This is a genomic window from Glaciimonas sp. Gout2 (assembly GCF_035018905.1).
Lineage (GTDB): Bacteria > Pseudomonadota > Gammaproteobacteria > Burkholderiales > Burkholderiaceae_D > Glaciimonas.
Genome location: NZ_JASJXA010000016.1, coordinates 1 through 57671 on the forward strand (window position 1 = coordinate 1; position 57671 = coordinate 57671).

Below are 57671 nucleotides of genomic sequence, written 5' to 3' on the forward strand. Positions count from 1 at the left end.
GCAAGGTCAAAGGCAACGTCAACTGTGGCTGCGCCTGCAAGGTCAAAGGCAACGTCAACTGTGGCTGCGCCTGCAACTACAATAGCCTTTATATTAGACGTAATTCAGTTTAAGTTTCTACGATACCGGAACCAATCAATACGGGGTTCGACGTCGACTTTCGGTCATCCTTAAACTTCGACCATCATCTACCAGCAATGTCTCACCACTGACGCCGTTGTTCGGGGCTGCAAAAAATGCTACTGCGTTGGCGACTTTGGTGCGTGCGTTGGTTTGATCCCATTTACTGCCGACGAAGTCCGGTGCGACTGTGTTGACTGTGATGTCGCGCTCGGTCAGTTCGAGTGATAGGGATCTGGTGTAGGCGACTAATGCGGCACTTGCAGCGATGGTGTGCGCGCCGCCCCATGCGCCTAAAAAGCCTTTTGACGATACATGGACGATACGGGCACCATTCACCAAATAGGGATAGGCGATTTGATTGGCGGCTACTACGTCGAAGAAAAAATAGTGCATCGCGGCCGCAAACTGATCATCCGTTATATCAACGAAACGCGTGTCGGCAAGCGTTAGCGGAACGTTGATCACCAGTAGATCAATCTGTTTAAGTGCTGCAAAAAGTGCGGCTAATTTGGGCTGATCGGTTCTTTCTATGTTGATCAAATTAATGCACTTACCGGATGAAGTCAGTGAACTGGTATCTTTGTCCACTGCGCTGACGTTGTAGCCGTCTTCTGCCAGCCGGAGGATAATCTCCTGACCGAACGCGGCGGCGACTCCGATTACGATGGCATTTTTGGTCGGTGTTGCTGGCAACATGCTATCTCTCTGTTTATGGTGAACAACTTGGTTTGAATACACCGTACTGAACAACCCCCTACCGAATCCTACTAAAGAGGTGGCATACCTAGCGATTTACCGCCGTCGACCATCAAGACCTGACCATTGATAAAACGCCCCTTTTCAGAAGCCAGAAATGCGACGGCTTGGGCGATTTCTGCGGGATTGGCTGGGCCGCCACTCGGCTCTCTGCTTTCTAGGGTGCGCCGTATTTCTGCGGTGTAGTCATCCATCATGCGGGTATCGACCATGCCTGGTGCAATGGCATTGACCGTTATATTTTCCCAGCGGAGTTCGATCGCCATAGCACGCGTCAGACCAACGACCGCTGCTTTACTGGCGACGTAATGCGATAAACCTGCGCCACCCAAATAGCCACGCGAGGCAATGTTGATGATTCTTCCGCCTGCCTTCATCCGCTTGGCACCTTCTTGCGCGACGATAAAACAGCCCTGAACGTTGATGCTGAAGATTGCCAAAAATGCTTGCATTTCGAGCGCGTGGTAGGGTTTCAGTTTGGCACTAATGGCGGCGTTGTTGACTACAACAGTTAACCCGTCAACGGTATCGAATAGGCGACTGACCGCCGCGCGATCGCGTACATCAAGAACATGCCCGGCCACGTCTAGTCCCATTTCCTGTAACTTTTTCGATGCCGCTTGTACTTCTTCATGGTCAATATCTGTGAGAATAGTTTTAAAGCCATCCTGCGCCAGTTGGGTCGCAATCGCCAAACCGATTCCGCGTGCCGCGCCGGTGACGAGCGCCGCTGGTTTTACGGCGTCGACAGGTATTTCCGTTCTGTAGATGGTTGGCATAGTCTGCGGTTGCCTAAAGTTGCTTCAGCTTTGGCAGCGATTGCGCCAAGCGTGCAGCGGCCAATTCACGTGCGACTTTATAGTTAGGCTTGCCAGCGGGACTACGCGGCATCTCGGTTACGTCAAACAACACTTTCGGTATTTTGTATCCCGCTAACTTTGTGGCCATTGCTTGGCGTACCTCGGTAAAGTCCGCTGTTTTGCCAAAGGTCATGCCAGGCTTAATGCATACCAGCGCCGCAACAATATTGCCCCATCGCTCATCCGGGATGCCGACTACCAACGCGTCGTCGATGCTAGGGTGTAACTTCAAAGCTTCTTCAACCTCTTCCACAAATACTTTTTCACCGCCGGTATTAATCACCAAATTCCCGCGCCCGATGACTTGCATAAATCCTTCTTCATCCAGTCGCGCCCAGTCGCCAGGAACCGCATAGCGCTTGCCGTCGATGATACGAAAAACCTCCGCAGTCTTTTTTGCATCGCCGAAATAGCCGAGCGGAAGTGGCTCTGAGCGGGCGATATATCCCTCGCCTACTTTTCCGGATGGAAGAAGGGCTCCGTGTTCGTCAATTAATACCGTCGTTGATGCAGGAACAAAACGGCCTGTCGGCACAGTCGCATTCACCGTTGTCACCGAATAGCCCAATCCGGACGCTTCCGAAGCGCCGAAGATATCCACCATAGAAACCAGAGGTAAATGATGCAATAGCCCTTGTTTGATCTCTTGACTCCAGATCAACCCAGCGGAGCTGATCACCCGAAGGCTGTCAAGATCAACTTTTTTGGGATTTGCGTCCAGCGCATCAAGCGCACGTAGCATTGGGCGAGCGAAAACATCGCCAACGATTAAAATTCTTGTTGCCTTATGACGGGCAACTGCTTGCCATAATTCATCAGTATCAAATCCACTTGCCGATAGCAAAATGACCGTCCCACCCGACAACAACTCTGCCAATGAACTACTCATGCCAGCGCCGTGCATCAAAGGACAGGCCGGTATGACGCGGCCCGGGCTGTCATTTGTTCGGACCAGTTCGATATGCTCGGCCAGATTACGTGGCCGATTTTTTATCAGAGGCGACTCAAGCTGGCATTCGCGATAATTACCTGAAGGCCAGATAACCCCTTTTGGCATGCCTGTTGTGCCGCCCGTGTACAGCAGAAATGCATCATCACTTGAGCGCTCAATCCCCAGCGGGGCAGGATCTCCCTGTTCGGCCAACTTCTCGAAATGTACGCCAGGCGTGACGTTGCTTTCGCCATCAATACAGATCCACAGCAAAACAGCAGGAAAACTGCTCCGCAGATCAGCGATCAAGTAGGCAAATTCTTTTTGATAAATCACCGCACGCACATTGCAATCAGTGAAGACATACGCTGTTTCATCCGTCCGATAGCGGTAATTAATATTGACATGTACCAGACGCGCCTTTAAGCACGCTGCCAAGCCTTCCAAATATGCTGGATGGTTACGGGAGATGAATGCAACCCGATCACCGGGTGTTAACCCTGCGTCGATCATTGCACGTGCCATGCGATTGCTACGCTCATCGAATTCTTGCCACGAGATCGCTGTATCGCCTTGAATAATGGCAGGCCGATCTTTGGGAACAACTGCGGCCACCGCATCCAACATATCGCCCATATTCCAATTCATAGGTTCCTTAATTAACAGATCTGATATCAGTTATTTCTGGGGCCGCTTACACGCAGATCCAATATTTAAAAAAAGTGTCGCAGCATCGATGTCACAAGATGATGCGGACGCATTAAGGTGATGACGCCGCTCGTAACCTCACCTATCAGAGTGATATTTTTAGCTTCTTACCCAGCTCGCCAATCAGGCCACTACGAAACATCAACACGCATACGACGAAAATAACCCCTTGGGCGACGGTCACCCACGCGCCAAACGGTGAAAGAAAATTCTCCATCGAGGCCACTATTGTTGCGCCAACAACTGGTCCAAAAATAGTGCCAAGTCCACCGACCAAGGTCATCAGAAGCGCCTCGCCCGAGGTGGCAAACCCGACATCAGCCAGCGTTGCAATGCCGAAGACAATCGCCTTGCTACCGCCAGCGATACCCGCGATGGTGGTTGCCAGCATGGTGGTAATGAGCTTGTAATGCGCGGTTTCATAGCCAAGCGAGATGGCACGTGGTTCGTTATCGCGAATCGATTTCAACACCTGTCCAAACGGAGAATGCACCACACGATGCATCAATAAAAAGCCAGCCAGAAAGATTGCTGCGATTACCCAGTACAACACCAGGTTATTATCCAGAGGAAACAGTCCAAATAGTGCGCCGCGTGGCACTTTCTGGATACCATCTTCGCCATTGGTAAAAGGTGCCTGCAAACAGAAGAAATACACCATTTGTCCGACTGCCAGCGTAATCATCGGAAAGAACATGCCGGGGCGACGAATCGCCACCCAGCCAAATAACGTGCCGACTCCTCCTGCGGTAAGACCGCCTAACAGAATTGCCACTTCGGGCGACACACCCCAATTTTTGGCGACCCATGCCGTAATGTAGGCGCCAAGCCCGAAGTAAGCTGCGTGCCCAAATGAAATCAAACCGCCATAACCTCCCAGCAGATTAAATGAGCAGGCAAAGAGCGCGAGGCATAAAATCTTCATCAAAAAGATTGGATATCCTACCGTCGGCGCTAACAGAATGACGGCTAGCATCAACACAAAGGCGATGCTCTGCGCAGGAGAAAAAGAGAGCAAGCGGAATTGTCGAGGCGCTTGCGCTGTTGCCGCAATCGATGGCGATGTGACGGAATCCATATTAGGTCTGCTTTCCGAAAAGGCCGGCTGGCCGGGTCAATAAAATGATAATCATGGCGACAAAAATAACAATCACGGACGCTTCCGGATAGAATACTTTCATCACGCCCTCCAGAATACCGAGGCCGATACTAGCGACGATCGAACCGAGAATCGATCCCATACCACCGATCACGACGATGGCGAATACCGTAATCATGAAGTTCTCGCCCATGTTTGGATTAACCGAATAGATGGGGGCCGCCAGCACACCGGCAAATGCAGCCAGCGCCGCGCCGCCCATATAAGTCAGGGTAATCATACGTGGCACATTGAGACCAAAAGATCGTACCAGCGATGCATTTTCGGTGGCGGCACGCAAGCGCGATCCCAGCGCTGTTTTTTCAATTAGATACCAAGTAGCAAAACAGGTAACCAGCGCAGCGATCACGACCCAAATCCGATAGAGCGGGATGAACATGAAGCCGACATCCATCGCTCCCTGCAAGGTGGTCGGCAAACTGTAAGGCAAACCGGTATCACCAAACGCATTGCGAAACAGGCCCTGAATGATCAACGATAGTCCGTAAGTCAAAATCAAGCCGTACATCGGATCAATCCCGTACAGGCGTCTGATAACCGACTTTTCGAGAAAATAAGCGAATATGGCAACCGTACCCGGTGCCAGTATCAACGCCCACCAATAGCCGAGGCCGAGCTTTTCCAGCAAAAACCACGCAACAAAAGCGCCCATCATATACAGCGCGCCATGAGCAAAATTGATGATGTGCAGCATGCCGAATATAACGGCCAGACCGAGTGATAACAACGCGTAGAAAGCGCCATTGATCAGGCCAAGCAGCAGCTGACCGAGCAACAACTGGCCCGGCATTCCAAACAGTGTGAACATGAATTCAGATCCTTTAGTTTGTCAGACGCCCAGATACCGGTGCAATTTATCCATATTTGAGGCCAGTGCAGCATTGGGAATCAAATCGATAATTTTTCCATGCTCCATGACGTAATGACGGTCTGCGACGGTCGATGCAAAATGAAAATTTTGTTCAACCAGCAAAACAGTAAAACCAAGATTTTTAATTTTTTGGATCATATGCCCAATCTGCTGAACAATGACGGGCGCCAAACCTTCGGTCGGTTCATCCAGTAGCAGTAACCGTGCTCCGGTACGCAGAATACGCGCGATAGCCAGCATCTGCTGTTCACCTCCTGAGAGCATGGTGCCTTGACTGGCGCCGCGTTCCTTTAGGTTTGGAAACAGCGTATATAAGGCTTCCACGCTCATGCCACCCGGCGAAATGACTGGTGGCAAGAGCAAATTTTCGGTCACCGTTAGCGAAGCGAAGATACCACGCTCCTCAGGACAGAGTGCGATACCGGTGCGGGCGACCTGTTCTGGTAAGTAAGCAATCGTTTCCACGTCACGCATCCTGATACTGCCGGTGCGGTGCGCCATCAGGCCCATGATAGATTTCATTGTGGTGGTTTTACCCGCGCCATTGCGCCCCAATAACGTCACGACTTCACCCTCCTTCACGTCAAGATTGACGCCGTGAAGAATATGGCTTTCCCCGTACCATGCCTGGAGGTTTTCTATCTTTAGTAAAGTATTCTCACCCATGGGCTGTTCCCAGATAAGCGGCAATGACGTCGGGATGTTTGGACACACTGGCATAATCGCCTTCGGTCAGAATGCTGCCTCTGGTCAATACCGTCACCGCATCGCATAATCCTTCCACTACAGAAAGGTTATGTTCCACGATCAGTAACGTGCGACCTTTTCGGATGCGCCGAATCAGCGCAACAACACGATCCACATCTTCATGCGTCATACCGGCGGTCGGCTCATCAAGCAGCATGACTTTGGGATCAAGCGCCAGTGTGGTGGCGATTTCAAGGGCGCGCTTGTGTCCATACGGGAGTAAACCTGCCGCCGTGTCTTCATAGTCAGCAAGTCCTACATCCTCTAACAGGCCGCGTGCCTGCGCATTCATTTCACACAGTATTTTTTCACCACGCCAAAAATCGTAGCTTCCCCCGCGTTTACGCTGCAATGCCAGACGTACATTCTCCAGCACGGACATGCTGGAAAATGTCGCCGATATCTGAAAACTACGCACCATACCAAGGCGCGCGACAGCCGCTGGCTTCATGTTGGTAATATCCTGCCCCGCCAGATGAATACTGCCATCGGTCGGCTGCAGAAACTTACTCAGCAAATTAAAACATGTTGTTTTGCCCGCGCCATTGGGGCCAATCAAGGCGTGGATCGTTCCTTCGCGGACTTTAATATCCACGCCATTGACTGCGAAAAAGCCGCCAAAAACGCGGCTCAATCCAGATGTTTCCAGGATAACGTCGGACATCTCAGCCAACAAATCCGAATATGGCGTCTACCACCGCTGCCGGTTCATCCAGTTCGGCCAGATGCCCTGCATTTGGGATGAGCTTGATGGAAGCTGGCCCCGTGATACCTTCGGCAAATGTAGTTGCATAACTGGTCGGTATGACCTTGTCTTTTGCGCCCCATAGCAATAAGGTCGGTGCGCTAATGCGGTGCAGTCGTTTACTCAGACGCGTATCACCGAAGGGCCACAAGAAGCGTGCTGCAGACTCGTTGCCACGATTAACGACAATCGACCAGAGAACAGGTTCTGCATCTTTAGGCGTCGCAACCTGAGCGAGGAACCGTTCCGGATTTTCGCAAAACAGGGCTGGCGCATTTTTCGATGTCACCGCAAACATATCGGTACTTGGGGCATCGTCATCCCATAGCCCAAACGGCGCTATCAGGATAAGTTTGCCGATCAACTCTGGCCACAGCGCTGCCGCATCGGCTGCCAAAGCACCTGCCGTAGTCGATCCCATCAGCGTGTCGCCCGGCTGAAATCCAGCAGCCTGCAACAGGTCACGCGTGGCTAGGCACCAGTCAAGATGGCTGTCCAGAATGTCGTGCCCTTCGCTGCCAGGGAAGCCGGGTAAACCGCAGGTAACCAGTGTGACTCCCGCTGCCATGGCTTCATGAAACGCGGTCTGCCTCATCAGCATAGGACTGGAAGCTAACCAATACACTCTTGGGCCACTACCTTGCTCCCAGATGCGGCAGGAACGACCATTAACGTCTACGGTTCTGACGGTCAGCGCGCTCATACTTCCTCCTGCTTGCGTGGCAAAGCCCGTAGCGATTTATCGGCTGGTTCCGGCCACCAATGGTGATCCCATTCATCTTCAAACAAATCCTTCAGTTGCGGAATCACTTTTTCGGCAAACAGTTTGGTGTTGTACATGGTGGTTTCCCGACTCATGTTGCCAAACTGGAGCAGCGTCAATAAATTGCCGACGTTGAACTTGATCGCTACTTCACGTAGTTGCGCTGCCACTTCATCAGGGGAACCGATGATGACGTAGCCACTTTTTAATATCCCTGCAAAATCTTCGGACAACGAGCCCAATATTTCACTGCGATCTGCAGCAGCTTGTACCTGAGATGTCATCTTCATGCGCTGCGTGGCTTCGGTAACGTAACCTGGCGGCGATACCCAGCGCGGGTCCACATGCAAGCAGTTGGTATAGAAGAATTCGGCTGGTTCACGGTAAAGCTTTACCGCTTCTTCCATGTTCTCAGCGACACCGATAAATTGCAGGAATCCAACGCGGAACGGATTCCGGTCGACTTTCTGTCGGGCCATTTCAGCCCAATAGCCGTTCATCGTGGCTTCTGCGGCAACGTGGCCATAATAAGAAACGTATGAATAGACATAATCTTTTTCACCGCACCACTGCCATGTTTCTACCGAGCCGCCACCGGGAACCCATACCGGAGGATGCGGCCGCTGGATCGGACGGGGCCAGCAATTAACATAGCGCTGTTGATTGAAGCGTCCGTTGAAGCTGAACGGCTCGTCCCTTGTCCATGCCTGAATGACCAGGTCGTGTGCTTCGTAATACCGTTGGCGCAACGTGCTTGGGTTGGTGCCATAGACGTAGGTGGTATCCATCGGCGTTCCGACCGGAAACCCTGCAATCAGACGACCGCCCGAAATGGCGTCAATCATCGCAAATTCTTCAGCCACACGCGTTGGTGGATTGTAAAGCGCCAGCGATGCACCCATCACGCAGATAGCGGCATCAGTATGCTGGGTACGACGTGCCAGCGCGCTGGCGATCAAATTGGGTGAAGGCATCATGCCGTAAGCGTTGCCGTGATGCTCATTGACGCAGATGGCATCGAATCCGCACTCAGCAGCGAACTCAAGCTCGTCCATGTATTCGTTGTAGTTATCATGCATCTTCATCGGATCACCCAACTTCGGATCGACATCGACCCAAATGCTCTTATGATCTTCTTTAAAGTTCTCGGGTAAATCTTTGTAAGGCATCAAATGAAACCAGAGGAATCGCATGTTTATCTCCTGAGAAAAACTTATTTTAAATATTCCGGACTGTTGGAAGCAATCAACTTTTGATAGCCTGAGCGATCATTACAAGTGTGATAAATCGGGTGATGGATTGGGTATGTGTGGCTGGAAAGGCGGCGCTCTTTATAGATATTTACCGCTCCCTATCCCTTTTTAATCGCACTAATCCAGTAATAAGCTGCCACGCGTGGCTGCCGATTCCTCAGCCGTAATGCGCGCAGAAAGTGGCTCCAACTCTAAAAAAAGGCGACCTGGTGACGAGGAATCGGTGCGGGGCATCAGTGCTGTTCCGGCTCTGGCCGCTATGGCGGCATGCACATCGCTGATTTGGTCTGCTTCCATTTCATACAGAGACAAATAACGGAATCCCAACTTCGCGGAAATTTGATCGGAAAGTCGGAAGCGTTGCGCCGCTTTGATCCCCGGAACGGCTAATACATCGCCAATATGTTGATTGTTGCACCAGGCGTTGTAGTCATCATCGCGACCCTCAGCGGCGTTTGTGAGCGATATGGAAATAAACTTGGTCATGTGTTGGTGCTTCCGTATGAATAGCTCCCACTGAGCTGACACGCCCAATTTACTATCAACTTATTGAAAGCCTTCGACGCTTCTTGTTTGCTTCTTGTTTATTACGTATGAAATAAAGCATCCATGAAAATGATGCGCCTCATGTCAGTGCATCAAGCATGAGTAGAAATGGAATATTGTGGAGGATTGTAGAGCGATGCGATTTTATCAATTATCAGATGCAGGATATTAGCGTCGAAATACAGCCGCCGATTGATTCTGAGCCTGTTGTTCGGTGATGATGGTGTCGACCGTTCACCCTTGAACAGCCACGCGAAAACATTACGAGATTTTTATCTTAAGCAGGGGAATAGACATGAATGCAATAAATAGCAACCTCAGCCGCGAGCCTTTGCCGAACCGGCCTTTCATCGTGGGTCTGGGCGGAACGACACGCGCCAACTCCTCCACAGAAAAAGCGCTACGCATCGCGTTAGCCGCGGCCGAGGGATATGGGGCCGAGACGGTCATGCTGGGGGCGGAAGATCTGATTCTGCCGATGTATGCGCCAGATTTAGTGGAGCGGACGCCAAATGCGCAACGGCTGGTGGCCTTGCTGCGCCGCGCCGACGGGATCATTATTGCTTCACCGGGCTACCACGGCAGTATGTCCGGCCTGGTGAAGAATGCGCTTGATTACACGGAAGATATGCGAAGCGACCCAAAACCTTATTTTGAGGGACGCGCAGTGGGCTGTATTGTCACTGCCGCTGGATGGCAAGCGACCACCACATCGTTAATGGCGCTGCGCTCGGTCGTGCATGCATTGCGCGGATGGCCGACGCCACTCGGTGTGACGATCAATTCAGCTATGCCCGTATTCGGTCCTTCCGGTGAGTGTTTGCTTGAAAACGTTGCCCAGCAACTCGATATGGTGGGTCGTCAAGTGATCGATTTTTCTTTGCGATCAATGGCAATCACTGCTTAATTATCAACACTCCAAGACAGACCAAATCAATACGCTATGACGGTAGCCGTAGCGCATTGAACGGTCAATGGAGCGTTCAATACTATTAATGACGCAGCCATAAACGATGGTTCAATTCAGGCGTGCAGACTTGCCTATGATCGGCCATTCGCGGCTATTCACCAGGGAACTACTTTCCCGAGATAGTCGAGGTAATGTAGTCCTGAACGCCCTTCGTATGTCTCAATCGTGTTCAGCAGGTTCGGAATGCTTTCTTCTATGCTCAGGCGCGCTTCCGGACCGCCCATGTCCGTCCTTACCCAGCCAGGCGCCATCAGCAGCAAGGTTCTTGTGTCGTTTCGGTGGCGCGCAGCAAAACTACGCATGAACATATTGAGTGCCGCCTTGCTGCCCCGGTAGACCTCATAATTTCCGTTCGTGTTGTTGGTCAGACTGCCTTGCCCGGAAGACATGATTCCTATCGTTCCGGTTGGCGGCACGAGCGTCTGAAACGTCTCGATTACTCTCATCGGGCACAAGGAGTTCGTCACCATCACGCGAATAAATTCCTCAATCGAAACATCCGCAATCGTTTCGCTATCGTCGTTTTTGACGCCAGCACAAACGAATAGCATATCAATACGTCGCACTTCAAGACGAACCCGTAACGCCGCGACCTGCGCGGGAATGGTGATATCGACTGATTCAACTTCGAGTGCCCCGTGGTGGGCGAGGGCGAGTTGACGCAGTTTGTTTGTTGAACCCTCTCGTCCTGTGGCGATAACTTGCCAGCCCCGCTTGAGGTATTCCTCCACCATGGCGAAGCCGAGGCCGCGCGATGCGCCGATGAGAAGGACGGTTTTCTGCTGATATACGTGGTGCATGGATGGCTCCTGGTTGATGAAATTCGAATGGAAAGCTGAGTCGCTTATTGCACTATAGCGACGCGGAAGATAAGGCGGAAGACGCAGCGTTTGCACTTATAAACTGCACCAAACGCCCTATCTGATCGGTTCGTGCTACGATCACACATGTCCGAACCCGACTTGAACCTACTCATTGCGCTCGATGTATTGCTTGCCGAAGGTAGCGTGGCTGGCGCTGCGCGTCGACTGGAGTTGAGCGCCTCGGCAATGAGTCGAACCTTGACCCGCTTACGCGAGACAATCGGCGACCCTTTATTGGTTCGTGCGGGACGCCGTATGGTGTTGACGCCTCACGCAGAGGCGCTCCGTCAACGCACGCAGGATGCGGTGCATGAGGCGCGTTCGGTACTGCACCCTTTAATAACGGAGTCGAATTTCGCGACATTACAGCGAACCTTTACGATCCGAGCCAACGACGGCTTTGTAGAAGCCTTTGGCGCGCCACTGATCACCGCAGTTACTGCCGCGGCACCGCTGGTGCGTTTGCGCTTTGCTCCCAAACCTGAGAAGACGGCAGCACATTTGCGAGATGGTTCGGCAGATCTTGAGATAGGCGTCTTGAGTGAAATGGGGCCGGAAGTGCGTGTGCAGGCGCTCTTTCGCGATAGCTTTGTTGGCGTTGTCAGGCGAGGCCATCCGCTTGAATCGGATCGCAAGGTAAGCGCAAAACGGTACACGGACTTCGGCCACGTTGTTGCTTCGCGCCACGGGCGCACCAATGGAAACGGACCTGTTGATGAAGCGTTGGCTGCTTTGGGATTGAAGCGAATGATCGTCGCCGTTGTACCCAGCTTTCCTGCTGCACTGGCGGTGGCGCGAGCCTCTGACTTAATAGCTCTCGTCCCGGAATCTTTTATGCGCAGTCAGTCTGTGCATCAAGAATTGTCGCTATCGAGCGCCCCCTTCATTTTCGCGCTTCCCGTACGGACTGAAAAAATTACTGTGTCGCAGATGTGGCATCCTCGGTTAGAAGTCGATCTTGCTCATCGTTGGCTACGCCAATTGGTGCTGACGGTATGTCGGCAGCTTGCATGATTTTAACCAGCCAGTTACAGGCATTTCCATAAAGGAAAAAAGATCGCCCACTCGGTCTTTAAAACATTTATCTGAAAAGAGCACGACGCCGGGGAAGCGTTCATTTCGGACGCACAGACATTGCTAGCCTGGGTTCACGCGCGATGCAATCCACCAGAAAATCCATCACCACTTCCACCAGCGGACTGCGCCGGACATCGGGATAAACAATGATCCAGATATCGCGTGCGGGGGCCGTCTCCGGGGTGGGCAGCGGCACCAGTTCCGGGTCGTCCTCGCCGACCATGGTGGGCAACACCACCGCCCCGACATGATCCCTGGCCGCCATTTGCTGCGACATCAAGTCGCTCGCGAAGAAGGCGATCGGACGCCCTGCCCTGACCTGATGTAGCCATATTTGCTGTGGCAGATGATCGAGTGACTCGTCGTAGGAAATGAACGTCCATTGCTCGGCCGGCCGCCGACTGAATTCGCGCGTGCCGTAAAGCCCAAAATGCACCTCGCCGACCTTTTTACGGACTAAATCACCATCCTCCGGGCGCACCGTGCGAATCGCGATATCGGCTTCTCCGCTGCCCAAGGCGGCCAAGGTAGTGGATGGTTGCAAGATCAGGCGGAGCTGGGGATGGCTGGCTCTCAGTGCCGCGATACGCGGAACAATGCAGGCGCGCGAAAGCGACGGCGGCGCGCTCACTCGCACCGAACCGGCCAACCCTATCAAGGCCGGGCGGGCGCGCTGTTCAATCAATCCGGCTACCTGCGTCATATTCTGCGCCAAGGTGGCGATGGCCCGCCCGTCCTGCGTAAGAGGACGACTGCGCGGCAGTTTGTCGACAAGCCGCAAGCCCAATGCCTTTTCCAGCGACTCCAGGCGTCGACCCACCGTCGCATGCTCAATGCCGAGCTCCCTTGCAGCAGCGGAAAGCGACTCCGTGCGCGCTAAAACCGTAAAAACATAAAGATCTTGCCAGTCGAACATCGGTAAATATATTCACAGAATAGGTTAGCAAATCGGGAATTTTCAAACAAACACGACTGTTTTATCATGCCTACAAGAAGAGTGAAACAGAAAAATTTTAGCGAGCACTCGCCGCCATTGCCAATCAGACAATTTAGCAGGTAGAACAACGTTCTTTTTGCTTCGCTGGCAACCCGATACCACATCATCTGAAGAGGAAACCATCCAATGAGAGCCATCACCATCGAACAATACGGTGGGCCTGAAGTATTGCAAAAACGTAATGATGTACCGATCCCCGACGTGCAAGCAGGCCATGTGCTGATCAAGGTGGCATGCGCCGGTATCAATTTTATGGATGTGCATACGCGCCAGGGGAAATACGTTAACTCGCAGACCTATAAGGTGCGGTTGCCTTGCACGCTAGGCATGGAGGGTAGCGGTCAAGTGGTGGCTTTTGGCGACGATATTAAGGATTTTTCTATCGGCGATCGCGTCGCCTGGTGCATCGCCTGGGGCAGCTACGCTGAATACATCTCGGTACCAGCGGCTCTGGTCGTCAAACTTCCCGACAATATCAGTTATGAACTGGCCGCAGCGTCGATCTTCCAAGGCTCCACGGCACATTACCTTATTGAAGACGTGGCGCGACTCAAACCCGGTAGCACGTGCTTGATCCATGCCGCGGCGGGCAGCATCGGTCAGTTGCTGGTGCAAATGGCAAAACTGCGGGGCGCAACGGTATTAGTCACCGCTGGCACGGCTGAAAAACGCGTAACAGCAATCAGGCGCGGTGCCGACCACGCCTTTGACTATTCGCAAGGCGGCGTCGCTGAACAAGTTCGCGAAGCTACCGGCGGCAACGGTGTAGACGTGGTGTTTGACTCGGTCGGCAAGGCAACCTTGCGCGATAGCTTCCGCGCCTGCAAAAAACACGGCTTGATCGTTAACTATGGCAATGTATCCGGCTCCCTCACCGACCTGGACCCCATCGAACTGGGTGAGGCCGGCTCACTTTTCCTGACCCGTCCGCGTCTCGCGGATCACATGGTAAATCGGCAAATGGTGCAGCGCCGAGCAGATGCTGTTTTCACTGCACTCATTAATGGTTCCCTGAAGATAGACATCGAAGGTGAGTACTCACTCGATAACGTAGAACAGGCACACGCTCGTATCGAAAGACGAGAGCAAGTCGGCAAGCCCATTCTGCACATCTAAACCCCATCCGCATTGGCACGACGCAGTGATTCGTCATCAGCCCGTTGGGTCGAATTAAAAGAGCCGGATACCGGCCTTAATAACAAATACACTTTTGGAGATAGATATGAAATCAACCCAAGGCAGGGGCAGAATGGTGTTCCGTGTGGTCAGCGGTAATTTTCTGGAAATGTTCGACTTCATGATTTACGGCTTCTATGCCTCGTCAATCGCTCATACATTTTTCCCGAGTAGTAATGCATTCGCATCCTTGATGTTGTCACTTGCCACCTTTGGCGCAGGTTTTTTGATGCGACCGATTGGCGCCATTGTTCTTGGCGCTTACATTGACCAACATGGGCGACGAAAAGGATTGATCATCACGCTGGGCCTCATGGCGGTAGGGACCGTCCTCATTGCCTTCGTGCCGGGTTACGCTCAAATTGGCGTTGCTGCGCCGATCATGGTTTTAGTAGGGCGCCTGTTGCAGGGCTTCTCCGCCGGTGCTGAACTTGGCGGGGTGTCGGTCTATCTTTCCGAAATTGCCCCGGCAAATCGCAAAGGTTTCTTTGTAAGCTGGCAATCCGCAAGTCAGCAAGTCGCCGTCATCGTGGCAGGAGCAATGGGCATTGGGCTGTCGACGCTGCTTGACAATGAGGCGTTGCACCAATGGGGATGGCGCTTGCCCTTCCTGTTCGGCTGCCTGATCGTGCCGGCGATTTTTTTCATTCGCCGCTCTCTCACGGAAACACCTGAATTTGCAGCGCGTACGCACCACCCCGATATCAAAGAAGTATTGCATTCCATATGGGGAAATATGCGGGTCGTGGTCGCGGGTGCTGGCCTGGTCGTCATGACCACAGTATCTTTTTATCTTATCACCGCCTACACGCCGACGTTCGCCAAGACCGAGCTGCATCTATCCAATTTCGACAGCTTCCTTGTGACGATGCTGGTCGGTATTTCAAACTTCATCTGGCTTCCAGTTATGGGGGCGCTCTCTGATCGTATCGGGCGCAAGCCTTTGCTTATTTTCTCGACGGTACTGGCCATTGCGACGGCCTATCCATCCCTGGCGTGGCTGGCATCTCATCCGAGTTTTGAGCGGTTACTGGAGGTCGAGCTATGGTTATCGTTCTTGTACGGCACATACAATGGCGCCATGGTCGTGGCGTTGACGGAGGTGATGCCAGTCGCCGTTCGTACTACCGGGTTTTCACTCGCCTATAGTTTGGCGACGGCCACATTTGGCGGCTTTACGCCAGTAGTCTGCACTTACTTGATCCACGCTCTCGATAACCGCGCAGCCCCCGGCATCTGGTTGAGCGTTGCAGCCCTTGTGGGATTGGTAGCGACATTTGCCTTGTACCGAAACCACCCAATGTCAGCCCAAACAGAAAGTGGACCGCGCGTTCCCCAGGCTCACTAAAGCTGCACTCGGGAAGTAATGACCGTTATCGGCGGAGGCTGTTTAAAGACGTAGAAATCGTTAAGCAAATTGCCGCGCACACCCATGCGCGGCAATTCCCTGTCACCCGTTTGGCAATTCAAAAAGCAGTGTGATATCGGCGTAGACTGCCGACCAAGTAACGGAACGCCAATCAGCTGCAGGAGAAGTTCTTCGCGCAAATTTTTCCCATATCACAAACGAACACCCGGCCTGGTTGCCTCCGGTTTTGACCGCTCTCCAATTTTGCAATCAATCAAGCAGCAAGTAATTTTGCAAGCTGTACTAGGTCAGGCGCCATCACGTCGAAATAGCTTTCTTCTGTTGTATCTACCTTGCCATTGGGACCGAACTCCAACGGACGGGGGATAAATGCAACGTGAAAACCGGCTTTCTTCGCTGCCGCAAGATCGTACTTATGACAAGCGACCATGAGTATCTCCTCTGGCCGTAAGCCCAACGAGTTCTGGGCAAGCGCATAGACCTTCGGGTCAGGTTTCGACGACTTTACTAATTCTGCGGTAAGCACGCAATCAAATGGCAAATCATAGCGCTTCACTATATTGACGACGGAAGCCATCGAACCGTTAGACAAGGTCGACAGCTTATATTTCTTACGCAATCGTTCGAGGCCCGGACGGGTATCGGCCCATGGTCTTAGTCTGGACCAAACCGAGCTCAAATCGTCGCGGTCGTTGGTTGACAGCAAGCGGCCCCAATCATAGCCCGCAAGCACATTATCAAGCGCATTACGATAGATGAGATCCGTCGAACGCCAGCTAATTGATCCAGCAATGACTTGATCAAGCTGCTTGCGATAGTCGCTGCGCCACTGGTCTGAGATTGTCGTCCAGTCCGCCATGATGCCGCGCGAGTCTGTGAATCGCTTTCCTTCCTCTGCAATCGTGGAATAGAAGTCGAGTAAGGAACCTTGCATATCGAAAGTCAAGGCTTTGATTTTCGAAGAATCAAGCTTCGAATAAGCTACGAAGTCAGTGCGCACGGTAGCCACTGGACCAGGCGTATGATTGGCAGCCTGTGACAGCGATATCCCTGTCATTTGCAAGATCGCTGCGGCACTCGCACCAGTCAAGAATCTTCGGCGCTCTGCGAGTACCAAACCAGTATTTGGAAAGTGGTTGAAATCCAAGATATTTCCCTATCAATTTAAATTTTTGTCAGCCTCGTTGATCGGTCGATCTTTATGCAAAGTGGCTACGACGATCCTGAGCTAGTAACGCGCACGATCCGACGAAGCCGCTCAGGCTTCAGATCGGATTGACCACCATCATACCGGCCGCAGCTTCAATCGGGCTTTTCCATTTAATGCCCGTGACGCGGATTGCCAATTGCAGCGGTTCGCCTTGCCTGCCGGCTTAACAGCAAAGTCACGACTGCCGACACCAACAACGTTGCAGCAACCACGTAAAGGCCAGCAGCATATCCGCCGGTCACACTCTTCAACCAGCCGATCGCAAACGGGCCGACAAAACCGCCAAGATTGCCGACGGAATTGATCATTGCTATGCCAGCGGCTGCGCCTGCTCCCGACAGGAAAGAGCTTGGCATGGCCCACAACGGTGCTTTAGCCGAGCTGATACCGACATTCACTGCGACAAGTGCCAAAACCACCCACAATGCTGTGCTCGCCAGGCCGGCAAAGACAAGGCCTATGCATGCCAGTATGCAAGGAATCACGACGTGCCAGGTGCGCTCTGCGGTACGATCGGAATGCTTAGCCCACAGGATCATGGCGACCACGGCGACAACACTCGGCACACCGGTCAGTAAGCCGGTTTCCAAGGGAGTGAAGCCAAACTCACGAATAATCAGCGGCGCCCACAAGCCCAGCGTATAAAGGCCAGCGGAGGTGCCGAAATAGATGAGAGCGAGAGCCAGGACACGCGGATCTTTCAGTGCGCTAAAAGCGCCTGTGGTGTGCCCGGCATTAGTTTGCTTTGCATCGGCCTCAGCCTTCAGCTTGGCTATCAACCATTCACGTTCATCGGTCGCCAGCCATTCTGCTTTGGCAGGGATATCGGTCAGGTATTTCAATACGAAGAAGCCAAGAATCACAGCTGGGATTGCTTCAACGATATACAGAAACTGCCAATCTGCCAGGCCGAAAATAGTTGGCAATTGCATGATGGCGCCCGACAAGGGAGAACCGATCGCTACAGAAATCGGTGCAGCGGCCATGAACCAGGCTGCCGCGACTGCGCGTTGCTTCACCGGGAACCACAGGCTAAGATAAAGAATGATCCCGGGGAAGAAGCCAGCTTCTGCAACACCCAGCAAGAAACGTAATGCATAGAAGCTGTTCGGTCCGACAGCAAAGGCCGATAGCGCAGAGACGATACCCCATGTAACCATCACTCGTGCGATCCAGATACGCGCGCCGACACGATGAAGTATCAGATTGGACGGGACTTCAAATAAGAAGTAGCCGATGAAAAACAGGCCGCCACCCAAGCCAAATGCCGTGGGCGAGAGGCCGATGGCCTTATTCATCGTCATGGCAGCAAAGCCGACGTTGACACGGTCGAGGAAGCTGACAAAATAAAGCGCCATGACAAACGGAATAATGCGCCACATGAGCTTGCGGGAAACGCGTGATTCGAGATCAGATTTCATTGTCTCCTCCTTAGAGGTTATAGCATTACATTGTAAAAAAATAAACAGTGCCGCCGAGGATACTACCGCTTATACCGGTTCTTTTTGGACCTCGGAACAAGTAGAATGCGAGGAATTTTCTTTTGCCGTTTTAATTCGGCCAATCAAAATCCGGCAAAACTTGACGTCTTGCGACGCAACCTGAGTTGATTTGTGTACTGCGCAGAATAGTGGCAGTGCCAGGCGCACCCAAACGTATACCAGCCGCAATCACCGCTGTCTGCCCAAAAATTCTACATCTTCCTCTCGGCCCATTCTGGCTGCGGCGACGCTACGTTGGCGCTGTCGCTTGGGATGATGGCATTCCGATCCAAACGGAAAGCGAAGGCTTGCTCAAGCTTCAGCGGACCGTTCGCAAACGCCCCGAGGTAAAGCTTGAAGCCTTTCAGTGGCCCGCTCCAGTTATCCTCGGTGGCTTTGTCCATTGCCACAGACGGCACACCGGCGCCAATAACAATCAAACGTTCACACGGAGGAGACGGCAAGAATTCTGGAACGCGCGCAGTTAGCTGCGCGATCACACTGGCTGCGCCAAACGCGTCTTTCCATAAGCGATTGATGCCCCTCACTGATCCGGCGTCGAGACTGCCGGAAAGCGCGTCGGAAGTGCTCATCTTGTGAGCCAAGTCGCAAGCCAGCCGCAAGTAGTCAAAGCAATACACATGATGTCTCCAGCTTTATTTTTTTAAGGGGTAGCGAAACCTCGGCTCAGTGCAAACCAGATTGCTCCCCATATTTTTATATTTTCCGATGCTGACTTGCAGGGGAATTGATGGCTACGCAGCGGCTTTTTCTAGCGTAAGCGCGCCCTTTTCAATGAACGCACAAACAGCGGCAGTCACTTGTGCCGTTGTGGCATTGCCACCCAGATCGCGGGTATGCAATGTAGTGTCCGCGGTCACCGCTTCGACGGCCTGCATGACACGTTTTGCGGCGTCGTATTCACCCAGATGTTCGAGCATCATCACAAGCGACCAGAAAGTACCGACCGGGTTGGCCAAGCCCTGTCCCATGATGTCGAATGCCGAACCATGGATCGGTTCAAACATCGATGGATAGCGGCGCTCCGGATCGATATTGCCGGTTGGCGCAATACCCAGGCTGCCCGCCAGTGCCGCTGCCAGATCGCTCAGAATGTCTGCGTGAAGATTGGTAGCGACGATCGTGTCGAGCGTTGCGGGACGATTGACCATACGCGCCGTTGCAGCGTCGACCAGTTCTTTGTCCCAGCTCACATCAGGGAACTCTTTTGCAATTTGAACAGCGATTTCATCCCACATCACCATAGCGTGACGTTGCGCATTACTCTTGGTGACGACGGTCAGCAATTTGCGCGGGCGGGCTTGGGCCAGACGAAATGCGAAGCGCATGATGCGTTCCACACCGGCACGCGTCATTATCGAAACGTCGGTAGCTGCTTCGATCGGATGGCCTTGATGGACACGACCACCGACGCCGGAGTATTCGCCTTCGGAGTTTTCGCGGACGATTACCCAGTTCAGATCGTCTTGCTTGCAACGCTTCAGCGGTGCATCAATGCCTGGCAGGATTCGGGTCGGGCGCACGTTGGCGTATTGATCGAAACCCTGGCAAATTTTCAGGCGCAAACCCCATAAAGTGATGTGATCGGGAATATCCGGATCGCCTGCTGAACCAAACAGGATTGCGTCCTTGTCACGCAGCGCATCCAGGCCGTCGGCCGGCATCATCGCACCGGTCTTGCGATAGTAGTCACCACCCCAATCGAAATCTTGAAATTCGAATGCAAAAGTGTTGTTTGTTTTGGCCAGCGCTTCCAGAACCTGCTGACCCGCGGGGACGACTTCTTTGCCAATACCGTCACCTGGAATAGTTGCGATGCGATAAGTTTTCATGTCTCCTGCCTTTAAAAATGATGAATATGCCCGTACTTTACCTACGTTTTTTGGCAAAAACCGGTGCTAAACTTAAAGCATTCTTAACTATTATTTACAAATGAGACGCCATGAATGATACTGTTTTGCCATCAGATTTGGGATTTTTTTCAACCCTGGCAGCTTCTGGAAGCCTCAGCGCTACCGCCCGCGAGCTAGGCCTTACGGCTGCTGCGGTAAGCAAGCATTTGTCACAAATGGAGACCCGGGCTGGCGTACCGCTGGTGAATCGGACGACACGGCGCATGATGCTGACACCGGAGGGTGAGCTTTACCTAGAGCATGCGCGGAGAATTCTGGATCAAATCAACGAACTTTCGGAGTTGCTGGGCAGCGCCAAGAAGCGACCGGAAGGTCTGCTGCGGGTCAACGCAACACTTGGATTTGGGCGAAGCCATGTAGCGCCGGCGATCTCTCAATTTGTCGCCGCCTATCCGCAAGTCTCGGTACAACTACAACTTTCGGTCATGCCACCACCGCTCACTGACGACACTTTTGACGTCTGCATCCGATTCGGGGAACCGCCGGATACCCGCGTCGTCGCGCGACGTTTAGCACCCAATCGCCGCGTGTTATGCGCGACGCCTGCTTACCTGGCGCGACGTGGTACGCCAATCACTCCGCACGATCTGACGAAGCACAATTGCATCGGTATCAGGCAAGGAGATGAAGCGTATGGCGTATGGCGTCTGACGACGGGAAGTGGGACCGCCAGGAAGACCCAGACCGTGAAGATTCGCGGCAATCTGACGACCAACGATGGTGAAATCGCAGTGAAATGGGCGCTCGATGACCATGGAATTTTGTTGCGTGCCGAATGGGATGTCAAACAATACCTGCAGGACGGCAAGCTGGTCCAGGTGCTGTCCAATTGTGATACGCCAAATGCAGATATTTTTGCAGTCTATTTACAGCGTCATCAGATGTCGAACCGCATTCGTACGTTCGTGGATTTTATTGCGCAAGAGCTGGCACCGGCGGCGGAATAAAAAAAATCTGTTAATTAGGAAACGATATTCTCATCCGCTTTTGCGGCATATACAGACCCTGCTCAACATACTTTGTAAAAATAAATGTTGCGTGGCTTCGCTGCCTGGCGCGCACGTGCCCGTAGCGTATTGACCTTTTCAAACTCTTCTCGGCTTATTTCGCTTGTGTATTTATTTACACGTTAATTTAACCATTTTTAGCATCCTTGAAAAAGAGTTTGAATAGCCTCTAAGCCGCCCTGCATGGGCTTCCGCACCAGAATGGTGATCTTTCAGATCGCTACGATCACTCCCGTGCACTGGTCTGGACACGTGACTTCGATCGCTTTTATTTAGCGCTCAATGGCCCCAAAAAACCACATGTGCGCATTAAAGAAAAAAAACTTGACTACCAAAAAAACACAAACTATTATTACTCAATCGTGTAATACACAATTGTGTAATTAGATTAGTATAAATGATATTTTTTTATATATTAATCAATCACCACGTCATCGTATCCGTAAGAAATCAGATGGAAAACCGCTAGATACGTTATTGCCGCTGCCCTAAAAAATCTGTCGAGTTCGACGTCATTTTAGGCTGAAATAAAATTAAAAATATGTTCTAAGTCAGAGGCGCTTTTGCTGGACCTCTACTATCCCATTGCATAAGAAAGTTACCTATGACTATGGCGTCCTACGACCCCGAAAACGAGTTTCAAAGAGCGACGCTGCGTAAGGTAATGTGGCGTGTTATTCCGCTGCTCACCCTTATGTATACCGCCGCGTATCTAGACCGAATCAACATCGGTACGGCAGCACTCACCATGAATAAGGATTTGGGTATAAGTCAAGCTGTCTTCGGCTTGGCGGCAAGCCTATTTTTATTGGGCTATTTTTTCCTTGAAATACCAAGTAATCTCGCATTCGTCAAATACGGGGCGCGTGTGTGGCTCACCCGAATAATGATTACCTGGGGGATTATTTCCTCCCTCACTGCATTTGTGCAGACACCAAATCAGCTCATTGCGGTAAGGATTGCGCTTGGCATCGCTGAGGCCGGATTTTTTCCTGGTCTCATTCTCTATCTGGCTTTGTGGTTTCCGAAGGAAGTTCGGGCACGTATGTTTTTCTTCACAACGTTACCGCTTGCAGTGATACTTGGTGCCCCAGCTTCGACTGCAATCATTCAATACACTGACGGTTGGTTTGGCATGGCCGGATGGCGCATCATGTTTCTATTTGAAGGAGCGCTACCTATCCTTCTTGGCTGTTTTTCTGCACGCTATCTCACCTCACTTCCGGCTGATGCCACATGGTTGAATCCCGAACAAAAGGCTTGGCTGGCATCAATCGCCGAGGTATCGGGAGGTGTGAAGCATTCAGTGGGTGAAAGCCTTCGAATACTATTCAAAAATCGCAGCCTGCTGATTTACGCCCTTGCCTATGGTTTCCTTCAAATGGGGTTCTATGCACAACTCATTTTTACCCCTCAAATAATCTCGTCGTTCAGTCGAACGGTCGGTGTGACCCTTTCGGCTTCGCAGATAGGGTTGCTGACCTCAGTGCCGAGCATATTTGCAGCGCTTGTATCGTATTTCTGGGTGCGACATTCGGATAAAACGAATGAGCGCGTTTGGCACGCTGCTATCGGCGCTTTATTCGGTGCAGCGGGCATAGCAATTTGCCTGACTTCAAGCGGTGTTTTTGGCCTTATGGGTGGCTTGACCTTGCTTCAATCTGGTCTGCTTTGCGGTCTTATACCACTTTGGCAATTACCAACACGCGGACTGTCTTCAAGTGCTGCGGCGATCGCTATCGCGTCAGTCAATTCGGTCGGTATTCTCGGCTCATTCACAAGTCCAATCATTATCGGATGGTTGAAGGAACGAACCGGCTCGTATGACGCGGGCCTGGGTTTCATTGCTGTGATGCTTATTCTCGCAGCCGCACTAATCATTTTTGCTGGCGCGGTAATTGAGCGAAAAACGCATGCTCGGTAACGCGTTACAGCCAGGTAAATATTCTCTCCCTCCCATAAAGGACTTACAAAATGATTCACTTTGACCATGTATGTTTGGCGGCGCAAAACGTTTATGAAGCGACCTTTCGACTCAGTCGGGAGACCGGACTGGGCAATTATGATGGCGGATTTTTTCCACTATATGGACTTGGTCATAAAGTAGTGCCGCTCTCAGATGACATATACATCGAGATTGAGAGCATCGTCGATCATACGATCCTAAAGAAGGAGAATTCGACCGCCCAATTCTTTGAGCAACAAACCATGGATGGAGATTGCTTTATCGGATGGTGCCTGCGAGCAGACACCATGGAGGAAATGGAAATGTTTGCTGCCCACCACAATACCATCGTGGATGCAAACCTGACCGGAAAAGAGGCCGGCCGCCAAATGATGAACGGTAGCCGGGGCTTTTCACTGCAAACCCCCAGTGCAATGACCGCATGGCCAATGGGGAAACCCAACCTTTACTTCAAACCGGGCTCACCTCCTCCTCCTCACGTAGCCAGTTTGCCTGTGGAGCCTGGGACAGGAAGCGCAAAGGGCCAAGGGCTGCTCTGGATTGAAATTGGCGAAACGGAGTCCGCCTTCGCGGAATGGCTGGGCGACGTTGTTCGACCATCACAGTTTCCTTTTGAAATTCGTTACAACGGAAAGTCTGCCGGCCTATATGCACTTGGCGTCAAAACTACCGAGGGAATAAAAGAAATCCGAAGGGCGCCAGTAAAGCTTTAATGCCGACGTTGAGTCATTACAAGAGTCTACATACATAGGTGCAAATCGCCGTAGTGCGTCCATCCGGGACAAAATACGGCGACCTCAAAATGGTTACTAGGGGAAATCAAATGAAAAAATCAATCATTGCACTGGCGATACTCGGAACAATCGGAGGTTCAGCACAAGCGCAAAGCGCGGTCACCATCTACGGGATTCTTGATACTGGTATCGCTTATGAAAACAAAGCCGCGACTCCTGCTGGCTCTGCATCAAAAACAGGCAGCAAATTGCAATTAAGTGCGGGCAGCGTGACAGGCCCGCGTATCGGCTTTAAAGGCTCAGAGGATCTAGGCGGCGGATTGAGAGCTATATTTCAACTGGAAGCCGGTTTCGCCGTCGACACCGGTGCACTGACTTTACAAGACCGCACTGGTACCCAGTTGTTCCGTCGTCAATCGTTAGTCGGCTTGGCCGGGGACTTCGGTACCGTTAAATTAGGTCGCCAAACTGATTTTATGTTTGACACATGCCGGTGGAATGCGTGCGGTAGTTTCGGTGCTCTGGTTGGAAGTGTAGGCCACTATATGAACCGTACCGAAGGTGCTCTCACCATCAATTCGATCCGTTACGATACAGTGAACCTGGCTGGTTTCACTGCCAGCGCCATTTATGGTTTCGGCGAAACGGCAGGTAGTAACTCTTCCGGCCAGTCGCTCGGCCTCGGCGGTCAATATGTTAACGGTCCACTCGCCTTATACACTGCTTACTACCAATCGAAACTCGGTGGCACAACCGCAGCAAACGTCGCAACCGGAACCCCTAGCGATACTACCATTGAAGGAAGCGGTGGAATATTCGCTCCTGCGTTCATAGGCAAACCGGGCCAGATAGCATTGAAGGTATACAGTCTTGGCGCTAGCTACGAAGTTAGTTCAGCAGTACGCGTGTACGGTTATTTCTCAAGCTCCGGGCAACCGTTGGCAAGCGCTTCAACTACCAATGTCGTTAGCGGTCTGAGCAACAGGAAGGCTAACCTTTACGAACTCGGCGTGAATTACTTTCTGACTCCTACTTTGCGCCTGCAGGCAAGCGTTATACATAACCGACTTAATTTCGCAGGTGTCTCCAGTATCGGCACCTTGAACGAGTTCAATCTGGGTGCCGACTATTTCCTGTCGAAACGGACAGATGTGTATGCCGTTGTGCAGAACATACGTGCTTCAAACACTAACAATCCCGGCATTTTTGATGGAACCGGTTCTGCCGGTAACCAAACAGCAATCACTACTGGTGTCCGTCACACGTTTTAATTTTGGTTGAACAGGCCCGTCGCTGTATGGGTGATCATATGATAAGACAGCGTGCGGGCGCTCGAAAATCTTCTTATCAGCAATCTTCGCGAGCAGCTAACCCAGTGTTATTAAATCGGGTACGCACGAAATTGGGCCAAATCGCGACGGGCCAACTGCAGTATTCAAAGGCTATTTTTTAGTGATGGGTGTTAATGTCCTCAAGTTTTTTTCATTTCAGGGGAAATACGCGACATCCATTCTGAGTATTGAAAGAACCTTTTTTAGGTAAAAGGAGAAAATGAACTTGACGGTTCTGTCTTGACTGCTTAAATTGCTCACTTGTGTAACGCATGGGCCAACGAAATGAAAAAAGACGATATCAATCAAGCTCCAGTGTTGAAATTCATCAAGCAAGATCGAAAAAAAGACATCTTGCTGAGTGCGGAGAAGTTATTCGCGATGCGAAGCTATGATGGCGTGTCTATCCGTGATATTGCGGATGACGCCGGGGTTCCATCCAGATTGGTCGGCTACTATTTTGATAAAAAAGACAATTTGTTCGAAGCCATTTTCGAGCATCGGAAACCCAATATCGACGAACGCCTGAATCTTTTAAAGGAAGCAAAGGCACATATCGATGCGCCGGATGCGCTCGAAAAGATCGTGCATGCGTGGTGCGCGCCAGTAGTGCAAATGCGAGCACACCCCGACGGGGAAAATTTTCTGATTTTGGTGGCCAGGACAGTGTGGGAACAATCAGAAATTGCTGTGCGTGTCATCCAACGCTATTACGATCCTCTTGCGAGAGACTTTATCGATGCACTGCAAGTGCTATTCCCTGATCGTGACGAATCATCGCTTTACTGGGCCTATGAGTGGGCTTTGGGGGCGCTCTTAATGCACATTGCAGACAAGCGTGTCGAGAGACTGTCGAAAGGCGTCTGTAAGGCGGGTGGGGTTGATAGGGGGCCGGACCTGGTTGCCTTTATTTGCGGTGGTATACGCGCTATGCCAGCGCAACCCAAAAAGAAATCTGCCAAATCGGGCGTTGCCTCGCGCGTGGCCGTCAACCCGCGTCAGGTCAGTAAGAAGAAAACTTCGTGAAAGCATCCACTGTTATGTTTTAGCTGTTAACTGCGACATGGTGTTGATGTCAGCACATATGCCAGGATCGTCTACGATTATTGACTATCAAGGATGTTCCTTCAGTTGGGGCGCTACCTGACTCGCATGGCATCCATGCGACCAGGTGCCGCTCATACCGCTTAGGCCAGCAGACCAAACAATCTCGCGGCGTTACCTCCCAGAATCGCCTTTTGTTCTGCTTCGTCCAGGCCGGGAACAGCCATCACATAGGGACTTACGTCGTAATGACCCATATCGAAGGGGTAGTCGGTGCCGATGACTATGCGTTCCAGTCCAACCTTATCGATCAGATAACGTAATGCTGCAGGTTCATAAACGAGCGAGTCATAATGAATGCGTCTGAGATAGTCGGAAGGCGAATATTTCATGCCCTGCGCTTCGGGCCGTACCTTGTAACCGTGGTCGAAGCGCCCAGCGTAAAAAGGCAAAAATCCGCCGCCGTGCGCCGCGAGTAGCTTCAGGTCAGGATATCGGTCCATCACGCCGCTGAACATCAGCAAAGCCAGGGCGGTTGCTGTTTCAACCGGTTGCCCGATCATATTGGATAGGTAAAAGTGTCCAATACGCTGCCCTAACGAACAACCCAGCGGATGGAGGAACACCACCGCTCCGAGGCGTTCCGCTGCGGCCCAAAAGCATTCGAACGCCGGATCGGACAATTCGAGGCCATTGACCTGGGTGGAGATCTCGACACCTTTCAAGCCAAGCACGCGCATCGCGTATTCGAGCTGCGCTACCGCAAGCTCTGGATGTTGCAAGGACACGGTACCGAGTCCGGCAAATCGTTCCGGATGAAGTCGGCAGAGATTCGCCACCGTCTCGTTTTGCATGCGAACGATCTTTTCTGCCAGCGATGGAGCCGCCCAGTAGTAGTACTGGGTTGGTGAAGGACTCAGAATCTGTACATCGACACCCATGCTGTCCATATCTTTTAAGCGCACTTCCGGCAACGTCATCTTCGGCTCCAGTTCGCGGAACATGCGTTGGTTGTATTCCGTAGATGGCCTTCCCTGGCCCTCCAGCAATGCCATGGCTGCCGCCTGCTTCTCGACCGGCGCTTCGATATCCAGTATGAGTTCCACCTGTGGCACCATCACGTGGCAATGCACGTCGATCGTAGGGGACTTGCCGCGACCAGCAGCAAGGATGGTTTCGGGGGCTGAATGTTGATGCCGTCCCGGCTGCGCGCGCGCAGGCGTGCCGGACGATGCTTGATGCCCGGCATGTGAATGAGACGCCACCATGCAGGCGCAGGTACGCATTTGATGCATTCCAGACTCTCCTTTTATACCAGGGGCAGCACGTTTTTTAGAGCTGCCCATTGCAAAATCTCGCCTTCGCCCGCGGGGAACTCGAGAGACTTGATAAATCCACAATCGTTTAGGGCCTGTTCTATTTGCGTGATTGCCAAAGACATGGGCAATCCTAACGTAGCAATGAGTGTTACATAAGTGTATATTACACATATGTATAATAAAAATGGATTTTGATTGAGTCAAGTTTTTGTATTTCGGAGGCAAAGCGGGACAAGTGTTCTGAGAATTGAAAGTATTTCATTTTAGAGAAAAGAAAAAAAATGAACTTGACGGTTCAATTTGTATGGCGTAACTTACACAGTTGTGTAGTATTTGGGTTGGAGCAATGAAGAAAGTCAGTATCAATCAAGCTCTGGTGTCGAAATTTTTCAAGCAGGATCGAAAAAAGACCATCTGGCTAAGCATGGAGAAATTGTTCGCGATGCGAAGTTACGATGGCGTTTCTATCCTTGATATTGCGAATGACAGCGGGGTTCAATCCAGATTGGCCGGCCATTCTTTCGCCAAAAAGGACGGTTTATTCGAGACAACTTTGGCGCATCGAAAGCCCAATATCGACGCGCTTCTGAATCTTCTAATAGAGGCAAAGGACTAAATAAGTGTCCCGGATATGTTCGAAAAAATCGTGCCTGCCCGGTGAGACATCTAGTGTAAATCCGATCACATCGGGACGGAGAATGTTTATTTTAGTGGCTAGGATATGCGGAAACACGCAGAAATTGCAGTGTGTCCAATGCAACGCTACAACGACATTATTGCCAAGGATTTTATCGCAACACCGCAAGTGCTATTCCCGGAACGGGACGAGTTATCGCTGTACATGGCCGATGATCAGGCTTGGGTGCGCTCTTAATGGACATTACAGACAAGCGCGTCGAGAGATTAACGAAAGTTGCCTGCGGACCCGGCGCGGGCAATGGGGCCGAAACTTAATTGCCTTTGTCTACGGAGGTATACACGCTATGCAAGGGTGTTAATAAAGAAATCTATCTAATTTTGCAATTTCTCTAGCGTGCCACAAATACGCATCAGTGAAGTAAGGAAGCGGCATTTCCACCATTATATGTTTTGAATATTCGAGATAGGTCATAACAATGAAAAAAGTGATAATCACGTGTGCGGTAACTGGTTCGGTCCACACACCGTCAATGTCCCGGTATCTGCCCTACAAGCCGAAAGATATTGCCGAGCAGGCTATCGCGGCTGCCGAAGCCGGTGCAGCTATTCTGCACTTGCATGCCAGGGATCCAAACGACGGTCGGCCAACTGCAGATCCCGAAGTCTTCCTGCAGTTTCTACCTGAAATAAAGCAGGCCACAAATGCGATCATCAATATCACGACTGGTGGCAGTACGAAGATGACGGTTGACGAACGTATAGCAGCCGCGTTGCGGTTGAAGCCGGAAATGGCTTCGTTGAACATGGGCACAATGAATTTCTCATTTCACCCGATTGCGAATAAATTTGATTGGAAACACGATTGGGAAAAGCCTTATGTCGAAGCTTCGGAAGAGGGCATTTTTCGCAATACCTTTAAGGACATCCGCCGGATCTTGCTCGAGGTAGGCGAAGGGTGTGCCACGAGATTTGAGTTCGAGTGCTATGACGTATCGCATCTCTACAATCTCGCCTATTTTGTCGACGCAGGCCTGATCAAAGCACCGTTTTTAATTCAAACCGTTTTCGGCATCATGGGTGGTATTGGTGCTGATCCGGAGAACGTCGCTTTTATGCGCCAAACGGCGAATCGCTTGTTTGGCCGTGACTATCACTGGTCAGTCCTAGGCGCAGGACGCAGCCAAATGTCTTTGCTCACCTATGGCGCGATCATGGGCGGCAACGTGCGGGTCGGCCTTGAGGACAGTCTTTTCCTCGGTCGCGGAAAACTCGCGGTATCCAATGCCGAACAGGTACTTAAAATCCGCCGAATTCTCGAAGAGTTGTCCTATGAGATCGCGACACCCGACGAGGCGCGGGAAATGCTGCAGTTGAAAGGAAGTGAGAACGTCGCATTTTAGCCAGCAAAAACGATAGAGCCAGAGGACAGGCGACAAGATATGAAGCGACTACCGATGGCCACGCCAGATATTCCGGTCGTCGTCCGCGAGATGGTCATTGCGCACTATTGAACATCCCGCTTCATTTGAAAAACACTTTAGTAATTGGACCACTATGACGCGCAAACTGATTGATATTTCTGTATTTTTGGAAAACGATGTTATATCGGATCCACCGGGCTACGGTCCCCATATCGAGTATTTGACCCACAAAGGCACGGCTAAAGATATCGCTAAATTCTTTCCTGGTCTAAAACCAGAGGATCTTCCTCAGGAGGAAGGTTGGGCTATTGAATGGATAAATCTGATGACGCATAACGGTACCCACCTTGATGCACCGTATCACTTTCATTCGACAATGAATCGCGGCGAGCGAGCGATTACGATTGACGAGGTCCAGCTCGACTGGTGCTTGCAATCAGGAATCAAACTTGATTTCAGGCACTTTCCTGATGGATATCTGGTCACCGCAAGAGACGTCGAGGCAGAATTGAGCCGCATCGCTCATACCCTGCAACCGCTCGATATCGTTCTCGTGAATACCCGCGCTGGCTTAGCCTATGGCGACCCGGATTACACCTCAGCCGGATGTGGCATGGGGCGCGAGGCAACACTTTATTTGCTCGAGCGTGGAGTGCGTCTAACAGGAACGGACGCGTGGAGTTGGGACGCCCCGTTCGTTCATACGCAAACCAAGTATGCGGAAACGCAAGATGCAAGTCTGATCTGGGAGGGGCATAAAGCGGGGCGCGAAATAGGTTATTGCCACCTTGAGAAATTGCACAACCTTGAGAGCCTTCCCTCAAAGGGTTTTACCGTGTCCTGCTTTCCCGTAAAGATAAGAGGCGCCTCTGCAGGATGGACCCGTGCCGTGGCAATTCTTGATGAAAAGCCTTTAACGGAAGGAGATCAAATGCCGCAATCGGTATAAAATTTTCACAGAGTATTCTGCTTTTTATCCTCGTACTTTATGCGCTCAGCGCTCTGGCGTAGGCAAAATTTTGCTCGGATCCACGGACGTCCCGGACTTCAATTGCCACCATTTTTGGAGTCTGGCAAAAATGTCCTATATCGCCGCAGAGAACACGGGCACAACATAACTCGGCCTGGTTAAACACCGAGCCCACTAATTGAAAGATTACGATCATGGTTTCTAACTGGATTGATGTACACGCACATTTCACTCCGCCTATCACTGATGAGGAGCGACAGACGCGCTGGAAGGCTATGCGAGCGGAATGTTTCCTTGCCCCCGAGCCTTACCAGTGGAGCCCCGAAGGTACGCTGGAATACATGGACCGCGCGGGTATGGCGATGCAGATGCTCAGCAACATTCCGAAGACCTTGGACGCCCTCGTTGCCTCCAACGACTACGGCGCTTCACTCGTGTCGCAGTATCCATCAAGGTTCGGCCTCCTTGCAGCGCTGCCAACCGACAACCCCAGCGCCGCCCTCGCCGAGATTGAACGTGCAACAAACGATTTGCACGCGGACGGCTTCGCGGTAACCTGCCAGTACAACGGCGTCTATCTTGGAGATCCCAGCCTTGAGCCGGTCTGGGCCGAACTGGATCGCCTGCGCGCGGTCGTGTTCGTCCACCCGAATGCCTATGCTCCCGCGTCATTAGGTCGCCCGAGCCCGCTTCTAGAAGTCGCGTTCGAAACAGCCCGCACCATCGTTGACATGTTGTACGCTGGCACGTTTCGTAAATTTCCCAAAATGAAACTCGTCATCGCCCACTGCGGAGGAGCCCTGCCCGCACTCTCCGGCAGGCTGATCGCTCTCGGCACAGAGGCTTGGGTACCGAATCCAAACCAGATCACTCAAGCAGAAATGCGGGAACACCTCAGTCAGCTCTATCTCGACACTGCTGCCACGGGCACAGTTCACACGCTCGCACCGGCGTTGGCCATGACCACATGCGATCACATTGTTTACGGTTCGGACTGCGGCGTGCCTTGCTCCACGGAAGCGACTTTGGCGGCTAACATTGACGCACTATTACGTTTCTGCGGACTTACGCGTGACCAAATCGAAGAAATCGGCCACAACGCCTTGCGTCTGTTTCCTGCAGCCGCGGCACGACTTGAAGAGGTAAAATTATGAGTAAATTAACAAATCCAAATATAGTCACGACCCCCTTGGGAGCGCTTGAAGGTAGTGCCGAAGATGGTCTTCGGGTTTTTCGCGGAGTACCTTTTGCACGTCCACCTGTTGGTGAACTCCGCTTCAAATCGCCACGGCCGCTCGCGCCGTGGGACGGGGTGCGCCAGGCAAAAGTAGCCGGTCTTGCGTCCTACCAGATGAACCTGGCTAATGCGGAACAAATATTCGATGAGGTCAAGACAATTGACCCGGGAGTACCCGGCATTCCTGCGTGGCCTGGATATGTTGGTAAAACGTATAATCAGGATAACGTCGGCGAAGATTGTCTCTATCTCGACATGTGGGTGCCAGAAGCAAAGCCGGATTCAAAGCTTCCCGTGTATGTTTACTATCATGGCGGTGCAAACGCGGTAAGTTCAGGATCTTTTGAGGTTGAGCGTGGCGAAAACCTCGCGAAACAAGAAGACATCATTATTGTGCGGCCGAATTATCGAATGGGCGCGTTGGGTTGGGTTCACTTCGGTCTGATCAGCGATGAATTTCCTGAAGCGATTAATTTAGGCATTCAAGATCAGATCGCTGCGCTAAAGTGGGTCTACGATAATATCGAATCTTTCGGCGGCGACAAGGACAACATCACTATCGGTGGTGAATCAGCGGGCGCGACAGCGGTTTCGCATTTGATGACGAATCCTGACTCGCGGCAATACTTCAAACGGGCAATTTTGCAGTCGCTGTCGCCGTTCAACGTATGGTGTACACAGCAAAAAGAAGAAGCCGTCGTTGTAGCGGAGAAATATATCGAATTATTAGGCATCAAGAATCTTTCGGATCTGAACGACCTTGATCCAACTAAATTCCTCGCCGCTCAGAACGTTCTTACGCGATTTTGTGATCCGGACGATAACGTCGCCTGGCGTCCGTTGGGAGGGGTCATTGATGGAAACTGGATCCGGGAAGCGCCAGCTCAATACCTATCCCAGCGCAACCTCGGAGAGTCGCAGCAAGCCTTGATGATTGGCTTCGCAAAAGACGAGTGGCAGTTCTTCCGTGGCCATTCCGAAACAATCAAAAATGGAACCGAGACGCAGGCGATCGCTGTCCTCGCGCAAATTTTTGGTGATGCCCGAGCGAAGGAATTATTTGATGGATATTCGCAGCTTTATCCGGATCATAAAAGGCCAGGGCACGTGCTTTCTGACATCATGTCTTTCGAGTTCTTCAAGTTCTCATCGTTGGCGATTGCGAAAAATTTCGCATCGCAAGGCGTTCCAATTCATGTATTTGAATTCGCTTACGATCTCCCGGGGTGGGATGGGGATCTGCGTGCGGTGCACACCGGCGATATGCCATTCCTGTGGCGCAACCTTACGGAAAAAGACTTACAGCAATGGCCTGGCTTCGACGGTACCGACAGAGAAGAACTTAAGCGTGTTTCAGATGACATGGGCAAACTCTATGCAGCATTTATCCGAAACGGCGAGCCTGGCTTGACGTGGAAACGTTTCGACGAAGATACCCAAACGGTGCTTTGGTTCGGAACACAGGTCCACACGAAGGAACGGTTGCTGACGGCGGAATGGAACCTCTTCGTTCGCCACGGGGCAGAAAACGTGCCGGCGCTCGAAGATCTTCTTGTTAAAAATCTTCGCGAGAAGCTAAAACTACGTAAATAAATCAGGTACTCACCACTGGTTTTAACGAAGACGCGGACGGAAGGTCCGCCAATTCGTTTGATCGCGCCCAAGGTGCGATCAAACGACCGCCAACCGTCACGGCTGCGCCCTATTCGCTTGTCAAATCTCAACAGCAAACTTGCGCATATTGTTAAGCAACCGCTGCACGTAAAGCACTCAAAGTGCATACAAAAAAATCTTTGGCGAGACTCCTATCGCTGCATAAATCAACAGCTCAGCCTCTGAATTCGTCCGTTCCATTCAGTTGTTGTAGTTCAATTGCAGTAGTTCAATTGCAGTAGTTCAGTGATGGGCAACATCCTCTTCAATCTGCCCCAAGGAATCAAACCAATTTCGACGTACCGGCGAAATACAATCCGAGCGCCAGTTTGGCGTTGAGTTAGGCATCGCCACTTCTTTACCTAGTTCCTCGATGGGACGATCTGTAATTAACAATTGCATCGCCCGCAACAACAACTCTGCCAATTCTTTCTTGCGTGGTCGTATTTGATCGGTTAATCCACCGATACCGAGTGTAGCTGACTGTCCCTTCAACGTAATCGGCAGTGGAACGCATAGCGTCGCGGAATCAGCGAAAGGAACATTCTCAGAATACGCATAGCCGTTACGCTTGACCTCTGCAATCCGCTCCATGAATTGATCGACCTGCACCCGCTCCTCCGGATGCTCGGCGGTGAGGTTGGCACGTCGTACGGTGTAATCGACCTTGCGGAGCGGTTGTGCCGCCAGCAACATCCAGCCACCAGCTGATTGCGTCAGCAACCGCATGTTTCCCTCCGGGACGAAATAGGGAAGACTGTGCTTTGGCTGGATGATTTTGAGGTATTGCAGATTAACGTCGTTCTGAATACCAACACCAACCAATTCACCGGTCAATCTGTGTATTTCATTCATGACGCTCAAAATTCGTCCTTCCCCAAAAAGCGATTCCGAGACCCAATCTCCCAATCGTCCCAGACGCGGTGTCGGGAAATATTTCCGAAGCTGGCAATCGTAGCTAAGATAACCAAGGCTCACGAGATTTTTTAGCAATACGGTGGAACTTGACTGAGGATACTGCAGGTGACTGATGATCTCCTTCAGAGAGCGCGGTTCACGCGAACTCTCAAAAAATTCGAAAATCTCGATAACTCTAATTGCCGATTTAACGGCCGCTGTGACTGCCATATTTGTCTCCATTCATGTATGAATGCTATATGAACCTTTTCGGCACGCTACGCCACGCGGGTTCTTTATATATGCACTATGCGGTCTGAACAACACGATTCTAACGATCGTTTAGATTGACCATTATGCCCTGCAACAAGCCCGATATCAGACCCAATATCAAGTCCACCATTAAATCCAATTCAAGTCCGTTATTGTAGTGCTGGAATCGTCGCATTTGATCCCGTCCTGTCGGCCGCTCCGAACACCATCATTTCAACTAAGCCGCCAGAAAACCACCATCTACAGGGAGCGTGACGCCGGTCACGTAAGTCGCCAGTTCAGATGCTAAAAATATAATTGGCCCCGCCAACTCACGCGGCTGGCCTAGTCGTCGCATCGGTATACGTCGCATAAAGTTTTCTAGATTTTCTTTGCTGGAACGGGTAACTTCCGTCATCGGCGTTTCGATGACGCCGGGCGCAATCGCATTGACCCTTATCCCATCTGCCGCAAGATCGTTCGCCATCGACTGGGTGAGCATCTTAAGACCACCCTTGGAAGGAGAATAGCCGAGCGTACCCGGTATGCCGACAAATGCCGCGCCAGAAGCAATATTAATGATATTTCCCCGCGTAGCGCGCAGCGCAGGCAACCAGGCGTGGATCATATTGAAGGGACCGATCAAATTAACATCCAGCACACGCCGCAAATTTTGATGCGCATTGGGACTATCGATCCCTTCACGGATGAGAATACCTGCGTTGTTGATCAGGCAATCGATGTTGCCAATCTCGCGCAACACTTTTTCTGCCAATTCGCCACAGGCCTCGACGTCGGTAACATCCAGTTCGAAGTGCCATGCAGAACCACCGTCCGCGGAGATTTGTTCCGCAGTGGCTTTGCATCCAGCCGTACCAATATCCGTGAGAATAACCTTAGCGCCTACTTGGGCCATCTCGTAGGCGATCTCCCGACCAATACCCTGTCCGGCACCGGTAATGAGCACTAATTTCCCGTCAAGTAATCCTGCATTCTTAGATTCCACTCCGGCTATCTCCGTTTTTTTATTAGTTGATTTTTTTGATTTTTTTTGTTTCTTCTATGCCAATACTTAGCGAAATTTATATGCTTCATTTTTACTAACCTGTCGGCAGGTAATGAAGAAGATACCCCCTGACAAAGAGACTGTCAAGACACATGTTGTTACCGGAATTGCGTCTACAAAATACCCCAATCATGGACCGGTGTTTGCCTGCCGATTCCCTGATCCTGCCCTGTCATTCGCACCGAGAACCTGATACGGATCATAAGAACAACTACATTATTCCCTCCTAAACGTCTGGCACGCGCAAAAAAAGACATCTGAAAATTACGTACGTGATATCGCGACGCCAACTGCTATTTGGCTTGATGGGAACAATCAGCCGCAACATTATTTAGCCTGCTCTCAAGAAAGAGCGCCAGTTCAAAGACATCTGAAACTGCATTTCATTACAAGCATAAAAAAATATGAATGGAGGAGACATTAGCATGAGAAAGACACTTGTTTCATTGGCGGTATTAAGCATTTTTTGCAATCCAGCCAAAGCGCAATCATCCGTGACTATTTACGGCATATTAGATGTCAACGTTGCGGCGATTTCAACCGGTGCTGCAACCAATTCACACGTCACACAAATGACGTCAAGCTCAGCGACCACGTCATTTATTGGTTTTAGGGGAACCGAAGACCTTGGCGACGGACTATCGGCAATATTCGTTCTAGAGAGTCAGCTTGCACTCGATACCGGCGTCGGTGGCGGCACTGCTTTCACAGGAACCAACCCTGGCGTCGCATCCCTCTATAACTTGTCTAACTACGTCGGTTTGAAAGGCAACTTCGGCAAAGTAACCTTTGGCCGTCACCTGACCTCTGGCGCTGTCGCGCTACTCAATGGCGTTGCGATCATTGATGGTGCAAATACTGGCATGGTGACGGCAACGTTGCCCCAAGGGCTCGCCAATGATTATTGGAATAGTAATCAGGCCAAGTTTGAAAGTTTAGAATACGGCGGCTTTTCGCTTCAGACCAATTATGCATTCGGTGAGGTCTCTGGGGACAACAAAGCTGGTACCAATTTTGGCGGTACGGTGACCTATTTAAACGGCGGCTTCAAGACTGTTGCAGGCATGCAGAGAGACAATGACCGTCTGGGTCATCATGTTGATTGGAGCGTACTCAGTGCATCCTACAAAACGGGGAAATTCAAGGTCACGGGAACATTCACAAACGTGAATAATTCCAATCCGCCGGTCCTGTCGAGCGGGCTTCCCTGGCGCGATTCAAAGATGTGGAGTGTAGGGGGAAATTATTTGATCACTACCCAACTTAGCGTAGCGGCACAATTCTTTAATCTCAAAGAAAACATCACTAATACGACTAGCAAACAGCTGGTATTGAATGCAGATTACGCACTATCGAAACGCACTTCTCTCTATACGCTCATCACCAGAAATCATAACGGCAAGGTACCCATCAGTGCGATTTCCGGTGCACCCGCGAGCGCAGTCAATGCGCAGTCAGGCGCGGTTGCATTGGGCATAAAGCATTTGTTCTAATGTGAATGTTGGTTGCGGTATACGCATATGCCGCAACCAGAGACATGCGATAAAGGTGCGATATCGACGATTAATCGATAACCAAGCGATAGCCAATCGATCATCAGCCATGCCGATATGTTGCACCATTTTTACATTGCACAAATTTTAGTCGAGCGGGTACCAGCAAAGCAGCGAGGTAGTCCACGTGCTAAGTACATCGGAGCGCATGTGAGAGGATGAGACTATTTACCTTATAGGGAAGGCATGCTCCACTTTTTTTACATCGTCACCAGCCGTTTTCACTCCACAAAAGCGTGCTTTAATACAGGCTTTACAGTGCGGTGATAATGTATTCCGATTCACATTTTTTACTTCGAAAAATTCCGGATCCGCAGGCCAGAATTCTCCGCAAGTCAGGTACCGTTTTCTTTAGCTGGTTCGGTGAATATTTTAAGCGAATGACGTATGACCATTTTGTGTTCAAGCCTCATCCGTTCAAAACAGGTCAATGCGGCAATCAGTCGTGCCGGTCAACAGATCATAGAAATGCGCGAGCGATACCACCATCCACGGTCAATATTTCACCTGTTATGAAACTACTCTCATCCGAGGCCAGAAAACATGCGGCAGAAGCAATATCGTCTACCGTTCCCAAGCGTCGTAATGGTGTCTTACTGATGCGTTGCTGCATTTTCTGCTCATCGACATTGATCATCGCGCCATCGGTTGGAATAGAGCCAGGTGCAATCGCATTGACCCGAATGCCCGACGGACCAAAATCCGTGGCTGCGGCACGCGTCAACCCTATTACACCGGCTTTAATACCGCAATAGGCTGCCGCGTTAGACATGCCGAGATAACCCGCGACCGATGCAATATTAATGATGGAACCACCACACTCTTCCATCGCCGCGCCTGCCGCCTGCATTCCCCAAATGACTGAATTGAAACCACTACCGACCATACGATCCAGCATCTCGGGAGTGATGGAACTAATGGCGCCGTAACGTACCCAAATCGCGTTATTGACAAGACCATCAAAGCGTCCAAATTGCTTTTGTAAAGCGTCAATCGTTCTAATGAAACTATCCCGCTGCGAAACATCGCCGGTAAATCCGACACTACTACCGCCTTCAGCGCGAATCGCCTGCGCGGCCTCTTCTGCAATCTCACCCTTTATGTCCAATATGCCGACATGCGCGCCTTCTCTGGCAAAAGCGTTACTGATCGCACGTCCGATTCCACGTCCACCGCCGGTGACCAGCATTACTTTTCCTTCGAGCCGCCTTGTTGTGTTCGTTGTCATACTCGTTCCATTTCAAGATTTTTTCTCGCCCCGCCAAAGCGTACTTCCTCGATACCGGATATGCCAAGTCCAGTAATTTCGTACACATACCCTGCGCCCTCATCCGTTGCCACCAGCAGGTTGCCCGAATTGCTGATGGTCGTGACATAGAGAATGTCAAGGTCAGCCCCTCCGAAACAGGGACATGACACAAAAGTGGTTGGAAACATAATTTGTCGCTCCAGCGCCCCATCGGGACTAAAACGTGCAAGCTTTCCACTTTGTACCAACGCAACCCACAAGTAGCCTTCAGCGTCGACTGTTGCACCATCCGGAGCGGAACCGAGTGCGAGAGTATGAACAAAATCTTCACGTGGCCCAACTTCTCCACTGACCGTATCGTAGGTGCGGGTGTAGATGGTATGTGCCAGGCTGTCGGAATAGTACAAGCGGTCACCTTTCGGGCTGAAGCAAATCGAATTCGATATTGCAATACCGTTATCGAGGATTTCAACACTACCGTCAAGATTCAGGCGATACAGCGCGCCTTCCCTGTCATGCCTGCCAACCACCATCGAACCGGACAAAAAACGTCCTTGCCGATCAGTGCGGCCGTCGTTTAACCGCATTTTTTCCGCTGGATGCTGCAGCGATGCGATCAGTTCTATTGCGTCCGAGCCCGTATCGAGCCTATAAAATCCATCTTCGAGCGCCAGAATAATGCATCCATCCTGCGCTAAAGCAATGGATCCTATGACAGATGGTACTGACCAGCTGTCACGATTTCCACTTGATGGTTCATAGCGATGTACCAACCGTCCAACCGCATCGACCCAATATAACGACTGCTTTTGCGCATCCCAAATCGGGCATTCGCCGAGCAAATCTTTCCTGCCAATCAAAGGTGTTATGTTCACGTCAACCTCACTTTTTTAAGTTAATTGCATGGTGTGCCGCTGACCTTCAAGAAGGCCAGCGATGCGCTTATGATTTTTTCCCAACAAACGGACACTCCCCTTCACTTAAAGGGCGCCAGACTTGTTCTGGCGGAATAATGCCTTTTATCGTGTAAAGGTCGTACTTGGATGTTGACTCGGCAGGCGTTTTAACCTGGACCAGGTACATCGGGCGCATGGTTTGGCCATCCTCGCGAATATGGACATTTTTCATCGCAAAATCATTAATGGGTGTCAATTTCATTTTCGCCACGACGGTCGGTCCATCATCACTCTTACTGGCTTCTACCGCTTTTAAATAATGCAAAACGGCGCTATAAGTCCCCGCTTGTTGAAAGGTCGGTGCCTGACCGTTAAAGCGCTCCATGAATCGCTTTGACCAGGTGCGCCCCTCAGCGGTCGCGTCCCAATAAAACGGATCAGCAAATTGCATACCTTGCGCTGAAGCCAGCCCGACTCCCAACACCATATTGGTTGTGACGCCGAACGAGGTCAAGATGCGACCGTTTTTATTCAAACCGTATTCCCTTGCTTGTTTGATGCCATTCACAAAATCTGCACCTGCATTCACGAATGCAATGGCCTGCGCCCCGCTCGCTTGTGCTTGCAAAATGTAGGACGAAAAATCACTGGTACCAAGCGGATGCCTCACGGAGCCAATCACTTTGCCGCCGCTCTGTTCAATAAAATGCGTTGCTTCGGCCTGCATTGTTTTTCCGAACGAGTAATCGACTGTGATGAAAAACCAGGTCTTCACGCCCTGTTTCGACAATGATCCTACGACTGCTTTCGGGAAAGAATAACTATCGTAGACGAATTGAATGCTGGTCGGCGAACATGCTTTGCCGGTTAAATCAGCAGAACCGCTGCCAGCTATGAGAAGTGGCTTTTTCTTCTCGCGCAAAAAATCCTGAACCGCTAATGCAACAGAGGATGCCGAGCCGCCGATAATGGCATCGACACCGTCGGACTCAATCCATTTGCGGGCAATGTTTAAACCGACATCGGGCTTGTTCTGATCATTTCCTACGACCAGTTCAATCGGTTTTCCGGCGACTTTTCCACCAAAATCCTCAATCGCCATTTTGGCGGCAACGACCGCTCCGGGGCCTAATTCGCCAGCATAAGGACCAGATTGGTCATTCAATACGCCGATGCGTACAACATTATCGGATATTTGCGCTAACGCATTAGCCGATATACCTCCGACCAGCAGAGCAAAAAAAACTGTCCGGCCCAATCCTGACAAATAGTGTCGCGGATGTTTACTCGTTTTTTTCATTTTGTCTCCTCTATGATTACTTTTATAAACTGCTTCGGCCTACCACTTGTTATCCAATTTTCGGAACTACGGCAAGATTGCCGCAATCAAACATCATCCTGCCGGGTCACTCGCCAAACGATGATCGCGGAACTGCGCGCGCAACGCCGTCTTTAATAGTTTTCCAGTCGCAGTATGGGGTAATGTCTCTACGAATACGACCTCGTCGGGCAACCACCATTTCGCCACTTTGTCGGAAAGAAATGACAGCATTTCCGAAGAGGCTAGCGCCATGTTTGGCTTTCTAATAACGATGAGAAGCGGTCGCTCCTGCCATTTGCTATGACTAACACCGATCACAGCGGCTTCCTGAACTGCAGGGTGACTCAACGCCGCATTTTCAAGGTCAATCGAAGAAATCCACTCCCCGCCTGACTTAATGACATCCTTTGATCGATCGGTAATCTGGATATAGCCATCGCCATCAATCGTCGCGACGTCACCGGTTGTTAGCCACCCATCTGCATCGAGTTGGGTTGTTTCTTCCGACTTGTAGTAATTGGCAATGACCCACGGGCCACGGACTTTCAGCTCACCAAACGCCTTGCCATCATGTGGCAGAGAATCGCCCTTTTCATCGACGATCTTGATACCCACGCCATAGATTGCCCGGCCCTGTTTATACTGCAAGTCGTAGCGCTTTTCTAGTGACAAATCGCGATGCTTCGCTAGCAAATTGCCAATCGATGCAAGTGGACTCGTTTCGGTCATGCCCCATGCTTGTATGAGGAAAGCACCAAATAGCGTGTCGAATTTTTCGATAATGGCGCGTGGTGCGGCCGAACCGCCGATCACTACGCGTGCAAGCCTAATCTCTTCAAGGTCTAGCGCTGCTCGCTGGCTTTCAACATAATCAAGGAAACTAAGCCAGACCGTGGGCACGCCTAGTGAGAAATTACATTTTTCATCACGTAATAAGCCGTAGATGCTAGCCCCATCAAGCGTTGGTCCTGGCAATACCAGTTTTGCACCACACATGGCTGCTGCGTAGGGAACTCCCCATGCATTGACATGGAATAAGGGCACTATCAACAAAACGGCATCACTTGCGGAGAGGCCCAGACCATCTTTTGCGCAGACGATAAACGAGTGTAAAACTGTCGAACGATGACTATACAAAACACCCTTCGGGCGACCGGTGGTTCCTGATGTGTAGCAAAGTGAGGATGCGGTATTTTCATCGAATTGCGGCCAATCGTAGCGATCAATCTGCGCCGCCAGCAAGTCTTCGTAACACAGTAGATTCTTGACGTCGATATCGGGCATGTTTTGGCGATCAGTCATCGCAATAAAGCCACGCACAGTGGGGCATTGGGGTGCAATTTTTTCAACGAGTGCGGCAAATGAAATATCAAAAAACAGATATTCATCCTCAGCATGATTGACGATATATTCGATCTGCTCCTGGAATAATCTGGGATTAACCGTATGTAGAACCGCGCCAATACCGGATACACCGAAATATAATTCCAGGTGGCGGTGGGTATTCCATGCGAGGGTTCCTACACGTGCGCCGTGCCCGACGCCCAACGCTTTCAAACAATTGGCAAGTTGCTTTGAGCGTCCATGAATGCCGCGCCAATTGGTACGGTGCTGCCCTCCTTCGGGCATATTGGAGACAATCTCTGTATCGCCGTGAAATGCTACTGCGTGTTCAATCAGGGAGGAGATTAAGAGTTCTTGCTGTTGCATTAGCCCGTGCATAGGGGACTCCGGTTGAAATTGTTGGTCGTCGTTTTTTATACTTTTGATGATTGGCTCAATGCGTGGCATTCACGAATACGGTTATGCTGTACGGCGGCAACGATGGTGTTGGTACAGTCTTATTTCATTTTTCCATTTGAATGGGAATTGGGCAATCTAACCTGTCAATTTCTGATGAATATCACATCCGTAATTGGGATCACAGTGTAGGTGTCAGGTATTTTTTAATGGTATTTTTTGTCTATTACAATTGAATGTTGATATTGGTTGATTGGTTGGTTGGTTGGTTGCTGAGGCGGTTGGTGCTCCTTGGATGCTGGTCTAAGGTGGCCCGACAGTTGGCAAATACGGTCTTCGTTACTTAACACGGTTAATGCTTCGTGGGTGCTGGTCGGGGGTAGCCCGACAGCTAGTTACTTTTTCTTGCTTCGCCAAGAAAAGAGTAACCAAAAAGAAGGCGACCGCAGAGACGCTGCCCTTCGGGTTCCCAAATTTTTCGGCCGTCAGTCGGGTTGAAAGACCAACTCGCCTTCGGCTCAAACATGTCTTCCAACAATTCCCGACTAACGGCCGAAAAACTTGGCAGCGCCAATGTCGGAGTAGGTCAAGTGCCACTTCAAAATCAACTGCAACGTCAAAGGTGGCTGCGCCTGTAACAGCAACCGCAACCGCAACCGCAACAGCAACAGCAACAGCAACAGCAACAGCAACCGCAACCGCAACCGCAACCGCAATAGCTTTGATGGTGGATGAGTTCAGTGGTCACTCACCCCATCTTTAACCGTTACATGTCAACAAGCCGTAGTAACAAAACCGTAATACCCAATCATCTTTATGAGGTTTCCATGCAATCGATTAAAACTTTGCAATCCAGACATTTGTTCACCATGTATTTAGAGGTGGCGTATGACCGTATTTATTCTATCGGCAACGTACCAACTGGTCGTCGTATCATTGCGCCAGTTGATGGCGGCCGATTTGAGGGAGATAGATTACGCGGCGAGGTGTTGCCGGACGGTGCCGACTGGGTGCGTTTTCGTAGCGATGGCGTCATGGAAATCGACGTACGGACGACATTGAAGACGAGTGATGATGCGCTGATTTCTCTGCGATATAGAGGGTTGGCGCATGCATCTCCAGAAAACATGCAACGCTTCATTCAGAGAGAAACGCAACCATATGAAAATGTCTACGCTCGCACTAGTCTGACCTTCGAAACCGAAGCGCCGCAATATGCATGGCTAAATAAAGTCATTGCCGTCGCCAACGGTACGCGAACGGACACGGGTCCAATGTATGAGGTATTTGAAATTACCTGATGTAGAAATACCGTAACTGGTATTAGCAGGCGTCTTAATTTCGTCGTAAGAAACAATTATCTCCCGCGATATACTGATGAAAGAATAATCTTCAGCATGTGCGGGAGAAACTTTATTCTAGCTATTTTTTGACGATTGATCTGTCTTGATAACTTAGCCGTGAAGCGCTGTGTAATAAGGTACTTATCTTCCGACGAACACAGGTGTTCTTTTTTCAGAGAAGGCGCGCATGGCTTCCTTAGCATCTTCGCTTCGACCTAATTCTGCGGTCATATTTTGTTCAAAGCGATAGCCATCGCGCAAGGTCATGTTCTCGATCGTCGCCGCCGAATTTTTTGCGGTACGGCTGGCAATCGGGCTCTTGGATGCGATGATCCGGGCCATGTCCATCGCTGCGGGCATTAACTGATCCAGTGGCACACAGGTCTCCACAATACCAAGTCGGTAAAGCTCCGCCGCCGGTACGCGATATCCGGTGAACATCATACGGCGCGATAGCGAGTGACCAAACAAACGCATGGCGTGCTTTCCACCACCCATTAATCCAACATCTACCTCGGGCAAGCCGAAACACGCATTCTCTGAACATAGCAAGATATCGCATGATGCCGCAATCCCTAACCCAGCGCCTAACGCGGGACCATTCACGGCAGCAATGACAGGTTTCTTGCACTCAAGGATTGAATAACTCATTTCGCGTGCGAGACGCGCACTGGTCCAACGATCACCTGGTTGTACGACAAGTGTGGCACGCGCCTTAATATCTGCACCGGCGGAAAAAATCTTGCCCGCTCCAGTGAGCACTACAACACGGATATCGTCCAAATCGTTAATCATGTCAAAGGCCGTAATCATTTCTGTCATGAATGCCGGGGACACCGCATTGACCGGTGGCGCATCCATCGTAATAACGGCAATGTGATCGACAATCTCGGTTGTAATAAAAGTCATTGTGTTCTCCATGAGTAATTTTTTGCAGTGCGTTGCTGAATACGTGACATACGTATCAAACGTAAGCCAACGTCATAACGATCCGCCTCAGCCTTGCTGATGTAAGGTCTCGCGCTCTGCCATGCATCTCGTAGCAATTTTTCGTGCGGTCTGATAATCGCCTTTGCCAGCGTCGCTACGTGGCAAAATATCCAGGCTAAAAATGGCTTTGGGTAACTTGTAGCCAGCAAGGGACGACGAAAGCTGATGTGCCAGGGTTTTATCTAACTCGCCCCCGCTGCGCGATTTGACAAGCGCCACGATAACGCTGCCCCACTTTTCATCTGGCAACCCGACTACAAGTGCATCATCGATATCGGGCAATAATTTCAAAGCCTCTTCCACTTCTTCGACAAATACTTTTTCACCGCCGGTATTAATCACCAGGCTGCCGCGACCAATCAGTTGCATAAAGCCCTGCTCGTCACGGCGCGCCCAGTCACCGGGAGCCGCATATCGCGCGCCATCAATGTAACGAAATACTGAAGCAGTTTTTTCGGGATCGCCGAAATACCCCAATGGCAATGGTTCGCCACGCGCGATCATGCCCTCACCTGGCTGATCGGGTCCAAGAATACGGTCATCATCGGTAATCAACACGGTTCTTGCACCAGCGTGGAAACTGCCGGTGGTAATCGATTGTTGGACGGTGGTGATGGAAAATCCGAGACCTGAAGCTTCAGACGCGCCAAAATTATCTGCCAGCGCAAGTTGTGGCAAGTGACGCAACAATCCCCGCTTGATGTCATGACTCCAGATCAGCCCTGCTGAACTGATCACTTGCAGAGCGTCCAAGGCATATGGTTCAGATGCCTCATCAAGCGCGCGCAACATCGGTCTTGCGAATACGTCACCAACAATCAAGACCTTATTCACCTTCTCGCGCGCCGCAACCTGCCATAACTCAACAGGATTAAAAGACGGCGACGGCAACAACACAACCGTTCCACCCCAAAACAATTCAGCCAGCGACGCATTCAATCCTGTGCCGTGCATAATTGGACAAACAGGAATCAAGCGGCTCGGAGAAGTGATGGCCCGCAACATAGCGATATGTTCATCAAGATTGTTGGGGCGGCTTTTTAGTAGTGGCGACTCTAACTGACACTCTCGATATTTTGCGCCTGGCCAGATGACACCTTTCGGCATGCCGGTGGTTCCACCGGTATAGAGCAACAAAAAATCGTCGCCGGAGCGCTTGATGGATAACGGCGTCCCATTCCCTTGCGTTGCCATTTCTTCAAATGATAAACTGTCGGGTTGATCATCACTATCAATGCAGATCCATTGCTGGATATCAGGAAATTGACTCCGCAAGGCCACCATTTGCGGTTGAAATTCTTTTTGAAAAAAAACTGCACGCACACCCGCGTCCTTGAACACATAACCAATTTCTTCAGCGCGGTAGCGGTAGTTGATATTGACATGGGCCAGACGGGCTTTAAGACAAGCAGACAATCCCTCCAGGTAGCCGGGATGATTACGCGACACAAACGCTACACGGTCACCTGGATTCAGCCCGCCCGCTATCATTGCACGTGCGACCCGATTACTGCGTTGATCAAACTCGCGCCACGTAATAATACGATCGCCTTGCACCAGCGCCGCGCGCTCGCCATCTATATTGGCTGCGACAGCATCCAGAATGTCTCCTAAGTTCCAATCCATTCGTCAATCTCCTCTCTATTGTTTTAATATGCCTTTGTGACCTTTTACCTGGTTTATTTTTGGTCGCTGCAAGCAGTGCCTAATGAGGCGTAACGCTGTCGATGAAAATCGATATTACCGAAACTGAGCTCAAACATCACCAGTCGTTTCAAATAATGGCTGACGATATGTTCATCGCTGGTGCCAATCCCACCGTGCAGTTGTATTGCTTGCTGTCCAACGAAGAGTGCATTCTGTCCAACCCGCGTTTTAGCAGCAGAGATCGCCCGCGTGCGTACGTGTGAGGGACTAGATAAATTCTCGGTGGCGTAATAGGTCATTGAACGTGCTTCTTCACAGGCAATCACCATATCCACCATACGGTGTTGCAATACCTGAAATGATCCAATCGTGACCCCAAATTGCTGACGTGTTTTGAGATAGTCGAGCGTCACGCTGCAAGCTGCTTCCATGATGCCAAGTGCCTCAGCCAGACTCGCTGCGATGGCATGATCGACCGCCATTTCCAGTAGTGCAAGACCACCGCCAATGGTACCGATTACGGCGGTATCTGACACTGCAACATTATGTAATACCAGACTACTGACATGACGTTGATCTGGACTACGAAAATTCTTCCGGACTAAACCAAGTGCATTGGCCGATACTAAAAACAAGGTAATGCCATCGGGATCATCAACCGCACCCGAGGTACGGGCGGGTAAAATATACCAGTCCGCTGTACTGCCGTCGGGAACATGACTTTTCTCTCCTGACAGTTGATAGCCACCGGACTGAGCCTTGGCGGTCATCTCAACATATTCCAGGTTAAAGTGGCCCAGCGGTTCGCCCAAACCTAGCGCTATGCGACACTCTCCCATCATGATCGCGTTCAGTCGCTGTTCTTTGATATCACTACAAGCATGTTGCAACAACGTGCTGCCGATGATGCAGGTACTGACGTAAGGCTCACGTGCCAGCCCTTTACCAAATTGTTCCATCAGTACCATGGTGTCAATGGCCGATCCACCCAATCCTCCCAGGTCTTCTGGCACGCTGATCGCTAACCAGCCGAGCTCAGCCATTTTCTGCCAATTTTCTTTGATATATGCGCGCTTGTCGACGCAGGCTTTCTGCCAGTCTTCAAAACGGCCATGTTCCCGCACAAAACGGGCGGCGCTGTCCTGCAATAATTGCTGTTCGTGCGATAACGTAAAGTTCATGCATTTACTCCTACAAGCCAAGAGATCGACGGGCGATGATATTGCGCTGGATCTCGTTTGATCCGCCGTAAATTGTCGTCACGCGGCTGTATAAATAGCCCATCATCGGCCCTGACGACGCGTAAATATCTTCTGCGCCAACCGGGTCGAGCGCTTCAAAACGCGCCGCACCGTAACCGAGCGTTTCAATCCATAGCTCGGTGATTTTTTGTAAAAGTTCAGACCAGCGAACCTTCATCATCGACCCACGTGGACCAGAATCAATCCCGGCAACAACGTCGGCCAGCGTGCGCAAGCCTAAATATTCCAATGCAATGACTTCAATCTCCAACTGCGCCAACTTTGTTTTAAAGTCGGCATTTTGTATTAGCGGGGTCTGTCCTTGCATCGCTGTACCAGCGCGCTCGCGCACGTATTCCAACTGTCTTGCAAGACGCGCACTCAAGGTCGCGGTTGCACCACGCTCCCGGTCGAGCAGGACTTTTCCATAACTCCAGCCTTTCCCCTCTTCGCCTAATAAATCCGCCACCGGCACTCTGACATCATCGAAAAACACCTCATTGACATGATGCTCTTCATCCAGCGTCAGAATAGGTCTGACTTTGATACCAGGCGTTTTCATGTCAATCAGAAGAAGAGAGATGCCTGCCTGCTTTTTGGCTGTGCTATCCGTCCGGACCAGACAAAACATCCTGGTCGCGGCCTGCGCATAACTGGTCCAGAGTTTTTGTCCGTTAACGACGTATTCGGAGTCTTCCAGTATCGCTTTAGTCCGTATCGCGGCAAGGTCCGATCCCGCACCAGGTTCAGAATACCCCTGACACCACCAATCTTCACCCGACAAAATACGCGGCAAATAGCGTGCTTTCTGCTCTGTCGTCCCAAACGTAAAAATGATCGGCCCGATCAACTCAAGACCTTGATGAAATTGCGGAGGCGCATCGGCGCGTGCGGCTTCCTGCTCAAATATATGGAGTTGTGTCGGCGACCAACCAGTCCCACCCCACTCCTTTGGCCACGACGGCGCGCCCCAACCGTGACGGAAGAGAGTTTGTTGCCATTGTCGCCATTCCGGTATGCTTGGACGCATACCTGATCTGACGCGTGCTCGCATGGTATCTGGCACATTATTTAAACAGAACGCCCGCACTTCTGCACGGAACGCGCGATCTTCATCCAACTCTTCTCGATTCATGCATGCTCCCTGATGGTAATAACAGCTTAAGAATCCGTCTGCATGCGCGATGCAGGGCGAATCCTGCTGAACGCATCTGCGTACGACTGCCCTCTACAGATTTTTTAATAGAAGATAATTCGTCACAATCGCGCTTTTTTTAGATTACCTGTCGACAGGTTAGCAATCAATCGAGCGCTTGATTATCGCGGATGTGATTTAACCTGGCCCCGCAAGATCACCGCGTACCCAGTCGTATATTGCAGGTGCGACGGTACTTTTGCGGTCCGGCCTGGACTCACTTGCATAAAGCGCTTAGAACTGCTGATGCACTTTAAAAAGTGCGTATCCGCACCGCGCTGAGATGCCAACAGATCTCCCTATTCAATTTCCACCCAGGAGGTGTTTTTATGACTTCACAAATTGATTTACATGCATTACAGGGATTACAAGGATTACAAGGATTACAAGGATTACTGGATCGTGAAGCCATCCGGGAATGTCTCTTTCGCTATTGTCGTGGAATTGATCGAGTGGACGAGGAGGCCTTGCGCTCGGCTTATTGGCATGATGCGACAGATCGTCACGGCCCCTATCAGGGAAGTGCAAACGGGTTTATTGATTGGGCGCTCGAGAAGTTGAAGGGCGGTGGTCGAATGGTGCACATGCTGGGCAATATTTCTATCCAATTACACGACGATGTAGCGGCAGTAGAAAGCTATTTTCAGGCGCTGCAAGAAGACAGAAATGCCGAGGGTCAAAAGCGTGAAATGCTTTTATGCGGTCGCTATGCAGACCGATTTGAAAAGCGCGATGGCAATTGGCGGATTGCAGCACGCACCGTTATTTATGATTGGATCAATCAGGCAGTCGTTCCCGAGCTGACTGAAGCGCAACGCTTTGGTGAAACCAGACAGCCACGCGGAGGAAGCAAGCCCGACGATCCCTACTATGCGCTGCTGGCAGATGCGCCGTTCAATTCGCTTTAATTATTACTAGATTTTTTCGGCCACTATCTAGTATTGCACTTAGGTCGATGGTGTTAATTCGTTTTTTTTGATTTTTGATCGGTGTCGTTAACACGCTTATCGACGCAGCAAGATTAGCGGATTCCTGGCGACACTCTCATAACCACGCACGTCTCGTGCGACTTCTTTGTTCCACAATGACAAAAAGAGGCCTCGCTAGGCGCGGCCTCTTCGCATTTATTTACAAGCGACATTCTTAAATCGAAATGAATACAGTTTTAAAGTAATGTCAATTTCGAGACAAACTTACTGTTCAGCGCTCGTCGTCTTCTTATCAAACTCAAGAATCGGATAAGTCGTATAGCTTTGATCCATCAATCCTTGCGCACGTGCCGTTGCCAACTCAGCAATGACTTGCGCACGGGTTTTAGTTGAAGAAGAATGATCATTTGCTGGATATGGTGCCTCAGCAAAAGCGCTCCCAGCAGCGGCAGCAAAAATAATCAAACCAGCGATCAATGGTTTGGCGTTCATGTTATTTCTCCATAAAGTTATGGGTATCACAAAATTCGGTGAAAGCAGATAAGTACACCGTTCGGGTCCTAAATCAATGAACGAGCGTCATTATCGCTTCCATACACTGCACACCAAAATGCGATGCCCTTGTGTGATTCGTCCACCAACAGTAGTAAGTGTAAAGCCTCTCCGATCAACAATAAATAGCGTATTTTATAATTAACTATTCCATTATTAGAAATAATAAAAAATAGCAATCGTGTTGATTCCAAGCACACTAGACAATCGAGTAATCCATTTTCTGATTGACATCATTTAATACTATTTTCCCCCGAGCACTCCGCTTGAATACTGTCCGCGATCAGTTATGTTAAACAAATGCGCTGGCAAGACCCTCGTGCCACGTCCGACGAAAGCCTTGCACTACAGACGGCGCAGCTTCAGTGATGTCGAATGTTAACTCGCTATGAAGATATGAACTGAACCAAATTGATAGTGACTATCAGCCGATCTAGATTGGCACCAGGACGGACACTCACAAAGGAGATTAATATGCATGCGGTAATAAGAACCTTTTCGGGACCCGGCGCAAAACAGCTTTTCGATGGTTTAGAAGAACACAAAGCTGACGTCGAAGCCAGTTTAAGGAAAGTGTCTGGTCTCGTGAGCTACACACTTCTACGCCATGGTGATGGCGGAGCGGCAGGACTGTTTGCAAGGATAAGACCGGTGCCGAAGAGAGCTTGAAAGTTGCGCGCGACTGGATTCAGAAAAATGCTTCGAATAGCCACGCGAAGCCGCCGATCGTGGGAGAAGGCCCGGTCATCGTTCACATCCAATAGCGCGATTCCGCCTGAGATCACGCCAATATCACTGCCACAGTACTTTTCGGGTCCCGGGCACTGGATGATTAGGTTTCAGCAGATCTGAAATGTAGGACGCTCATTTCGTACGACTATGATCTTCCGCTAAACGTAAGAGTCGATGGAGAAAATATGGGGAGTTGGACCCTGTAAGTTAGGTATTTTTACTAGTATTCAACAGATTCAGATACAAAGCAAAAACGCCGCAAAACCAAGCTGGGCTTAGGTTTGCGGCGTTATATGCTGATCTACTGCTAGTGTCTTGGTGCCCGAGACCGGAATTGAACCGGTACGACGATTAAGTCGAGGGATTTTCTTACCACTTCGGCTTTAGCCGCCAGCGCAAGCGCTGTTCGTGGTCTGGAGCACGCCTTCACCATGGTCTTGCGACTTTAGGTGCTCGCCGTCTGCTCTCTACACCTTCCCTCAAACTTTCGTCGGAGGGCTTGGCTCGGTATTAGCTCGGACTTCCGTCCAGGGCCTTCGCCGAGTTTGACGAGTTTCACCTCAAGAATTTCTTCAAGAGGGCTCAAATTAGTTTAAGTCCCTTGTGTCTACCAATTTCACCACTCGGGCATTGTTAGGACCCGTTTTCTGGATCCTTTCGATGCTTTGCTTTTTTACGTTTCAGCTTAACGTTTGAGCGTGAGTAACGCTTTTTATGCCTAGCGCTTGACTCGCTTCTTAAACAACTGCATTTGATGCGGCTGCTTAACCAGTTTCAGAAAAACACGAAGTCCGCATTCTACCTAACGTTACAGCGATGAGTCAAATTTTCAGAAAACCAAGCCTTTCATCTTCTGATAATGGCAGTTTGCAATTTCATGCAAGCTTGCCTCTAAAAGAGAATCAAAAATGTTAATACATACCCACTCAAGACAGGGCCGAATTCTATCAGGTTCTGGCGATAACGACCATCATGTTGTTACGGAATTCTTATGAATTAGTGGATTGAGCGTAAAGCCAAGGTCAAATTCATCAAAAATGTTTAAAACGTGCTGCATTAAAAACATTTAGGCAAAAAAAAACCCACCAAAATAATTTAGTGGGTTAAATCCAAACCTATGAGGTGTTGGAGGAGACAGATGCACTATATCGCAGTGCAACAAAAATCGTCTGCTTTATTGTGGTGATATCTCATATTCATGTTGCATATAACAAACTTTAATTTGTACTATCATTCACAAGTAGAAGCCTGCAATTCGTCGGCTTCTGAAGTAGAATCAACGCCAGAATCACAACCGTGCATTGTCGTTAGCCGCTTTTACATGAACAGGTTTCCCAATAAGCGACGCCAAAAATCAGCGCTTATCGGCATCCTTTGCAAACGACTACTCCAAGCCAGTGTTCCAAGCATCGGCCCGGCTTGAGCATTGGCGTTCATACCCGTTATTCTCAACGCCACTGGCATTACCTTCACATGAAAGCAAATTCAATGATTGCACTAATGAGCTCACTAAAAAATGATGCGTTCACTTAGGTGCATTGGCAATATCTTGGGCTTTGATACTCCCCAATGGTAGTGAGGTACCGGCTTCATTCGCCACTGCTCGCGCGACAGAGTCATCTAGCGACCCTACTGGTGCCTCGCCCACATTAATCACTTTGCTTTGGTGAAGGAATGTATAGATGCTATTCAACTGTTTGTGTACGCGCTCGTCGAACACAAATGGTTTTTCATCTCTGATAGGGCTACCTCCGGCTGTAACAGGAATCGCGCCATAAATTGAAAACCACGCCATCCGTAACGTAATACCCGTCGTTTGCCCTTTGACTATTTCAGCTACCTTTAACTGGTTTTTCGGGTCCAGAATGAAGCGTTGCGCCTCCATTTCCATTTTGACCCAGGCCTTCACGACATCAGGTCGCTGCGTCATGAAATCGTCTCGCATGGCGATATATCCTGAATCAGGAATATCAAACGGATAGCCGGTGATAGCGTATTTTGCGATGCCCTCCCCCACCAGATTACCAATTCTTGAGGCAGTTGGCTCCCACAGTGCAACCGCATCAAGCTTCTTGGCGCGCAGATTGGTACTCAATACCTCAAGCGATTGATTCATTATTGCGTCAGGCTTGATGTGGGTCCTGTCGATCACATTACCCAAAAAACGGTCGGCGCAACTACCCTTTGGGGTGGCAATCGTCTTGCCATCTAACCATTTGATCGCGTCTTGCGATGTCTTGAAATCCGGTGCGTCGGCACGTACCATAATGACGTTGCATCGCTGGCCAGCGGAAAAACCGGTATTGACGACGAGCTTGACCTTCGCTTGTTCAGTTTTGGTAGTCACCAACACCGCTGGCACATCGCCCAAATAGCCAATCTGCTGTTTACCAGCCAACATTTGGTTGACGATAATTGAGCCTTGAAGTCCTGCCTGAAATTCGACCTCACTTCCGGCTGGCAGGAATTTTTTCCACAGCGCTAAGCCTCGGATGACAGCGGCGGAGTAAGAAACAGTGTCATACGGTTGATAGCCCACAACCAGATGCACTGGCTGACCTACCTTGCCGTACCCCTGATCACCGGCGCGCGCGAAGTGTTCGCCCTGCAATAACAAGAGTGACGCCAATAGCGTTTTTTGAGCTGCTCGTGCCCACCATTTTTTTGTGTAAGTCATGACAGTCTCTTTCTAGGATACGATCTTGGAACAACAGGATTAATCAGATTAATGTGGGTTTTTCGTCTTTTTTATATTAGCTCCGCGCACGTCAACGCGACTTTCACTGGCGATACCTTAAGTACAGCTTTTTCCCCTGTTCAAAACAGATAGTTTAATCAACGCTATTTCGCCCTGATCTGGATTGGTAAATGTCCGAATCGTTGCTTTATAAGTCGATAAAAAGTATCTCCCATCAGCATATTTCGTGCCAGACCACACAAATTGCCGTCCAATACATTGGCCGCAGCGCTGATTGCCGAAAGTATTGTGGACACGGGGCGCACCATTTTTCTACCGCGATAGATAGAGAGAATAGGAAGAATAGGGCGAATTTTTTCTTCGATTTGTTTCATTTCGATACCGCCCCCCGTTTCATTTCGAAACACCGAAACTGTCGCACGCCGCGATTAGATGATCTCCGAACGCGTGATAGCCAATATGCGCTTTGCGGTTGACGCGGGGGATTGTGCTAACGCTACACATGATGATCTCTTGCTTAACCCGCCGTTCATTAAGCGCTCAAACTTCGCGTATCCCTTTGCAATTCAAACATTTCAAATTCAGGAAGGGTCGTCTAACAAATATATGGCAAAGCATCGATCTTTTTAGAATACGTTTTAACTGGATGCAAAAATATCAATATGGTAGGCTGGTACTACACATAAAATAGCCTTTTAGGCAAGATTGATGAGTGAGTCGAATTGCGCGGTGCTGCCGAGCAATTTAACAAAGTCCGACGTGAATCATTTCTATGATGCTCGGCTTGGTCGCGCAATCGGCAATACGAGGTCCCGGCGGCTTTCATCATTCCTTCCCAGTTCGCCACAAGAGCGAGCATAGTGACGGACAGCAAGGCAGTACGCCTCGTTGTAATACAACAGAATTATAAAAGGGGGACAAATTGACATCTTTAAATCGACAGCGATGGTGGCATTGCAAGATGGTAACAATGGCGCTTCGCCTATCTGCATATGTAATGGTCCAGGTTATACATTTCCCTTTCCCCCCTCATCCCAGCAACCGTCATCGTTTCATCATTGCAACCAGATGAAAGATTATTCACCTGACGTTCTTGCATTATTTTCAACTGATGAATCCAATTTTTTCAGTTTCGCAGAGAGTTTACCTTGGCCAGTCATTATCATTCGTAGCGATGGTGAAGTGGCAGGATTAACTAAACAGATTATGGGGCTTGACGTGGCTTCGGGGCTGAATGATCTGGGTTATTTTCCGACCTTATTTCCTGCATACGCTACGTCGTTACAGGGTCCTGTGTGCTGGCAAATTCCGCAGGAAGTAAAATTGATCAGAACCGCAAAAAACGATCATTTGGTACATGAACGTCTCATCATGCGGCGGGCTTCGACCGGCTCTTACCTAATGATTGTTGACGAAACAAAGTTACGCACGTTAGAGGTTGCCGACATACAAACGGCGCGCCTGGCAGCGATAGGCTTCATGGTTGCAGGCGTGTGCCATGAATTGAGTAATCCCTTGGCTGCAATCCGTTCGATGGTGCAGATACTGGGATCGGATCAAGAGAAGAAGTCTGCCCTTCTTGGAAAAGGACTGGCAAACATAGCCGACAATGTTCAGAGACTTCTCGGCATTTCTGATCGTCTACTTAATTTCGGCAGGGTCGGCGATGCCACCAGAACCGGATTTCAAGTGGATGAAGCGATTGGACAGGCATTCTCGGTGATGTTTGAAAATGGCTGGTCGGCGCAGATTAAAGTTGAATTTGTGCGTGATCGCACCGCCTTGGTTTTTGGCAATCTAAGCCAATTGCAGGAGGTATTCGTGAACCTATTCGAAAACGCCATAGGCGCAATGAATGGGGTCGGAATACTCAGCGTAAGAACCAAAATTCAAAGTAATAATTCAGTCGTTGTACTGGTGAGTGACACTGGCCCTGGCATTCCAGATAATATATTGCCGAGGATCTTCGAACCGTTCTTTACCACCAAGACGTTAAATAGGGGAACCGGACTAGGGCTGGCGATCAGCAGCGAGATTCTGCTTGAACATCGCGGCCTTATTACCGCTGCAAATAATGCCCATGGCGGGGCCTGCTTCCAGGTCGAACTGCCGCTTTTGGGGCCAGAGTTATGAAAACTTCTAAAGTAGTGCCATGCGAGACCAAGCCCCACGCCGAACGTGTGCTGATCGTCGATGATGACCGCGGCATCGTAGAGTGTGTGAAATGGATATTGGAAGCAAAAGGCTATGACTGTGCAGTGACGTACAACGGTGCGGATGGAATGTCTATGCTGCAAAGCCGAGGATTCGACCTGGTGATAACCGATCTGAAGTTACCGGACATGACCGGTCTCGAAATTATCGGGGCGGTAAAAAATATGGAACTGGATTTGCCCGTCATTCTGATGACGAGCTTTTCATCCGTTGAAAGCGCTATCGAAGCGTTACGGAAAGGTGCCGTCGATTACATTATCAAGCCGTTTCATAATGACGACTTCGGATTCGCTGTAGATCGCGCGATGAACGAGCGGCGGGACCGGCGCGAAAACGTGGTGTTGAAGCGGCAGTTGCGCAAGGTTTATACCAAGAACCAAATCATTGGCGAAAGCGAAAATGTTCGCAAGCTCCAAGCGATGATTCAGCGTATCGCACCGACCGAGGCCAACGTCCTGATTCAAGGCGAAAGCGGCACTGGAAAAGAACTTGTGGCGCAGGCGTTGCATTACGGTGGTCCACGCGCCGAGCGCCCATTTGTACCAGTCAACTGCGGCGCGATTCCATCTGAATTACTGGAGTCGGAACTTTTCGGTCATACGAAAGGGGCATTTACTGGTGCGGTTACGGCCAACGAGGGATTAATCCGGCAAGCTAGCGGCGGGACTTTGTTTCTCGACGAGATTTCAGAAATGCCGTTAAACGTGCAGGTCAAACTTCTCCGTGTAATTCAGGAGCGGCAAGTGCGCCCGGTCGGCTCGACCCAAACCTATGTAACGGATACCCGTTTCGTCGCCGCTAGTAACCGCAATCTAAAAATAGAGGCGGAAAAAGGCAATTTTCGCGCTGATTTGTTTTACCGGCTTAACGTGATCGCCATTCAAGTTCCACCATTACGCGACCGGGCCGACGACATCGAAATTCTGGCCCAACATTTTCTAGAATATCACTGTCAAAAATTGGGTGGCAGAAAGTGTCAAATGAGCCAGGAATTTATTCATTTTCTTAATAACTACGAATGGCCTGGGAATGTTCGAGAGCTTGAAAACCTCATTGAGCGGGTTGTCATTCTTGCTGACTCAGATGTTTTGACCTCAGTCGATCTGGTCGATATGCTTTCCATTCCGTCGTCAGAAGAGAAAGTCAACGCACCACCACATCATTCTGGAGTGCCGTTGTCTATCGAAGAATACACCAAAGAAACGATTCTATTGCATCAGGACACGCATACAGAAGCCGAACTTGCCGCTATTCTCGGCATCGGCAGGAAAGCTTTATGGATACGAAGACGAGAAT

The 57671-nt window shown here is 50.5% G+C and carries 49 protein-coding genes and 1 pseudogene (1 of these 50 running past the window's edge); 19 read left to right on the plus strand and 31 right to left on the minus strand.

The window, feature by feature from the left end:
- Window positions 1–135 precede the first annotated feature (135 nt).
- From QN379_RS12715 to QN379_RS12760, 10 genes are all read right to left on the minus strand, one after another.
- Window positions 136–819 carry an SDR family oxidoreductase gene (locus tag QN379_RS12715; protein WP_322237698.1) on the minus strand — a complete coding sequence of 228 codons (684 nt, stop codon included), beginning with the start codon at window positions 817–819 and terminating at the stop codon, window positions 136–138.
- Between the two features lie 71 nt (window positions 820–890).
- Window positions 891–1658, minus strand: a complete 768-nt coding sequence (locus QN379_RS12720) for an SDR family NAD(P)-dependent oxidoreductase (RefSeq protein WP_323506780.1) — start codon at window positions 1656–1658, stop codon at window positions 891–893.
- Between the two features lie 13 nt (window positions 1659–1671).
- Window positions 1672–3318 (minus strand): AMP-binding protein, encoded by a 1647-nt coding sequence (locus tag QN379_RS12725; RefSeq protein ID WP_323506781.1) that lies wholly within the window; start codon window positions 3316–3318, stop codon window positions 1672–1674.
- Between the two features lie 145 nt (window positions 3319–3463).
- Complete coding sequence (locus QN379_RS12730; RefSeq protein ID WP_323506782.1) at window positions 3464–4456, minus strand: branched-chain amino acid ABC transporter permease; 993 nt, start codon at window positions 4454–4456, stop codon at window positions 3464–3466.
- A 1-nt stretch (window position 4457) separates the two neighbouring features.
- Window positions 4458–5345, minus strand: a complete 888-nt coding sequence (locus QN379_RS12735; RefSeq protein ID WP_323506783.1) for a branched-chain amino acid ABC transporter permease — start codon at window positions 5343–5345, stop codon at window positions 4458–4460.
- A 21-nt stretch (window positions 5346–5366) separates the two neighbouring features.
- Window positions 5367–6074 carry an ABC transporter ATP-binding protein gene (locus QN379_RS12740; protein WP_323506784.1) on the minus strand — a complete coding sequence of 236 codons (708 nt, stop codon included), beginning with the start codon at window positions 6072–6074 and terminating at the stop codon, window positions 5367–5369.
- The gene (locus tag QN379_RS12745; protein ID WP_322237681.1) at window positions 6067–6819 is read right to left on the minus strand and encodes an ABC transporter ATP-binding protein; all 753 of its coding nucleotides are present in this window, start codon (window positions 6817–6819) and stop codon (window positions 6067–6069) included. Before QN379_RS12745 ends, QN379_RS12740 begins: the two co-directional genes overlap by 8 nt.
- Window position 6820: 1 nt before the next feature.
- Complete coding sequence (locus QN379_RS12750) at window positions 6821–7603, minus strand: alpha/beta hydrolase (RefSeq protein ID WP_322237679.1); 783 nt, start codon at window positions 7601–7603, stop codon at window positions 6821–6823.
- Entirely contained in the window at window positions 7600–8856 is a 1257-nt protein-coding gene (locus QN379_RS12755; RefSeq protein ID WP_322237675.1) for an LLM class flavin-dependent oxidoreductase, read from the minus strand. Before QN379_RS12755 ends, QN379_RS12750 begins: the two co-directional genes overlap by 4 nt.
- Before the next feature lie 177 nt (window positions 8857–9033).
- Complete coding sequence (locus QN379_RS12760) at window positions 9034–9402, minus strand: DUF4286 family protein (RefSeq protein WP_322237673.1); 369 nt, start codon at window positions 9400–9402, stop codon at window positions 9034–9036.
- A gap of 355 nt (window positions 9403–9757) precedes the next feature.
- Between QN379_RS12760 and QN379_RS12765 the strand changes: the two genes are divergently transcribed.
- Window positions 9758–10369: an NAD(P)H-dependent oxidoreductase gene (locus tag QN379_RS12765; RefSeq protein ID WP_322237670.1), complete on the plus strand. Its 612-nt coding sequence runs from the start codon at window positions 9758–9760 to the stop codon at window positions 10367–10369.
- 158 nt (window positions 10370–10527) lie between these two features.
- Here the strand turns inward: QN379_RS12765 and QN379_RS12770 are convergent, their stop codons facing one another.
- On the minus strand, window positions 10528–11232 hold the full coding sequence (locus QN379_RS12770; RefSeq protein WP_323506785.1) for an SDR family NAD(P)-dependent oxidoreductase: 705 nt from the start codon (window positions 11230–11232) through the stop codon (window positions 10528–10530).
- Window positions 11233–11379: 147 nt separating this feature from the next.
- Here QN379_RS12770 and QN379_RS12775 point away from each other — a divergent pair, with 147 nt between their 5' ends.
- Window positions 11380–12309, plus strand: a complete 930-nt coding sequence (locus QN379_RS12775; protein WP_322237664.1) for a LysR family transcriptional regulator — start codon at window positions 11380–11382, stop codon at window positions 12307–12309.
- A 100-nt stretch (window positions 12310–12409) separates the two neighbouring features.
- Here the strand turns inward: QN379_RS12775 and QN379_RS12780 are convergent, their stop codons facing one another.
- A complete protein-coding gene (locus QN379_RS12780) occupies window positions 12410–13288 on the minus strand; it encodes a LysR family transcriptional regulator (protein ID WP_322237661.1) in 879 nt (292 codons plus the stop codon).
- A 207-nt stretch (window positions 13289–13495) separates the two neighbouring features.
- Between QN379_RS12780 and QN379_RS12785 the strand changes: the two genes are divergently transcribed.
- Both QN379_RS12785 and QN379_RS12790 read left to right on the plus strand, forming a co-directional pair.
- A complete protein-coding gene (locus QN379_RS12785) occupies window positions 13496–14485 on the plus strand; it encodes a quinone oxidoreductase (protein WP_322237659.1) in 990 nt (329 codons plus the stop codon).
- Between the two features lie 106 nt (window positions 14486–14591).
- Window positions 14592–15893: an MFS transporter gene (locus QN379_RS12790; protein WP_323506786.1), complete on the plus strand. Its 1302-nt coding sequence runs from the start codon at window positions 14592–14594 to the stop codon at window positions 15891–15893.
- Between the two features lie 274 nt (window positions 15894–16167).
- On the opposite strand, the gene QN379_RS12795 is transcribed toward QN379_RS12790, so the two are convergent.
- The 4 genes from QN379_RS12795 to QN379_RS12810 form a co-directional block, all read right to left on the minus strand.
- The gene (locus QN379_RS12795) at window positions 16168–17061 is read right to left on the minus strand and encodes a haloacid dehalogenase type II (protein WP_322237653.1); all 894 of its coding nucleotides are present in this window, start codon (window positions 17059–17061) and stop codon (window positions 16168–16170) included.
- Between the two features lie 173 nt (window positions 17062–17234).
- Window positions 17235–18545 carry an MFS transporter gene (locus tag QN379_RS12800; RefSeq protein WP_322237650.1) on the minus strand — a complete coding sequence of 437 codons (1311 nt, stop codon included), beginning with the start codon at window positions 18543–18545 and terminating at the stop codon, window positions 17235–17237.
- Between the two features lie 272 nt (window positions 18546–18817).
- Entirely contained in the window at window positions 18818–19198 is a 381-nt protein-coding gene (locus QN379_RS12805) for a hypothetical protein (protein ID WP_323506787.1), read from the minus strand.
- 162 nt (window positions 19199–19360) lie between these two features.
- Entirely contained in the window at window positions 19361–20458 is a 1098-nt protein-coding gene (locus QN379_RS12810) for a tartrate dehydrogenase (protein ID WP_322237646.1), read from the minus strand.
- 110 nt (window positions 20459–20568) lie between these two features.
- Between QN379_RS12810 and QN379_RS12815 the strand changes: the two genes are divergently transcribed.
- From QN379_RS12815 to QN379_RS12835, 5 genes are all read left to right on the plus strand, one after another.
- Window positions 20569–21486 carry a LysR family transcriptional regulator gene (locus QN379_RS12815; RefSeq protein WP_322237643.1) on the plus strand — a complete coding sequence of 306 codons (918 nt, stop codon included), beginning with the start codon at window positions 20569–20571 and terminating at the stop codon, window positions 21484–21486.
- A 664-nt stretch (window positions 21487–22150) separates the two neighbouring features.
- A complete protein-coding gene (locus QN379_RS12820) occupies window positions 22151–23470 on the plus strand; it encodes an MFS transporter (RefSeq protein ID WP_323506788.1) in 1320 nt (439 codons plus the stop codon).
- 50 nt (window positions 23471–23520) lie between these two features.
- The gene (locus QN379_RS12825) at window positions 23521–24225 is read left to right on the plus strand and encodes a VOC family protein (RefSeq protein WP_322237636.1); all 705 of its coding nucleotides are present in this window, start codon (window positions 23521–23523) and stop codon (window positions 24223–24225) included.
- Window positions 24226–24335: 110 nt separating this feature from the next.
- Entirely contained in the window at window positions 24336–25517 is a 1182-nt protein-coding gene (locus QN379_RS12830; RefSeq protein WP_323506789.1) for a porin, read from the plus strand.
- 345 nt (window positions 25518–25862) lie between these two features.
- On the plus strand, window positions 25863–26603 hold the full coding sequence (locus QN379_RS12835) for a TetR/AcrR family transcriptional regulator (RefSeq protein ID WP_322237632.1): 741 nt from the start codon (window positions 25863–25865) through the stop codon (window positions 26601–26603).
- A gap of 161 nt (window positions 26604–26764) precedes the next feature.
- On the opposite strand, the gene QN379_RS12840 is transcribed toward QN379_RS12835, so the two are convergent.
- Window positions 26765–27916: an amidohydrolase family protein gene (locus QN379_RS12840; RefSeq protein ID WP_323506790.1), complete on the minus strand. Its 1152-nt coding sequence runs from the start codon at window positions 27914–27916 to the stop codon at window positions 26765–26767.
- A 745-nt stretch (window positions 27917–28661) separates the two neighbouring features.
- On the opposite strand from QN379_RS12840, the gene QN379_RS12845 reads away from it, so the two are divergent.
- From QN379_RS12845 to QN379_RS12865, 5 genes are all read left to right on the plus strand, one after another.
- Window positions 28662–28814, plus strand: coding sequence for a hypothetical protein (locus QN379_RS12845; RefSeq protein ID WP_322237626.1), 153 nt, complete (start codon window positions 28662–28664; stop codon window positions 28812–28814).
- A gap of 241 nt (window positions 28815–29055) precedes the next feature.
- Complete coding sequence (locus QN379_RS12850; RefSeq protein ID WP_323506791.1) at window positions 29056–29979, plus strand: 3-keto-5-aminohexanoate cleavage protein; 924 nt, start codon at window positions 29056–29058, stop codon at window positions 29977–29979.
- 154 nt (window positions 29980–30133) lie between these two features.
- On the plus strand, window positions 30134–30949 hold the full coding sequence (locus QN379_RS12855; protein WP_322237621.1) for a cyclase family protein: 816 nt from the start codon (window positions 30134–30136) through the stop codon (window positions 30947–30949).
- A gap of 215 nt (window positions 30950–31164) precedes the next feature.
- Complete coding sequence (locus QN379_RS12860) at window positions 31165–32124, plus strand: amidohydrolase family protein (protein ID WP_323506792.1); 960 nt, start codon at window positions 31165–31167, stop codon at window positions 32122–32124.
- Window positions 32121–33800 carry a carboxylesterase/lipase family protein gene (locus QN379_RS12865; RefSeq protein WP_323506793.1) on the plus strand — a complete coding sequence of 560 codons (1680 nt, stop codon included), beginning with the start codon at window positions 32121–32123 and terminating at the stop codon, window positions 33798–33800. The genes QN379_RS12860 and QN379_RS12865 overlap by 4 nt, the downstream gene beginning before the upstream one ends.
- A 303-nt stretch (window positions 33801–34103) precedes the next feature.
- On the opposite strand, the gene QN379_RS12870 is transcribed toward QN379_RS12865, so the two are convergent.
- The 3 genes and pseudogenes from QN379_RS12870 to QN379_RS12875 all read right to left on the minus strand — a co-directional run bounded on the left by QN379_RS12870 (window position 34104) and on the right by QN379_RS12875 (window position 36015).
- Window positions 34104–34715 (minus strand): IclR family transcriptional regulator domain-containing protein, encoded by a 612-nt coding sequence (locus tag QN379_RS12870; RefSeq protein ID WP_323506794.1) that lies wholly within the window; start codon window positions 34713–34715, stop codon window positions 34104–34106.
- A 108-nt stretch (window positions 34716–34823) separates the two neighbouring features.
- A pseudogene (locus QN379_RS23710) lies at window positions 34824–35000 on the minus strand (helix-turn-helix domain-containing protein); the annotation flags it as partial.
- Window positions 35001–35247: 247 nt separating this feature from the next.
- Entirely contained in the window at window positions 35248–36015 is a 768-nt protein-coding gene (locus QN379_RS12875) for a glucose 1-dehydrogenase (RefSeq protein ID WP_323506795.1), read from the minus strand.
- A gap of 485 nt (window positions 36016–36500) precedes the next feature.
- Between QN379_RS12875 and QN379_RS12880 the strand changes: the two genes are divergently transcribed.
- Window positions 36501–37568 (plus strand): porin, encoded by a 1068-nt coding sequence (locus tag QN379_RS12880; protein ID WP_323506796.1) that lies wholly within the window; start codon window positions 36501–36503, stop codon window positions 37566–37568.
- A 520-nt stretch (window positions 37569–38088) separates the two neighbouring features.
- On the opposite strand, the gene QN379_RS12885 is transcribed toward QN379_RS12880, so the two are convergent.
- The 4 genes from QN379_RS12885 to QN379_RS12900 all read right to left on the minus strand — a co-directional run bounded on the left by QN379_RS12885 (window position 38089) and on the right by QN379_RS12900 (window position 42816).
- Entirely contained in the window at window positions 38089–38856 is a 768-nt protein-coding gene (locus QN379_RS12885; protein ID WP_323506797.1) for an SDR family oxidoreductase, read from the minus strand.
- Entirely contained in the window at window positions 38853–39752 is a 900-nt protein-coding gene (locus QN379_RS12890) for an SMP-30/gluconolactonase/LRE family protein (protein WP_323506798.1), read from the minus strand. Before QN379_RS12890 ends, QN379_RS12885 begins: the two co-directional genes overlap by 4 nt.
- A gap of 67 nt (window positions 39753–39819) precedes the next feature.
- Window positions 39820–41073, minus strand: a complete 1254-nt coding sequence (locus tag QN379_RS12895; protein ID WP_323506799.1) for an ABC transporter substrate-binding protein — start codon at window positions 41071–41073, stop codon at window positions 39820–39822.
- Window positions 41074–41166: 93 nt separating this feature from the next.
- A complete protein-coding gene (locus QN379_RS12900; protein WP_323506800.1) occupies window positions 41167–42816 on the minus strand; it encodes a 3-(methylthio)propionyl-CoA ligase in 1650 nt (549 codons plus the stop codon).
- 845 nt (window positions 42817–43661) lie between these two features.
- Between QN379_RS12900 and QN379_RS12905 the strand changes: the two genes are divergently transcribed.
- The gene (locus QN379_RS12905; RefSeq protein WP_323506801.1) at window positions 43662–44135 is read left to right on the plus strand and encodes a DUF3237 domain-containing protein; all 474 of its coding nucleotides are present in this window, start codon (window positions 43662–43664) and stop codon (window positions 44133–44135) included.
- A 183-nt stretch (window positions 44136–44318) separates the two neighbouring features.
- Here the strand turns inward: QN379_RS12905 and QN379_RS12910 are convergent, their stop codons facing one another.
- The 4 genes from QN379_RS12910 to QN379_RS12925 all read right to left on the minus strand — a co-directional run bounded on the left by QN379_RS12910 (window position 44319) and on the right by QN379_RS12925 (window position 49190).
- Window positions 44319–45086: an enoyl-CoA hydratase/isomerase family protein gene (locus tag QN379_RS12910; RefSeq protein ID WP_322237610.1), complete on the minus strand. Its 768-nt coding sequence runs from the start codon at window positions 45084–45086 to the stop codon at window positions 44319–44321.
- Window positions 45087–45173: 87 nt separating this feature from the next.
- A complete protein-coding gene (locus QN379_RS12915; RefSeq protein WP_323506802.1) occupies window positions 45174–46793 on the minus strand; it encodes an AMP-binding protein in 1620 nt (539 codons plus the stop codon).
- 53 nt (window positions 46794–46846) lie between these two features.
- Complete coding sequence (locus tag QN379_RS12920; RefSeq protein WP_323506803.1) at window positions 46847–47995, minus strand: acyl-CoA dehydrogenase; 1149 nt, start codon at window positions 47993–47995, stop codon at window positions 46847–46849.
- Between the two features lie 10 nt (window positions 47996–48005).
- On the minus strand, window positions 48006–49190 hold the full coding sequence (locus tag QN379_RS12925) for an acyl-CoA dehydrogenase family protein (protein WP_323506804.1): 1185 nt from the start codon (window positions 49188–49190) through the stop codon (window positions 48006–48008).
- Between the two features lie 389 nt (window positions 49191–49579).
- On the opposite strand from QN379_RS12925, the gene QN379_RS12930 reads away from it, so the two are divergent.
- Window positions 49580–50158, plus strand: a complete 579-nt coding sequence (locus QN379_RS12930) for a nuclear transport factor 2 family protein (RefSeq protein WP_323506805.1) — start codon at window positions 49580–49582, stop codon at window positions 50156–50158.
- A gap of 285 nt (window positions 50159–50443) precedes the next feature.
- On the opposite strand, the gene QN379_RS12935 is transcribed toward QN379_RS12930, so the two are convergent.
- The 3 genes from QN379_RS12935 to QN379_RS12945 all read right to left on the minus strand — a co-directional run bounded on the left by QN379_RS12935 (window position 50444) and on the right by QN379_RS12945 (window position 54535).
- Window positions 50444–50671, minus strand: a complete 228-nt coding sequence (locus tag QN379_RS12935; RefSeq protein ID WP_322237597.1) for a DUF4148 domain-containing protein — start codon at window positions 50669–50671, stop codon at window positions 50444–50446.
- A gap of 2317 nt (window positions 50672–52988) precedes the next feature.
- Window positions 52989–54140, minus strand: coding sequence for an ABC transporter substrate-binding protein (locus tag QN379_RS12940; protein ID WP_323506806.1), 1152 nt, complete (start codon window positions 54138–54140; stop codon window positions 52989–52991).
- A gap of 164 nt (window positions 54141–54304) precedes the next feature.
- Window positions 54305–54535, minus strand: coding sequence for a hypothetical protein (locus tag QN379_RS12945; RefSeq protein WP_323506807.1), 231 nt, complete (start codon window positions 54533–54535; stop codon window positions 54305–54307).
- A gap of 694 nt (window positions 54536–55229) precedes the next feature.
- Here QN379_RS12945 and QN379_RS12950 point away from each other — a divergent pair.
- Entirely contained in the window at window positions 55230–56294 is a 1065-nt protein-coding gene (locus QN379_RS12950; protein ID WP_323506808.1) for a sensor histidine kinase, read from the plus strand.
- Window positions 56291–57671: the 5' portion of a sigma-54 dependent transcriptional regulator gene (locus QN379_RS12955; protein WP_323506809.1), read on the plus strand. It continues 26 nt past the right edge of the window; only the first 1381 of its 1407 coding nucleotides appear in the window; it begins with the start codon at window positions 56291–56293; its stop codon lies beyond the right edge, outside the window. The genes QN379_RS12950 and QN379_RS12955 overlap by 4 nt, the downstream gene beginning before the upstream one ends.

Coding starts and splice junctions, on each gene's coding strand:
- QN379_RS12920 (WP_323506803.1), bottom strand. CDS start 47,995: ATGAACTTTACGTTATCGCACGAACAGCAATTATTGCAGGACAGCGCC.
- QN379_RS12910 (WP_322237610.1), bottom strand. CDS start 45,086: ATGACTTTTATTACAACCGAGATTGTCGATCACATTGCCGTTATTACG.
- QN379_RS12765 (WP_322237670.1), top strand. CDS start 9,758: ATGAATGCAATAAATAGCAACCTCAGCCGCGAGCCTTTGCCGAACCGG.
- QN379_RS12935 (WP_322237597.1), bottom strand. CDS start 50,671: ATGAACGCCAAACCATTGATCGCTGGTTTGATTATTTTTGCTGCCGCT.
- QN379_RS12855 (WP_322237621.1), top strand. CDS start 30,134: ATGACGCGCAAACTGATTGATATTTCTGTATTTTTGGAAAACGATGTT.
- QN379_RS12895 (WP_323506799.1), bottom strand. CDS start 41,073: ATGAAAAAAACGAGTAAACATCCGCGACACTATTTGTCAGGATTGGGC.
- QN379_RS12840 (WP_323506790.1), bottom strand. CDS start 27,916: ATGCATCAAATGCGTACCTGCGCCTGCATGGTGGCGTCTCATTCACAT.
- QN379_RS12755 (WP_322237675.1), bottom strand. CDS start 8,856: ATGCGATTCCTCTGGTTTCATTTGATGCCTTACAAAGATTTACCCGAG.
- QN379_RS12820 (WP_323506788.1), top strand. CDS start 22,151: ATGACTATGGCGTCCTACGACCCCGAAAACGAGTTTCAAAGAGCGACG.
- QN379_RS12780 (WP_322237661.1), bottom strand. CDS start 13,288: ATGTTCGACTGGCAAGATCTTTATGTTTTTACGGTTTTAGCGCGCACG.
- QN379_RS12790 (WP_323506786.1), top strand. CDS start 14,592: ATGAAATCAACCCAAGGCAGGGGCAGAATGGTGTTCCGTGTGGTCAGC.
- QN379_RS12785 (WP_322237659.1), top strand. CDS start 13,496: ATGAGAGCCATCACCATCGAACAATACGGTGGGCCTGAAGTATTGCAA.
- QN379_RS12915 (WP_323506802.1), bottom strand. CDS start 46,793: ATGGATTGGAACTTAGGAGACATTCTGGATGCTGTCGCAGCCAATATA.
- QN379_RS12905 (WP_323506801.1), top strand. CDS start 43,662: ATGCAATCGATTAAAACTTTGCAATCCAGACATTTGTTCACCATGTAT.
- QN379_RS12715 (WP_322237698.1), bottom strand. CDS start 819: ATGTTGCCAGCAACACCGACCAAAAATGCCATCGTAATCGGAGTCGCC.
- QN379_RS12760 (WP_322237673.1), bottom strand. CDS start 9,402: ATGACCAAGTTTATTTCCATATCGCTCACAAACGCCGCTGAGGGTCGC.
- QN379_RS12720 (WP_323506780.1), bottom strand. CDS start 1,658: ATGCCAACCATCTACAGAACGGAAATACCTGTCGACGCCGTAAAACCA.
- QN379_RS12835 (WP_322237632.1), top strand. CDS start 25,863: ATGAAAAAAGACGATATCAATCAAGCTCCAGTGTTGAAATTCATCAAG.
- QN379_RS12870 (WP_323506794.1), bottom strand. CDS start 34,715: ATGAATGAAATACACAGATTGACCGGTGAATTGGTTGGTGTTGGTATT.
- QN379_RS12885 (WP_323506797.1), bottom strand. CDS start 38,856: ATGACAACGAACACAACAAGGCGGCTCGAAGGAAAAGTAATGCTGGTC.
- QN379_RS12825 (WP_322237636.1), top strand. CDS start 23,521: ATGATTCACTTTGACCATGTATGTTTGGCGGCGCAAAACGTTTATGAA.
- QN379_RS12805 (WP_323506787.1), bottom strand. CDS start 19,198: ATGAGCACTTCCGACGCGCTTTCCGGCAGTCTCGACGCCGGATCAGTG.
- QN379_RS12865 (WP_323506793.1), top strand. CDS start 32,121: ATGAGTAAATTAACAAATCCAAATATAGTCACGACCCCCTTGGGAGCG.
- QN379_RS12750 (WP_322237679.1), bottom strand. CDS start 7,603: ATGAGCGCGCTGACCGTCAGAACCGTAGACGTTAATGGTCGTTCCTGC.
- QN379_RS12860 (WP_323506792.1), top strand. CDS start 31,165: ATGGTTTCTAACTGGATTGATGTACACGCACATTTCACTCCGCCTATC.
- QN379_RS12925 (WP_323506804.1), bottom strand. CDS start 49,190: ATGAATCGAGAAGAGTTGGATGAAGATCGCGCGTTCCGTGCAGAAGTG.
- QN379_RS12815 (WP_322237643.1), top strand. CDS start 20,569: ATGAATGATACTGTTTTGCCATCAGATTTGGGATTTTTTTCAACCCTG.
- QN379_RS12740 (WP_323506784.1), bottom strand. CDS start 6,074: ATGGGTGAGAATACTTTACTAAAGATAGAAAACCTCCAGGCATGGTAC.
- QN379_RS12900 (WP_323506800.1), bottom strand. CDS start 42,816: ATGCACGGGCTAATGCAACAGCAAGAACTCTTAATCTCCTCCCTGATT.
- QN379_RS12735 (WP_323506783.1), bottom strand. CDS start 5,345: ATGTTCACACTGTTTGGAATGCCGGGCCAGTTGTTGCTCGGTCAGCTG.
- QN379_RS12745 (WP_322237681.1), bottom strand. CDS start 6,819: ATGTCCGACGTTATCCTGGAAACATCTGGATTGAGCCGCGTTTTTGGC.
- QN379_RS12850 (WP_323506791.1), top strand. CDS start 29,056: ATGAAAAAAGTGATAATCACGTGTGCGGTAACTGGTTCGGTCCACACA.
- QN379_RS12810 (WP_322237646.1), bottom strand. CDS start 20,458: ATGAAAACTTATCGCATCGCAACTATTCCAGGTGACGGTATTGGCAAA.
- QN379_RS12880 (WP_323506796.1), top strand. CDS start 36,501: ATGAGAAAGACACTTGTTTCATTGGCGGTATTAAGCATTTTTTGCAAT.
- QN379_RS12830 (WP_323506789.1), top strand. CDS start 24,336: ATGAAAAAATCAATCATTGCACTGGCGATACTCGGAACAATCGGAGGT.
- QN379_RS12770 (WP_323506785.1), bottom strand. CDS start 11,232: ATGCACCACGTATATCAGCAGAAAACCGTCCTTCTCATCGGCGCATCG.
- QN379_RS12775 (WP_322237664.1), top strand. CDS start 11,380: ATGTCCGAACCCGACTTGAACCTACTCATTGCGCTCGATGTATTGCTT.
- QN379_RS12845 (WP_322237626.1), top strand. CDS start 28,662: ATGCGGAAACACGCAGAAATTGCAGTGTGTCCAATGCAACGCTACAAC.
- QN379_RS12950 (WP_323506808.1), top strand. CDS start 55,230: ATGAAAGATTATTCACCTGACGTTCTTGCATTATTTTCAACTGATGAA.
- QN379_RS12730 (WP_323506782.1), bottom strand. CDS start 4,456: ATGGATTCCGTCACATCGCCATCGATTGCGGCAACAGCGCAAGCGCCT.
- QN379_RS12725 (WP_323506781.1), bottom strand. CDS start 3,318: ATGAATTGGAATATGGGCGATATGTTGGATGCGGTGGCCGCAGTTGTT.
- QN379_RS12945 (WP_323506807.1), bottom strand. CDS start 54,535: ATGAAACAAATCGAAGAAAAAATTCGCCCTATTCTTCCTATTCTCTCT.
- QN379_RS12940 (WP_323506806.1), bottom strand. CDS start 54,140: ATGACTTACACAAAAAAATGGTGGGCACGAGCAGCTCAAAAAACGCTA.
- QN379_RS12800 (WP_322237650.1), bottom strand. CDS start 18,545: ATGAAATCTGATCTCGAATCACGCGTTTCCCGCAAGCTCATGTGGCGC.
- QN379_RS12930 (WP_323506805.1), top strand. CDS start 49,580: ATGACTTCACAAATTGATTTACATGCATTACAGGGATTACAAGGATTA.